General features: G+C 60.0%; 45 protein-coding genes and 3 tRNA genes (1 of these 48 only partly in view). 27 read left to right on the forward strand and 21 right to left on the reverse strand.

Features of this window, described 5'->3' with window-relative positions:
* The 4 genes from GRI44_RS13475 to GRI44_RS13490 all read right to left on the reverse strand — a co-directional run.
* Positions 1–1,369, reverse strand: partial view of a phospholipase effector Tle1 domain-containing protein gene (locus GRI44_RS13475; RefSeq protein WP_160602247.1) — the 5' portion only. 80 nt of this gene lie to the left of the window's left edge; 1,369 of the gene's 1,449 nt are visible here — the first part of the coding sequence; the start codon lies at positions 1,367–1,369; the stop codon falls past the left edge of the window.
* 357 nt (positions 1,370–1,726) lie between these two features.
* A complete protein-coding gene (locus tag GRI44_RS13480; protein WP_160602248.1) occupies positions 1,727–3,697 on the reverse strand; it encodes a ParB/RepB/Spo0J family partition protein in 1,971 nt (656 codons plus the stop codon).
* A gap of 104 nt (positions 3,698–3,801) precedes the next feature.
* Entirely contained in the window at positions 3,802–8,049 is a 4,248-nt protein-coding gene (locus GRI44_RS13485) for a strawberry notch family protein (protein WP_160602249.1), read from the reverse strand.
* Positions 8,050–8,127: 78 nt separating this feature from the next.
* Positions 8,128–9,042, reverse strand: a complete 915-nt coding sequence (locus GRI44_RS13490) for a DUF7146 domain-containing protein (protein ID WP_232843152.1) — start codon at positions 9,040–9,042, stop codon at positions 8,128–8,130.
* Between the two features lie 138 nt (positions 9,043–9,180).
* On the opposite strand from GRI44_RS13490, the gene GRI44_RS13495 reads away from it, so the two are divergent.
* From GRI44_RS13495 to GRI44_RS13505, 3 genes are all read left to right on the forward strand, one after another.
* The gene (locus GRI44_RS13495) at positions 9,181–9,765 is read left to right on the forward strand and encodes a lytic transglycosylase domain-containing protein (protein WP_232843197.1); all 585 of its coding nucleotides are present in this window, start codon (positions 9,181–9,183) and stop codon (positions 9,763–9,765) included.
* 63 nt (positions 9,766–9,828) lie between these two features.
* Positions 9,829–10,380, forward strand: a complete 552-nt coding sequence (locus GRI44_RS13500) for a thermonuclease family protein (protein WP_332872427.1) — start codon at positions 9,829–9,831, stop codon at positions 10,378–10,380.
* Positions 10,374–10,565, forward strand: a complete 192-nt coding sequence (locus tag GRI44_RS13505; protein ID WP_332872437.1) for a DUF6961 family protein — start codon at positions 10,374–10,376, stop codon at positions 10,563–10,565. Before GRI44_RS13500 ends, GRI44_RS13505 begins: the two co-directional genes overlap by 7 nt.
* 138 nt (positions 10,566–10,703) lie before the next feature.
* On the opposite strand, the gene GRI44_RS13510 is transcribed toward GRI44_RS13505, so the two are convergent.
* The 3 genes from GRI44_RS13510 to GRI44_RS13520 form a co-directional block, all read right to left on the reverse strand.
* Positions 10,704–11,927, reverse strand: a complete 1,224-nt coding sequence (locus GRI44_RS13510) for a tyrosine-type recombinase/integrase (RefSeq protein ID WP_160602252.1) — start codon at positions 11,925–11,927, stop codon at positions 10,704–10,706.
* A gap of 166 nt (positions 11,928–12,093) precedes the next feature.
* Positions 12,094–12,180 (reverse strand) — tRNA-Leu (locus GRI44_RS13515).
* Positions 12,181–12,364: 184 nt separating this feature from the next.
* The gene (locus GRI44_RS13520; RefSeq protein WP_160602253.1) at positions 12,365–12,538 is read right to left on the reverse strand and encodes a hypothetical protein; all 174 of its coding nucleotides are present in this window, start codon (positions 12,536–12,538) and stop codon (positions 12,365–12,367) included.
* Between GRI44_RS13520 and GRI44_RS13525 the strand changes: the two genes are divergently transcribed.
* Positions 12,531–13,265 (forward strand): EcsC family protein, encoded by a 735-nt coding sequence (locus tag GRI44_RS13525; RefSeq protein ID WP_160602254.1) that lies wholly within the window; start codon positions 12,531–12,533, stop codon positions 13,263–13,265. The two genes, GRI44_RS13520 and GRI44_RS13525, sit on opposite strands and share 8 nt — an antisense overlap.
* A 142-nt stretch (positions 13,266–13,407) precedes the next feature.
* On the opposite strand, the gene GRI44_RS13530 is transcribed toward GRI44_RS13525, so the two are convergent.
* Positions 13,408–13,494 (reverse strand) — tRNA-Leu (locus GRI44_RS13530).
* Between the two features lie 199 nt (positions 13,495–13,693).
* On the opposite strand from GRI44_RS13530, the gene GRI44_RS13535 reads away from it, so the two are divergent.
* Positions 13,694–13,912 carry a hypothetical protein gene (locus GRI44_RS13535; RefSeq protein ID WP_160602255.1) on the forward strand — a complete coding sequence of 73 codons (219 nt, stop codon included), beginning with the start codon at positions 13,694–13,696 and terminating at the stop codon, positions 13,910–13,912.
* Between the two features lie 9 nt (positions 13,913–13,921).
* Here the strand turns inward: GRI44_RS13535 and GRI44_RS13540 are convergent, their stop codons facing one another.
* Positions 13,922–14,863, reverse strand: a complete 942-nt coding sequence (locus tag GRI44_RS13540; protein WP_160602256.1) for a zinc-ribbon domain-containing protein — start codon at positions 14,861–14,863, stop codon at positions 13,922–13,924.
* A 178-nt stretch (positions 14,864–15,041) separates the two neighbouring features.
* Between GRI44_RS13540 and ftsE the strand changes: the two genes are divergently transcribed.
* Genes ftsE through GRI44_RS13560 form a run of 4 tightly spaced genes read left to right on the forward strand, consistent with a single transcriptional unit; the run spans position 15,042 to position 18,033 of the window.
* Positions 15,042–15,806, forward strand: a complete 765-nt coding sequence (gene ftsE, locus GRI44_RS13545; RefSeq protein WP_160602257.1) for a cell division ATP-binding protein FtsE — start codon at positions 15,042–15,044, stop codon at positions 15,804–15,806.
* Entirely contained in the window at positions 15,803–16,771 is a 969-nt protein-coding gene (locus GRI44_RS13550) for a cell division protein FtsX (protein ID WP_332872428.1), read from the forward strand. Before ftsE ends, GRI44_RS13550 begins: the two co-directional genes overlap by 4 nt.
* The gene (locus GRI44_RS13555; protein WP_160602258.1) at positions 16,768–17,349 is read left to right on the forward strand and encodes a YdcF family protein; all 582 of its coding nucleotides are present in this window, start codon (positions 16,768–16,770) and stop codon (positions 17,347–17,349) included. The genes GRI44_RS13550 and GRI44_RS13555 overlap by 4 nt, the downstream gene beginning before the upstream one ends.
* 6 nt (positions 17,350–17,355) lie before the next feature.
* Entirely contained in the window at positions 17,356–18,033 is a 678-nt protein-coding gene (locus GRI44_RS13560; protein WP_160602259.1) for a lysophospholipid acyltransferase family protein, read from the forward strand.
* 35 nt (positions 18,034–18,068) lie between these two features.
* On the opposite strand, the gene GRI44_RS13565 is transcribed toward GRI44_RS13560, so the two are convergent.
* Positions 18,069–18,983 (reverse strand): prephenate/arogenate dehydrogenase family protein, encoded by a 915-nt coding sequence (locus GRI44_RS13565; protein WP_160602260.1) that lies wholly within the window; start codon positions 18,981–18,983, stop codon positions 18,069–18,071.
* Positions 18,983–20,080: a pyridoxal phosphate-dependent aminotransferase gene (locus tag GRI44_RS13570; protein WP_160602261.1), complete on the reverse strand. Its 1,098-nt coding sequence runs from the start codon at positions 20,078–20,080 to the stop codon at positions 18,983–18,985. Before GRI44_RS13570 ends, GRI44_RS13565 begins: the two co-directional genes overlap by 1 nt.
* A 117-nt stretch (positions 20,081–20,197) precedes the next feature.
* Here GRI44_RS13570 and metX point away from each other — a divergent pair, with 117 nt between their 5' ends.
* The 3 genes from metX (at position 20,198) to bdcA (ending at position 22,749) form a co-directional block, all read left to right on the forward strand.
* A complete protein-coding gene (gene metX, locus GRI44_RS13575; protein ID WP_160602420.1) occupies positions 20,198–21,310 on the forward strand; it encodes a homoserine O-acetyltransferase MetX in 1,113 nt (370 codons plus the stop codon).
* Positions 21,307–21,912, forward strand: a complete 606-nt coding sequence (gene metW / locus GRI44_RS13580) for a methionine biosynthesis protein MetW (protein WP_160602262.1) — start codon at positions 21,307–21,309, stop codon at positions 21,910–21,912. The genes metX and metW overlap by 4 nt, the downstream gene beginning before the upstream one ends.
* Positions 21,913–22,035: 123 nt before the next feature.
* Positions 22,036–22,749: an SDR family oxidoreductase gene (gene bdcA, locus GRI44_RS13585; RefSeq protein WP_160602263.1), complete on the forward strand. Its 714-nt coding sequence runs from the start codon at positions 22,036–22,038 to the stop codon at positions 22,747–22,749.
* Positions 22,750–22,866: 117 nt separating this feature from the next.
* Here bdcA and GRI44_RS13590 read toward each other — a convergent pair whose 3' ends face one another.
* The 5 genes from GRI44_RS13590 to GRI44_RS13610 all read right to left on the reverse strand — a co-directional run bounded on the left by GRI44_RS13590 (position 22,867) and on the right by GRI44_RS13610 (position 27,589).
* Positions 22,867–23,676, reverse strand: a complete 810-nt coding sequence (locus GRI44_RS13590; protein WP_160602264.1) for a TerC family protein — start codon at positions 23,674–23,676, stop codon at positions 22,867–22,869.
* Between the two features lie 71 nt (positions 23,677–23,747).
* Positions 23,748–24,584 carry an S-formylglutathione hydrolase gene (gene fghA, locus GRI44_RS13595; protein ID WP_160602265.1) on the reverse strand — a complete coding sequence of 279 codons (837 nt, stop codon included), beginning with the start codon at positions 24,582–24,584 and terminating at the stop codon, positions 23,748–23,750.
* Between the two features lie 3 nt (positions 24,585–24,587).
* A complete protein-coding gene (locus GRI44_RS13600) occupies positions 24,588–24,971 on the reverse strand; it encodes a VOC family protein (RefSeq protein ID WP_160602266.1) in 384 nt (127 codons plus the stop codon).
* A 24-nt stretch (positions 24,972–24,995) separates the two neighbouring features.
* Positions 24,996–26,102 carry an S-(hydroxymethyl)glutathione dehydrogenase/class III alcohol dehydrogenase gene (locus GRI44_RS13605; protein ID WP_160602267.1) on the reverse strand — a complete coding sequence of 369 codons (1,107 nt, stop codon included), beginning with the start codon at positions 26,100–26,102 and terminating at the stop codon, positions 24,996–24,998.
* A 56-nt stretch (positions 26,103–26,158) separates the two neighbouring features.
* Complete coding sequence (locus GRI44_RS13610; protein WP_160602268.1) at positions 26,159–27,589, reverse strand: NAD-dependent succinate-semialdehyde dehydrogenase; 1,431 nt, start codon at positions 27,587–27,589, stop codon at positions 26,159–26,161.
* A 204-nt stretch (positions 27,590–27,793) separates the two neighbouring features.
* Here GRI44_RS13610 and GRI44_RS13615 point away from each other — a divergent pair, with 204 nt between their 5' ends.
* From GRI44_RS13615 to GRI44_RS13635, 5 genes are all read left to right on the forward strand, one after another.
* Positions 27,794–28,213, forward strand: a complete 420-nt coding sequence (locus GRI44_RS13615) for a hypothetical protein (RefSeq protein WP_160602269.1) — start codon at positions 27,794–27,796, stop codon at positions 28,211–28,213.
* Between the two features lie 98 nt (positions 28,214–28,311).
* Positions 28,312–28,776 carry a hypothetical protein gene (locus tag GRI44_RS13620; RefSeq protein WP_160602270.1) on the forward strand — a complete coding sequence of 155 codons (465 nt, stop codon included), beginning with the start codon at positions 28,312–28,314 and terminating at the stop codon, positions 28,774–28,776.
* An 89-nt stretch (positions 28,777–28,865) separates the two neighbouring features.
* The gene (locus tag GRI44_RS13625) at positions 28,866–29,537 is read left to right on the forward strand and encodes a glutathione S-transferase family protein (protein WP_160602421.1); all 672 of its coding nucleotides are present in this window, start codon (positions 28,866–28,868) and stop codon (positions 29,535–29,537) included.
* Between the two features lie 62 nt (positions 29,538–29,599).
* The gene (msrB, locus tag GRI44_RS13630) at positions 29,600–30,013 is read left to right on the forward strand and encodes a peptide-methionine (R)-S-oxide reductase MsrB (RefSeq protein ID WP_160602271.1); all 414 of its coding nucleotides are present in this window, start codon (positions 29,600–29,602) and stop codon (positions 30,011–30,013) included.
* Positions 30,014–30,123: 110 nt separating this feature from the next.
* Positions 30,124–32,340 (forward strand): transglycosylase domain-containing protein, encoded by a 2,217-nt coding sequence (locus GRI44_RS13635; RefSeq protein WP_160602272.1) that lies wholly within the window; start codon positions 30,124–30,126, stop codon positions 32,338–32,340.
* Positions 32,341–32,450: 110 nt separating this feature from the next.
* Here GRI44_RS13635 and GRI44_RS13640 read toward each other — a convergent pair whose 3' ends face one another.
* The 3 genes from GRI44_RS13640 to hflK all read right to left on the reverse strand — a co-directional run bounded on the left by GRI44_RS13640 (position 32,451) and on the right by hflK (position 36,184).
* Entirely contained in the window at positions 32,451–33,989 is a 1,539-nt protein-coding gene (locus tag GRI44_RS13640) for a Do family serine endopeptidase (protein ID WP_160602273.1), read from the reverse strand.
* Between the two features lie 179 nt (positions 33,990–34,168).
* A complete protein-coding gene (gene hflC / locus GRI44_RS13645; RefSeq protein ID WP_160602274.1) occupies positions 34,169–35,020 on the reverse strand; it encodes a protease modulator HflC in 852 nt (283 codons plus the stop codon).
* Positions 35,021–35,023: 3 nt separating this feature from the next.
* Positions 35,024–36,184: an FtsH protease activity modulator HflK gene (gene hflK, locus GRI44_RS13650; RefSeq protein ID WP_232843153.1), complete on the reverse strand. Its 1,161-nt coding sequence runs from the start codon at positions 36,182–36,184 to the stop codon at positions 35,024–35,026.
* Between the two features lie 73 nt (positions 36,185–36,257).
* On the opposite strand from hflK, the gene GRI44_RS13655 reads away from it, so the two are divergent.
* Genes GRI44_RS13655 through GRI44_RS13670 form a run of 4 tightly spaced genes read left to right on the forward strand, consistent with a single transcriptional unit; the run spans position 36,258 to position 42,040 of the window.
* Positions 36,258–37,280, forward strand: a complete 1,023-nt coding sequence (locus GRI44_RS13655; protein ID WP_160602275.1) for an Mrp/NBP35 family ATP-binding protein — start codon at positions 36,258–36,260, stop codon at positions 37,278–37,280.
* 2 nt (positions 37,281–37,282) lie between these two features.
* Positions 37,283–39,556, forward strand: coding sequence for a molybdopterin cofactor-binding domain-containing protein (locus GRI44_RS13660; RefSeq protein ID WP_160602276.1), 2,274 nt, complete (start codon positions 37,283–37,285; stop codon positions 39,554–39,556).
* Positions 39,553–40,587: a ferrochelatase gene (gene hemH, locus GRI44_RS13665; protein WP_160602277.1), complete on the forward strand. Its 1,035-nt coding sequence runs from the start codon at positions 39,553–39,555 to the stop codon at positions 40,585–40,587. The genes GRI44_RS13660 and hemH overlap by 4 nt, the downstream gene beginning before the upstream one ends.
* Before the next feature lie 40 nt (positions 40,588–40,627).
* Positions 40,628–42,040, forward strand: coding sequence for a cytochrome P450 (locus GRI44_RS13670; RefSeq protein WP_160602278.1), 1,413 nt, complete (start codon positions 40,628–40,630; stop codon positions 42,038–42,040).
* Here GRI44_RS13670 and GRI44_RS13675 read toward each other — a convergent pair.
* Complete coding sequence (locus GRI44_RS13675; protein ID WP_160602279.1) at positions 42,037–42,219, reverse strand: DUF1674 domain-containing protein; 183 nt, start codon at positions 42,217–42,219, stop codon at positions 42,037–42,039. The genes GRI44_RS13670 and GRI44_RS13675 overlap by 4 nt on opposite strands.
* A 54-nt stretch (positions 42,220–42,273) precedes the next feature.
* Between GRI44_RS13675 and GRI44_RS13680 the strand changes: the two genes are divergently transcribed.
* A complete protein-coding gene (locus GRI44_RS13680; protein WP_160602280.1) occupies positions 42,274–43,506 on the forward strand; it encodes an RsmB/NOP family class I SAM-dependent RNA methyltransferase in 1,233 nt (410 codons plus the stop codon).
* Between the two features lie 165 nt (positions 43,507–43,671).
* Positions 43,672–44,214: a hypothetical protein gene (locus tag GRI44_RS13685; protein WP_160602281.1), complete on the forward strand. Its 543-nt coding sequence runs from the start codon at positions 43,672–43,674 to the stop codon at positions 44,212–44,214.
* 121 nt (positions 44,215–44,335) lie between these two features.
* Here GRI44_RS13685 and msrA read toward each other — a convergent pair whose 3' ends face one another.
* Positions 44,336–44,869 (reverse strand): peptide-methionine (S)-S-oxide reductase MsrA, encoded by a 534-nt coding sequence (msrA, locus tag GRI44_RS13690; protein ID WP_160602282.1) that lies wholly within the window; start codon positions 44,867–44,869, stop codon positions 44,336–44,338.
* Between the two features lie 158 nt (positions 44,870–45,027).
* Between msrA and GRI44_RS13695 the strand changes: the two genes are divergently transcribed.
* The 4 genes from GRI44_RS13695 to GRI44_RS13710 all read left to right on the forward strand — a co-directional run bounded on the left by GRI44_RS13695 (position 45,028) and on the right by GRI44_RS13710 (position 47,419).
* Positions 45,028–45,876, forward strand: coding sequence for a class I SAM-dependent methyltransferase (locus GRI44_RS13695; protein ID WP_160602283.1), 849 nt, complete (start codon positions 45,028–45,030; stop codon positions 45,874–45,876).
* 99 nt (positions 45,877–45,975) lie between these two features.
* Positions 45,976–46,839 carry an N-carbamoylputrescine amidase gene (gene aguB, locus GRI44_RS13700; RefSeq protein ID WP_160602284.1) on the forward strand — a complete coding sequence of 288 codons (864 nt, stop codon included), beginning with the start codon at positions 45,976–45,978 and terminating at the stop codon, positions 46,837–46,839.
* A gap of 65 nt (positions 46,840–46,904) precedes the next feature.
* Positions 46,905–47,330 carry a 2-amino-4-hydroxy-6-hydroxymethyldihydropteridine diphosphokinase gene (folK, locus tag GRI44_RS13705; RefSeq protein ID WP_332872429.1) on the forward strand — a complete coding sequence of 142 codons (426 nt, stop codon included), beginning with the start codon at positions 46,905–46,907 and terminating at the stop codon, positions 47,328–47,330.
* Positions 47,331–47,343: 13 nt separating this feature from the next.
* Positions 47,344–47,419, forward strand: a tRNA-Lys gene (locus GRI44_RS13710).
* The last annotated feature ends 141 nt before the right edge of the window (positions 47,420–47,560 follow it).

Here is a 47,560-nt window from a genome sequence, read left to right on the forward strand (position 1 = left end):
AATATTTGATCTCGTCTACGATCGGAACTGGGCCAGCCTCAAATCTGTCGAAGACGCTGTGATGTAGTTCACCTTCTTCGTAGACATATCGTGGCTTCTTTTTCCACGCCAATCTGAAAGCCTCCGACATCCAACGCTCTTCATGCTGTAGGCCGCGATGATCTCCGAAGGTCTGCAGCAGACCATTGTTGATCACGATTTCCGGAACGCACTCCTGAAGCTCTTGGACCATCCAGCTTAGTGCAATATCGCTCAGTCGTGACTCACTCTCTCTGTAACTCCCACCGATGTCGCTATGACAACCTGCGAACCAAACCTGTTTCAACCACCGAGGAACCTGGTCTACTCTGCGCGTGGGCGTATTGGTCGGCCCCCATTTGACGCGTGGAAAATCTGCCCGCTCTTCGTCAATTGCCATCGCATGACGTGCATAATTCACCTCCCCAGACAAATACTTGTCATAGTTTGCGGTCCGCCAGAATGCCCAATGGATTGAACGTTTCTTCAAGTTTGAGTTGGAGACTTCACTAAGATCGATCTCTAACTTTTTGTCGATTGGAGAGTAGCTCTTGAGCAAGATGCGCGCCAAATGTGCGAGCCATCCGAGGACCATCGCTACCGATCCCAAACCAAGAAGTTTCCATGCCCAGTGAAGTTCAAACCAGAAAGAGGCGACCACAAAAAGGACTGTCGTCAACAGGGCGCCGGAGAAGAGTAACTTCAATTTGTCACTGCCCAAGGCGGCAACGCTGTCGAAGACTCCGATAAAATGCGGTTCAACATTGCCTCTGGGTGCGGCCGGGTCTTGGTTTTGTGATGATCCGTATCGAATTCGGAACCGGCGACCGAGCTCTTCCCTCTGGTCAAAATAGGGTTGTTCACTACGAGGCTTTCCAGCTCCATGATTGTAGACTTCTTGAACAGCTTCCCGCGCGATTTTGCGCAAAGTCTTGCCGTACTTGGGCATAGGACTTCCGTTAGGCAGCTGAGTAGGCACTCCGCACAAGTTGAGTACGGTCGCGAGAGCTCGAACGGTATACGCGCCCCGCGAAAAACCGAATACGCAGATCCGGTCACCGGGCTCGTAGGCCGCGACAACTGCTTCGTAACAGTCGATAATATTTGTATCGATACCCGTTCCGATCGTTGCTTCGAGAAAATGCTTCGTCCGCTTGAACGTCCAGCCGCTCACCTCGCCTTTACCCAGACCGGGATCATAGAACGCAAACTGTTGACGAGGATCAATTGGTGATGACGGCCCGGGTCGAGTGGCCCTGTAGAGCTTATAAATGTTCGATAACTTTTGATCTGGGCGCACACCGCCGATCTGGCCAGTTCCATCAGAAAAAATAAGGATGTTTTTAGCCATCGTGTATGCCTTAAGTTTGATAAGTCGGAATGCCGTTCCTAACAGCCAGCGCCGCTAGTGAGTAGGCACGGTTCGCCACTTAGTCGGGTATTCGTCTCGCTCGCCTTCCCAATTGCCCGTTAGTATTTGAAAGTGAGAACACATTTCTTCGAGGGCGACGCGACTAAGAATCCCCCTGAATTGCGGACTTGAAGCATTGTCTTCGTTGTTGTCGCTTGGAAGAGATGAATTCTCGCTTTTTACCTTTGGAAGGCTAAAAAAGACTGTTAGCTAACGGCCCAGAAGGAGCCACGAAATTAGGCGGCCCGTCCCGAGGGACGGACCGCCTGCCAAGTGGCCTAGACCTGTCAGGAGGAGTCAGGCAGCCTGCTCGGAAATCTCGTTATCGACCTCATCTTCAGCGGGAAGCCCTTCTGCAGCTTGTTCCTGAACATCAGCGGTACCGAACCGCATGATCGCGGGGATCCATGCTTGGGCACGTTCCTTAACATCCGCGTCTCCAATGAAGTTGCCCGAGAAGATGCGCTCGGCGGCGCTTGCCAATTCGGCCTTCTTCGACCCGGCATAACGGCTCACCAGCTCGGGGCCGCCTGCTGCATCTAGCGCTTCGAGCGTACGTGCCTTGGCTATGCGGTCAAAATAGTTCGCTGCGGTGGGACGCCACCAGTGTGCGGGCTCGATTTCGAGCAGAGACCCAAGCATTTCATGCAGTGGCACTGAACGTTCGCCCTCGCAGGCGAGGCTGGCAATGAGCGTGCGGGAGACGACGTGGCCAAGCCACGCCGAGCGAGCGTCGTCCGACAGAGCGCGAAACCTCTCGAACCGTTCGACATCGCTCTCGCCCGAGCGCCAGCTTTCATCGAGTGATCCAGCAAATTCGGCCAGCGCAGCGCTGGCCGGTGCATCCTTGGCTTCGAACCCTGTAACCGGGCCGGAAGCCACCGAACCGATAAGCGTCGATGCCTTTTTAGCACGCCAGTCGTGACCGTCAGCATCGGCAAGTGTGAAGACCATGAAGTCGAGCGCAAGCGCCTGGTCATTGGCCAGATGGATCGCAAGGATATCGCGGCGCTGCATGGCAAGCTCATCGAGCAGGCGCTGCGAAAGCGCTCCGCCTTTTGGCGCTACCGTTTCACTCTCCGAGACCGCTTCAAGCGCACCTTCGCCTTCGGAAACAATCTCGGTCTCGGTGTAGAATTGCGGAACCAGCGCCGGCTCGCCATTGCGCGAAAGGACGAGGAAGGCTCCTGCTTCAGCCTTCAGTTCGTCAGCAAGCACCGGAGGCCGGTCATTGAGCGCGCGCATGGCACGGTCAATCACCACCAGTTCCTGCTCGGCCTTTGCCACCTCTTCCTCGTCGCTATCCTCATCTTCGAGAATGGCGGCCACGCGGTCGTAGTAGGCTTCGAGTTCGCCGAGTTTCTGGGCTTCTTCCCCGGTCATTGGCGCGGGCTCGCATGGCAAGCGACCCAGACCTTCGACGAGGTCATGGCTGACATAATTGCCAAGAGTAGGCCGCACCCAGGCAAGGCCATATTCCTGCGCCGTCTTCGACGCTGCTTGCTCCATGGCCTTGTGTGCAAGGTCCTCAAGCAGGGCTACATCGATCCAGCTTTCACTGGCATCATCGTCGAAGAGTTCGCGCTCGATACGGCCACCTGCCGCAAGATAGGCATCGCGCCCCACGAGAATGGCACGCGGGTCGGAGCCTCGCACAGTGGCATCGAGCACCATCCGGCGGATCGTGTCAGGCGTGATCTGATACCAGGCGTCCTGCAATTCGGCATAGACATGGGCTTGGCGCTCGACATCGGAGATTGCGCCATAGGCCTTGGCCATGTCGAGCGTGATCGTGCCTTCCGCGAGAGCTTCGAAAACGCAGGGTGCGAGACCTGCAAGGCGCAGGCGTCCCTCAACAAAGCGGACGGTGAGACCAAACCGACGGGCAACGTCTTCAGGTGTTGCTCCTGCCTCGATAATCGCGGCAAAAGCCTGCGCCTCGTCGGCCGGATTCATCGCGAGACGCTGAAAGTTCTCGGCGAGACTGACTTCACGCACTTCACTTTCCTCGCCTTCGATAACCAGGCAGGTCACTTCATGGCTTTCGGGCAATGTGCCTTCTTCGGCGAGCGCTTGCAGCGCTGCGAGGCGCCGACCTCCAGCTTCGACTTCGAACTTTCCGCGTTTGCCTATGCGCACAACAAGGTTTTGCAGCAGGCCGCGCGCTGCGATGTCTGCTCTTAATTGGAGGTCGGCAAGAACATCGCTCGACTTGCGAACGTTGCGCGGGCTGGGGACGAGCTTCTTCAATGCAATAGACTGGATCATGGGTTTTCTCCTGATGGGATGAAGGCGCATGTGACGATCACAAGGCCCACAAGCCCAAAGGGCTCTCTCCACTCTCATCTTTTGGTGCGGACCCATCCACGGGATCAGGCTGCGAGTGCAGGCAGGACGGACGACGCCTTAGAGACCGGCACGAACAGCCGTGTGCGATACCTGATGATCTCGGTGAAGCAGCCCTTGGTCTTGTACCAGTCGAGCCTATCCGGCGCGTAGCCAGTGAGTTCGAGCCGTTGCTCGCCTCCGACCAGCGAGCGCTTGACCATGAGCGAGTCATGACTTGCGAGTGGCTGCGGAGTCCCGCTTGCAAGAACGAGCTTCCCGAGTTCGTCAGGTGCGGGACCGGTTACCGCTGCCAGGCCAAAGGTTTCGGCGATCTTTGCGAGGTCGATGTCGAGGACTTCCCTGCCGATGATCGACTGGCCGTCTTCAGCAACGAGCCGAGTGACGCGAACATGATCGCCCGGTAAGCGTTTCCACACTGGTAGCAAGAGTCCGGTGGCAAGATGGACCCGCTCGATGACGGCTGAGTTCGCGGCCTGCTCTTCTTCGGTCCGCCAGGCTTTCGCGAACTCGGTTACGCCGATCTCTTCCCACAGGCTTTCACCGAGCGCGTCACACGTCCAGTTGGCCGATTTAAGCGGGCGCAGGAGCCGCCGGCGTTCAATCACAGCGCCATCATCCGCAATGAACCGCCGGGCTGGAACTGAGAGTGCAATTTTGCCTGAGCGCGCATTGCGCAAGGGGATGGCATGCCGGGTTCCTATTTCGTGCATCCGGACGAGACGTTTAAAACGCAAGGGGCGAAGGTGCCGCTTCACTTCGAGCGAAACGAGGCGGGTTTCTGCGCCAGTGACAGGATCGGCACGCAGAAGTTCATCCCCAAGGACTTCGAAACTGTCGACGCGAACTGTTTCCAGACCGAGATCGAGGGATCCGGCTTCGCGAGCGGCCTCAATCCGCGCTTCGACCAGTCCCAGATATTCATCGAAGATGGCGTTCTGAAGCGCAATCGGCAGCGCGAGGATACGGTTTAGCCAACGCTGGACGGTCGGCAGGTTGTCAGTCAGCCCGCCATCGGGATTCTCGAGACGGAGACCGGTGCGCAGGGCGAAGTCACCGAAGCTCGTGGCCTCGAGCTTTCCGTCATAGAGCAGCTGGAACCAGCGGGTGAGCGCATCGCGGGCATAGTCGCTCTCGAGATTGTCAGCTGGATCGAACAGATTCTGGCCCCCGGTTTGACGCTGCCCGCGCGTGAGGGCGCCCAGTGCATCGAGCCTGCGCGCGATCGTTGAAATGAAGCGGCGTTCGCCCTTCACATCGGTCGTCACAGGGCGGAAGAGCGGAGACGATGCCTGGTTGGTGCGGTTTGTCCGCCCCAGCCCCTGGATCGCGTTGTCAGCACGCCATCCCGGCTCGAGCAGGAAATGCACACGGCGTTGCTGGTTCTGGCACCCGAGATCGGCATGGTAGGACCGCCCAGTCCCTCCTGCATCGGAAAAGACCAGAATACGCTTGGTTCCTTCCATGAAGCTCTGCGCTTCAGCGACGTTGGCGCTCGGGCTTCGCCGTTCGACGCGCTGCTGGTGATCGCGGCCGATAACAAGCCTTCGGGTCCTCCCTGTGACCTCGGCTACGGCTTCGGTCCCGAAGTGTTCGATGATCGCATCGAGCGCGGTCGCAATCGGCGGCAGAGCACAAAGTTGTTCAATGAGAGCATCGCGCGCTGCGATAGCTCGAGCGCAAATGACGGGGTTGCCCTCATTATCGCTCATCGCTTCAGACCGCAGATTGCCGTCCTCGTCGGTGAACACTTGCATCAGGCGAACGGGGAAGCTCTTGGCGAGATAGTCGATGACATATTCACGCGGGGACAAGTCAATATCGAGCGCTTCGCGTTCCTCGTCAGAAAGGTCGGCGAGACGCCGGTCAAGCATGGCCTCTGACGTTGAAACCAACTGCACGACTACCGAATTCTCTTCGCCAAGCGCTTGTTCCATAGCCGGGATAAGGCTCGGCAGTTTCATCGAAAGCAGGAGCTGCGCAAAGAAGCGCTGCTTGGTGCCTTCAAATATTGAAAGTGCAGCAGATTTTGCGTTGCGGTTCAGCGTATCGCCGCTGTCCTCGTCGACCACCCGGGTTGCTTCAAGCGCTGCCTCGAGATTGCGATGGATGATCGCCCAGGCTTCCGCATAGGCATCATAGATCCGCACCTGCGCTTCGGTCAGCTTGTGCTCGAGAATATCATACTCGACCCCGGCGAAGGACAAAGCGCGGGCGAGGTAGAGACCCTGTGCCTTGAGATCACGGGCGACGAGCTCCATCGCGGCGACCCCGCCGGCACGGATGTCACTCATAAAGGCCTCGTGCGTCGGGAATGCGGTTTCCGGTCCCCACAAGCCAAGCCGGGCGGTGTAACCAAGATTGGAGATATCCGATGCACCGGTGGCCGAGGCATAGAGAATGCGGGCGCGCGGCAAATTGTTCTGCAGCCGGAGGCCCGCCATTCCTTGCTCTGAGCCCTTGAGCTTACCGCGCGCGCCCGATGAGCCAAGCGCGTTGGCCATGGCATGCGCTTCGTCAAAGGCGATCACGCCGTCAAATTCCGCAGCCGCCCAGGCGAGGATCTGGTCAAGCCGGGTATCTTCGGCGCGTCCTGACCGGAGCGTCGGGTAAGTTACGAAGAGAATTCCCTCAGGCATCGTAACAGGCAGCCCGAGTTTCCAGCGCGAGAGCGGCTGGATGTCGAGCGCCATTCCGCCGAGCGCCTCCCAGTCGCGGCGAGCGTCCTCGAGCAATGCTTCGTTCTTTGTGATCCAGATATGGCGGCGCTCGCCCGAGAGCCATCGGTCCATGATAATCCCGGCAATCTGCCGTCCCTTGCCCGCTCCGGTCCCATCGCCGAGGAAAAAGCCCTGGCGGTAGGAGCTGCCGTCCTCGGTGAGCTCAAGCATCGTGCCTTCCTGGCTCAGCCGGAATTGACCAGGCAGGTCGCGCGCGAACGCTTGTGCGGCATAGATGAGTGTCTCGCATTGCGCTTCGGAAAGCAGGCAGTCTGCCTGCCAGTTTGCAGGAAGAAGCGGACGCGCTTCGGGAATCGGGGCCGTGACCGATCCCATAGCGACCGATTCAACGAGGGGTGTCGGATGCGCCGGAGCATTGGCAAACCTAATGCGGCTGGGGCGATAGGGGAGATAGATGCCTGTTTGCTCGGGCACCGGTGCGGGTTCGGTGAGCGCGGAATAGGCCAGTTCGGCCACGTCGGTCGCGGAGCTCCGTTCCGAAGCAAACGGCGCCGACGGCCTGATCGCTGGGCGATGCGTTGCTACATTGACTTGGGGGCGTAACGAGCTGCGCATCCCCGGCTGGCGGACGCTAGCGGAAATCGGTGCGCGAGGCGGTAGAAGTGTTAGAAGGTCATGGAGTTCGACAAGGTCAGAGGTATCACCTGTGATTTCTGGAACCGCAGCATCCGGAATCTTGTCGAACACGACCAGACGGACCGCTATGCCGGTGCCCGTTCGGGAAAACATCTGCTGCAAGCGGACATCAAGACAAAGCGAGCTATCGCTTTCTGCATCGCAAAAGCGCGATGCATTGAAGCTGTCGGGTATGATCGCGACGATCCTGCCGCCGGTAGCACAAGTCCGGATCGCGCTGCGCAGATGGCGTTGGGCGGTAGCGCCGTCCTTGCCGCGCTCCTGGCTGCGAGCAAAGGGAGGGTTCATCAGAACTACGGAGGGGACCGGACCGCGATGCAAGTCGGCGATCAGCTCACCATCGTGTGCGGTTACTTGGGCCCCGGGAAAGATATGCTTCAGACTGTTGCGCCTAGCGAAATCGATCTCGTTGAGCTGCAAAGATCCCTGGTGCGGATCCATCCAAATCGCCATTGTTCCATTGCCGGCAGATGGCTCGAGCACAGAGTCTTGCGTAGAAATGACGGCGGACTTGGCCATCAGCCAGGCCAGCATCGGCGGAGTTGAAAACTGCTGTAGTTCGACCTGACCTTCGCTTCGAACATGCCGGGGCGGCAGTGCCGCATCGAGCCAGCCGAAGCGCGCTTCCGCCTCGCGTATCCTTGTCGTAAAGTCGATCCGCGAATGATCGCGCAGCCAGAGCAGTGCTCCGATCTCGGCGGCGTTGTTGTAGTCGTCAATCGTCCATGCGCTTCCCCAGTCCTGCACTCCGGTTTTTTCTGAGAACAGCGCCGAGATATCGGCACGCGTGAGATGACGGCCAGATGCGAGATTTTCGGCAATAGCTGTGCCAATGGTAAAGGCGAGCGGAATTGAATGCAGTTGCTGGCTGTCGGAAAATAGGTCTGAGTGAAACATGGCAAATCGTCCTCCTCATTGAGGCATCGGGACATGCGCCCTCTGCCGGATCAGAAATTCAAAAAGCCCTCTCTCCTCTCAACGCGCCGTCTTGCGGCGCAGCCATGTCTTTAGTTCGTCGTTCCAATCGGTATCGCTTGAGCGAGGTTTGCGGATCTGGATCCTCCGACCATCCCGCGCGAAAGCAGCCAGGCCACGTGTCGCAGCGAGCTCGCCGCCAGCGTCATTGTCCACAAACAGATGAAGCTCGGTGACGCTCTCAGGAATGGTCACGAGGCCGAACCGCTCATTGCCCAATGTAGCCCAGCACGGAATGCCGGTAAGCGCATAAGCTGACATCGCGCTTTCGATTCCCTCGGCAAGTCCAAGCCTGCCAGCAGCCGGTGGAAAGAGGCGGACAGCAGCTTCATCGAGAGAGCCTAGCGCGCGTTTCGGTTTGTCGAAGGCAGCTTTCGCAGAGGATTGCTGCGACAGGAACGTGCGGTGGATGGCGATTGGCCCCTCATCGAGACTGACCGCAGCAATCATGGCCGGAATAAAGCGCGTGCGCCCCTTGGGCCCAAGCGGTGTTCGGGGATGGAAGCGAAGCGCCGGGGATGCAGCCAAAAGCCCGCGACTTTCGAGATAGGCCTTTGCGGGACTGGCACGTAATGGACCCGCTTCACGCCAGATTCTCAGTGCTGCTGCTGACGGCTTGCGAGACCTGTTTGGCTCGGGATGATCGGTATTCTTCGAGCCTGAAAATAATATGGCCGCGCCGAAACCTTCGCGTGCCAGAGCGGAAAGCACGGCCTGCTGATCGCAGCCTGCAAAACAATGGAAGAGAATAGCCTTTCGACCGAGCGTCACGCCGAGCGAAGGTGTGTGGTCGTCGTGTGCGGGGCAGCAGGCCATCCCCTTTGTGCCCGACCATTTGCCGCCGCGTGATTCGCAAATGTGGCGAGCGGTCTCGGCGAGGGACGAAGTGGGATGAGTTTGGACATACAGGGACATGCGAGCTCCTCAGCTTGCGAAGTGGCCCCTTCAACACGCCTCCTCTCCTCTCCCGTAGGCTTGCATCTGCCGCTTTCCTACAGGCGCATGTTCTATGTATGTTCTATTTCGATTCGACGCAATGGAGCAATGAACGAGATGACAGCCCTCAAATGTTTGATGAGATTAACGATCGCCATTGCGGGCTTGATCGCGACTTCGTTTCACCCAGTCAATGCTCAGGAGTTCAGCCTCTTCGAACATGCCATCATGCAACCGAAGGCCGAGGAAGTGTCCGTCAGGCAGCACCTCCCTGCAGTCTATAAAACTAATCGGGCAGATGTTTCTTACCGGGAAGGTTTGTACATGGCAGCAATCGCCGAGGCTGAACGCCAATACGGCCTGCCAACCAACTTGCTGCGCGCTCTGATTTGGGCCGAGTCGCGCTTCAATCCAATGGCTATCAGTCCGGCGGGTGCGGCCGGACTTGCCCAACTCATGCCTGGCACTGCGCGGGAACTGGGTGTTCGAAACCGACATGATCCTATCGCTTCGATCGACGGCGGCGCGCGCTACCTGCGCGATATGTTGAAACGCTTCGAAGCGGTCCACCTGGCTTTGGCCGCTTATAATGCAGGTCCGGGTGCCGTGTCCCGATCACAAGGCATTCCGAAAAACGGTGAAACACCGCAGTACGTCAGAACAGTGTTGGCAAGATGGCGCGCAATTGGCACATACAATTGAAGAAATGGCCTGATTTATGGCTATTATCGGAGGGGCATTGCATAGTGATCTCGGAGGGCGCCAGTGAGTGAAGCACCTGGTGAGCCGTTCGACTTTCGCCAAGCTATTAAAGCAAAAAAGCGCCGCAAGTTGCGTAGGGAGATTATGTTGGGCTTTGGCGCATTCTCAATAGTAGTTGCGGCAGGGATGCTGGCGCTGAACTGGCCAGGCGGGAACGCGAGCCTTGCAGACGTCGAGCAGCAGCCCCAGGCACTTTTTCAACAAGTAAGCTCCCCACAATTTGCGATTTGCGGCACGGTCAGGCGGACATGTGTTGTCGATGGGGATACTTTTTGGCTGGATGGCATCAAGATCCGCATCGCTGACATCGACACTCCGGAAATCAGCCAGCCCAGATGCGACTACGAATATGAGCTTGGAATGCGAGCGACATATCGATTGGTCGATCTGCTCAATGTTGGGCCCTTCGAGCTCAGAACCATCGGAAACCGGGATGAAGACCAGTACGGGCGCAAACTGCGGGTCGTGATCCGCGATGGTCGGTCACTCGGCGATCAGCTGGTCAGCGAAGGACTAGCGCGGACGTGGACTGGGAGACGCGAGCCTTGGTGCTGAACCGCGATCAAGAACTTTGGGCTGTGGCGTTATGGGTTGAAAAGAACCACGGCGCAGCAGGGCCTGCTTACATGGCAGAGCAAGTCAAACGATTGGCAAACGAAGGCGATGCGGCAGGCGTAGAAACCTGGAAAACAATCGCGGACCGTTTCGATCAGCTCAAATGCCAGAACGCCACGAATTGAGGGCTTGCAACGATGCGCAAATGGCTTGCAGATTTGGGCGTCAGGATTGAGTTTGGTTTGCTCGCGTCAGTCTCATTGGTGGGGCTGCTCCTGAGCCTCAAATCATGTTTTGGCTGATTAGCGTTTCGATATATTCGCTCAGCCTTTTGCAAATTTGGCCTTTATGACCTTTCCGCCTGACCGGAGCTCGTCAAGGTAGTCGCTCCACCACTGGGCCATTCGCACCCGCTCGTCCCAGTGCTTGCCCCGGTGGTAGATGCCGCGCACGACATTGCTATCTCCATGCGCCAGAGCGCGCTCGATCGCATCTGGATTCCAGAGCCCAGACTCGTTCAGAAATGTCGATGCTGTCGCCCTCAAGCCGTGCGCAGTAACTTCCTCCTTCGTGTAACCCATCCTTCGGAATGCTGCGTTGAGGGAGTTCTCGCTCATCGGGCGCTGCGAGGTGCGTGCCGAGGGAAATACGTAGCCATCTTGGCCCAGCAATTCGGCGAGGTCGGTTAGATAGCCGACAACCTGCGTTGAAAGCGGAACCGCGTGCGTGCGCCGCGCTTTCATCTTGCCCGCGGGGATCTTCCAAACCCTGTCCACCAGATCGATCTCGCGCCATTCGGCATGTCGCAGTTCACCCGGGCGAACAAAGACATGAGGCGCGATCTGCAACGCGAACCTTGTGATCAGATGGCCGGTGTAGTCGTCTATCGCACGTAAAAGCCCACCAAGCTCCTTGGGCTCGAGGATCGCTGCGTAATGCGTAGTCCGCGGCGTGATCAAAGCACCCTTGAGCATGCTCGTCGGATCGGATTTGCACCGGGTCGTGGCGACGCCATACCGAAAGACCCTGCCTGCAAAGGAACGAGTCTTCTTTGCAGTCTCGTGCTTCCCACTGGCTTCCAGACGCTTGAGCGGGGCAAGAACCTCAAACGGCTCAATCTCATGAATTGGCCGGTTGCCGATGGCCGGCGTAAGCTGATCGAGGAAGTAATTTGCCTTGATGATCGTTCCTTCGGCACGGCCATTCTGCACCATCATCTGTTCGATGTATTCGCGGGCAACGGCTTCGAAGGTCTGGGCAGACAGGAACTCCTCGCGGATCTTTTTCTTCCGTTTGTCGAAGGCAGGATCCCCGCCCGATGCAACGGTCTGTCTTGCTTCGTAGGTCGCATCACGCGCCTCTTTGAGGCTGACCTCGGGGTAGCTCCCGATTACGAGCTTCTTCTCGAGCTTGCCGAGCCGGTATCGAAATCGCCAGTGTTTGCCACCGGCTGGGGTAACCTCAATATAAAGGCCTCGCTGGTCAGCGACCTTGTAAGGTTTGTCTTTCGTCTTGAGAGCGCGGAGCCGCGTTTCGGTCAGAGGCATTTGCGGGCCTTTTCCAAATGTGGTTTTCGCAAAGGCCCGCAAAAGGCCCGCAAAAATGTCTGGAACCCCCGAGAACAAACGGGACGATCCGGAACTACCAAAGGGCCAAATCCCTAGGGTTTCTGCGGGTTTTATAGATTATCTGGGAGAACAAGAGAAGAACAAATGGTGCCCAGAAGAGGACTCGAACCTCCACGTCCTTGCGAACGCCAGCACCTGAAGCTGGTGCGTCTACCAATTCCGCCATCTGGGCACCGGAGCAGAGCGCGTTGGCGCGTTCTGCGGGTAGGAGCGGGCCGATAGCGGGGGGGTAGGGCGCTTGTCAACAAGACTTGGAGGTTGTGCTAATTTAATCTTGTTTTTGATGTCATGGGAGCCTGGCGTTTGCTGCAATTCAACGCCCGGTCACAACTTGTGTCGCGCAATGTGGTGGTTGGTCAGATGTCACGACGCCTGCCAGCAAATTGGCGGCGCAAGTGATGGGCGATCCGGCTGTCCGCCTTGTTGGGAGGCGCAAACTTGTTATGGTCCTCGAAGACATTGGCCATGAAGGCGCCGCCACGGCATTGAGGAACCAGGCTCAGCGCCATGCATTGCAAACCCATGGACATTCAACGTGAACAGCGGCAATTCCGCAACGCCAAGCCCTCCCGCCTCGGACGCGGGATTGAGCGCCTGACACATCCTTTTGGCAAGGCGCTGGCGAGCATTGTGCCGAAAAGCCTGGTAGAGGCCGTGCTGGCGGGCCTTGATCGCGCTGTCGCGGCGCCGCAGCTGGTTCGCTTCAGTCATGACACTTCAGACATGCAGGCGGCGCATCTGGCGGCCAAGAAAGTCGCGCGAACAGCGCGAGGCATCAGTGCGACAACAGGTGCCGCCGCGGGCATGGCCGGTGCGCTGTCAATGAGCGCCGACATTCCTGCAACCATTGCGATTGGCCTGCGGACCATACGCGATACCGGTCGCGCCTTCGGTTTCGATGGCGAGGGTTCGGCGGAAAAACTTTTCCGCCTACAAATTCTCGAACTCGCTGCGCTTGACGATCCTGAGGAACGTAACAAACGCATTGCTGATCTGGAATCAACTATTGGGGACCATGGCCAGCTTGTCGATGCTGATCACGAACACATTACGCCTGTCGTTGATCAGGCTGTGGAGCGCATTTCCCGTGCGATTGCTTTCGCCAGCTTCCGCAGCCGCGCAGGCATGATCGTGCCAATTGTCGGGTCAGTCGTTGGCGGAATTGTCAATTCGTCGTTTCAGAACGACGTTGGCAAAGCTGCGCGATTCGCATTTCAGGAACGTGCGTCAAAGCGAGATCAGCAGGTTTCCCAATAATTCCGATTATGTAATTCCGATTATGCAAACCGGGTATCAAACGCGGCCTCGAAGAACAGCAGGCCGACCGGTTTTTCTGACGGCGGACAGGGCTTCTACTGTCGCCCGGTCAAACGGCGTAGGGCCTATGTTTAACCGGAAATGGTGCGGTCAAGAAGACTCGAACTTCCACGGGCTTTCGCCCACAACGACCTCAACGTTGCGCGTCTACCAATTCCGCCATGACCGCACACAAAGTCAGGGGGCGCGAGCGCTTCCCTGCGGGGTAGGAGCGGGCCACTAGCAAAGGCCTATCGGCTGCGCAAGCACAGGTTTCGCCGCGCTGCGTTTTGCGTCTAGCCCACCCTTGGCAGCGCTGGTGTCCCGCAGCGGGACTGGCGTTAACAGAATCCTTGCAAAGGTGGTTAAGAAGCCGTCAACCATGGCGCATGAGCGTGGCTGCATCCCTTGCTATTCTGGCCGCTGCAACCCCGGTGCAGCATGCGCCTGCGGTGAAGGCGGATGAACCTGTGGCGATCCAGGCCAGCGCCAGTGTCACCATATTGGCAGGCACACAAATCCGCTTTCGGCAGCGCAGGTTTGACGGTGAACATAAGCCGCAAATGCGTGATGGCAGGGATGGAACCGTGTGGTTCGAATTCAGCTGAACGGCCGGATCAGCCGGGTTTCCACCCGATTTCCGCAAATTTGGCAGAACGCGGAACGTCCGTTACAGCTTCGTTGATGGTCACCTGTTCGCCCGGCGCCAGGCTGGGCTGCGGCGGCGCGACTTCCCAGCTATATACAATCCGGTCGCGCTCATCACGAAGGATGATGAGGATGGAGGGCACCTGATGGCTCTCGCGCCCGACATTGGTGATGGTGCCGCTGGCGCCGAAAAATTCCGTGCCATTGGGTAATGTACGCCGATCCTGCTGGCCCGGCGGAAATTCCAGCACCAGATCAGGCTGGTTTACGGCAAATGTCGGGCGGCTGACTGGCACCCAGTCGGGCAGCCCCCAATAGCTGACGGCGGCAATCGTGCCAAAGGCCACGGCAGCAAAAATCGCAGCCGCAGCAGTCCATAGTTTCAGCGGATTGCGGCGCGATTGGAAGGGCGGTTCATAATCGAACTGCGACACCTCTGTATCATCATACACTGCCGCGACGGGTTGCGGGGGCGTTTCCACCATGACCGGTGTCTGCGGCGCACTATCGTCCGGCGCACGTGTGGCCGGTGCCGCGGCAGTTACTGCAATTGCATCGGCGGAGGCTGTTTCGTGAGGCGCTTGGACAGGCTGCATGGCCGCTGCAGTGTCGTCTTCCCTGAATTCTGCGGCCGACGGCGCTGCCGCATCTTTACGCGGATTAGTTTCATCCGCCGCATTTTCCATGCCTGCATCTGCCAGTGGTTGAACCGTGGCGGGTGGGGCGGTCGGGGGGGCTGATGCTTGGGGCGGGGTTTGGGCCGGGGCTTGGGACTGGGACGGATCGACCAGATGGCCTTCCTGAAACCAGCTGTGGCGGCATTTGGCGCAACGTACGGTGCGTCCTTCCACGCCGACGGCACTGTCGGGAACGACGTAGCGCGTGGAGCAGGCGGGGCAGGAAATGATCATGATGCGCCAAACCTTAGGCCGCTGCGCGAATCGCAACAAGGCTTCTGGGGCAGATCAAGTGAATAGGATGGCTTTTTTCCACATCGAAGCATAGCTATAGGCCCCTCACCATGCCCAAACCGCCCATTTTCTTCTTCACCAGCCCATTTATCGGCTCCCGAAACAGGGCAGCCGACCTGTGAAGAATGCCGAAACCGAAGTTGTCACCTTCAATAATGTCGGCCTGCGTTACGGTGCCGACCGCGAAGTGTTGAGCGATGTGTCCTTTACGCTTTACCCCGGCAGCTTTTATTTTCTGACTGGCGCCAGCGGCGCGGGCAAGACATCCTTGCTGAAATTGCTCTATCTGGCGCAGCGCCCGTCACGCGGGATGATTTCGATGTTCGGTACGGATGTCATTACTTTGCCGCGCACTCGCTTGCCCGCCTTCCGGCGGCGGCTGGGGGTGGTTTTTCAGGATTTCCGGCTGGTGCCGCATCTGTCCGCATTCGATAATGTGGCGTTGCCGCTGCGTGTTTCGGGCGTGCGCGAGGCAGATTTGCACAAGCCGGTGACAGACATGCTGGATTGGGTGGGCCTCAGTCATCGGAGCGATGCGCAGCCCGCCACGCTTTCGGGCGGTGAGCAGCAGCGCGTGGCCATTGCGCGGGCGGTGATAGCGCGGCCCGATATGCTGGTCGCCGATGAACCGACCGGCAACGTCGATCCTGACATGGCGCTTAAACTGCTGCGCCTGTTTGAAGCGCTGAACCGGCTTGGCACCACGGTCGTGGTGGCGACCCATGATGTGCATCTGCTGCGTAAAGTGCCCGAATCGCTGATCATGCGGCTGGACAAGGGGCGTTTGTCTGACCCGACAGGCGCGCTGCGCTATCCGCCGCGCCGCGAAATCATGCCGCGCGATGATGATGGCCAGGCTGATGATTTCGGGTTTGCGCTGTGAAACGCCCTCCCACCATCAGCCGCAGGGTGGCGCGCGGATTTTCTCCCTTCAGGGGCGAGCGGGCATCAAGGCTGGTGCCGCAGGCGCGAATGGGAGGGCCGATGCCATGGGTCATTGCCATCATGGTGGCGCTGACGGTGATTGCGGCTGCGGGCGGGCTTGCCATGCATAATCTGGCGGTCACCGCGCAAAGCGAATTGTCAGGCGGGGCCACTGTGCAGATTGTGGAAGCTTCGCCGACAGAGCGGAACCGGCAGGCCCAGGCCGCCGAAATCCTGTTGGCCCAGCATCCTGCGGTGGCATCGCTGCGGCGGGTGCCCGATGCAGAACTGGAACAATTGCTGGAACCATGGCTTGGGACAGGTTCGGGCCCCGGTTTGAGCACTGTTTCAGGCGCCGCATCAGATACTGACGCCATCCCCGTTCCCGCGCTCATCGATGTGCGTTTGCGCAGCGCGGTGACGCCAGGGGATCTTGATTCCATGCGGCGTCTGGTCGCCGAACAGGCACCAGCGGCGCGCATTGATGCACAATCCAGTTGGCTGAGGCCGGTTTTTTCCGCCATATCGTCGCTTCAATGGCTGGCTTTTGCGCTGGTGATGCTATTGGGGCTGACCAGCGGTGCCGCTGTGTGGCTGGCATCACGCAGCGCGCTGGGGGCTAATCGCGATACAATCGAGGTGGTGCATTTGCTGGGCGGAACAGACAGCCAGATCGCGCGGATATTCCAGCGGTCTATCGCATTGGATGCGACTTTGGGTGGCACGGTTGGCCTGCTGATGGGGCTGGCCGCCGTCCTGCTGCTGGGCAGGCAATTTGCAGGGCTTGATTCAGGCATGGTCGCAGGCGGCGGGCTGACCGGTTTTGACTGGCTGGTGCTGGCCGCCATCCCGATGGTGGGCATCGTGATTGCGGTTCTGACCGCGCGGCTGACTGTCATGCTGGCGTTGAGGCGAATGCTGTGATCCGCCGGCTGGGTTCTGCCATATTGATAATCTGGGCGCTGGGTTTTGCCTGGTTTGCCGTGGCGCTGCCCGGGCCGGTTCCGGTTGCGGGGCAAGGGCGGGGGGACGCCAAGGCCGCAGGGGTCAGGACAGATGCGGTGGTGGTGCCCACTGGCGGCGCGGGCAGGATTGAACGCGGGCTGGAGGTCTTGCGGCAGGGCGGCGCGGCAAAAATGCTGGTCAGCGGGGTCGACCCCGAAGTGAAGCCGGGAGAATTTGCGACCGAATTCGAAGTGCCGATGCAGACCATGATGTGCTGCATCACGCTTGGCTATGCTGCTGTCGACACGCGCGGCAATGCGGCAGAAACGGCAGACTGGATTGCTGAGCGGAAATATCGCTCCGTCAGGCTGGTCACGACGGACTGGCATATGCGCCGTGCATCGTCAGAATTGCGGCAGATGGTGCCCGGCAATGTTCAGATCATCGAAGATGGCGTGCCGTCGGAACCTTCGCTGCGCATTCTTTTCCTGGAATATCACAAAATGCTGGCCAGCCACATCGCGCGCCAGCTCGGCCACCTGTGGGACATGACGTAAACGGCCATGCTCTACCTGCGTAACCTTGCCTTTTACCCCGTGTTTTACCTTGGCAGCATTTTTTATGTGGTGGCATCGGTGCTGGCCGTCCCGATCGGGCCGGGGCCGCTGCGCCGGGCGGTTGCAGGCTGGGCATGTTACCACCGTGCATGCCTGCGCCGCATTCTTGGCATCACCATAGTGATCGAAGGGGAATACGCTTCGGAACCTGTCTTCTATGCAGTCAAACATGAAAGCTTTTTCGAAGCGATCGATGCGCCTGCCATGTACGAAGCGCCCGTGGCCTTTGCCAAATACGAACTGTTCCTGATCCCCGGTTGGGGGCGAGCGGCCAAGGCATATGGCATGATTTTCGTGGAGCGGGACCAGGGCGCAAAAGCCTTGCGCAAAATGGTATCCGCCGCCCGCGATTATGCTGGGGAAGGGAGGCCACTGGTGATTTTCCCCGAAGGCACGCGCGTGCCGCATGGGTCAGAGGCAAAATTGCAGGCAGGGTTTGCCGGCCTATACAAGCTGATTGGCCTGCCCGTGGTGCCAGTGGCGGTGAACAGCGGGCCATTATACCACCGGTTCTGGAAACGCAGCGGCACCATCACTTACCGGATTGGTGAGAAGATCCCGCCGGGCCTGCCGCGCGCCGAAATAGAAGCGCGGGTGGCTGGTGCGATCAATGCGCTGAACTGACGCAACCTTGCAGATGCCGGGTGCCGGGCGCCTGGTCAGCCATCCTGATGATCGGCACGCCCGAAATCTGGGCGGGCATCGTCCTGCCCCATTTCGATAATTGACCGGCGGATGTCGCGCGTGCGGCTGAACAGGTCAAACAGGGCGTCGCCATCGGCTGACCGGATGGCCCGCTGCATTGCCGTCAGGTCTTCGGTGAAGCGGCCCAGCATTTCCAGCACCGCGCCGCGATTATGCAGGAACACGTCGCGCCACATGGTCGGGTCTGATGCGGCAATGCGGGTGAAATCCCGAAACCCGCCGGCGGAATATTTGATCACCTCGCCGCGCGTCACCTCTTCCAGATCAGACGCGGTGCCCACAATAGTATAGGCGATGAGATGCGGAATATGGCTGGTTACGGCCAGCACCAGATCATGGTGCCGCGCATCCATTATCTCTATCCGCGCGCCCAGACTTTCCCAGAAGCTGCGGACATCTGCCAATGCCTGGTCCGGCGTATTGCCATCAGGTGTGAGGATGCACCAGCGATGCTGGAACAATGTAGCAAAGCCTGCATCAGGCCCGCTGCGTTCGGTGCCAGCCACAGGATGGGCAGGGATCACCACATGGTGGGGCAACGCAGCGCGCAATGCCTCGCCCACGGTCTGTTTGGATGAGCCAACGTCAGATATGATCGCATCGGCGGGCAAATGTTCGGCAATCTCCGCCGCTGCAGCAGGAATGGCGCCCACCGGCACGCAGAAAATCACCAGATCAGCGTTGGCAACCGCTTCGCTTGCGCTGTCACAGACCATGCCGACCAATTGGCGCGCCTGCGCCCGGTCACGGGTTTGCGGATCAGCATCATAGCCGCGCGTGGATATGCCCGGCAGAAATTCGGCCACCGCCAGCCCGATTGACCCGCCCAGCAGGCCCAGCCCGATGATGGCGACATTGCGCACCAGCATCAGCCCTGGTCCAGCAATGTGCGTAATGCGGCCATCACATCATCCATTTGTGCCGCAGTGCCAATGGTGATGCGCAGGCCGTGCGGCAAATCCTGCCCCGGCAGCCAGCGCGTGGCATAGCCTGCATCGGCCAGCGCATTCTGCGCCATTTCGGCTGTTACCGCGCCTTCAAACAGCACCAGCAAGAAATTCGCCTTGCTTGGCACCGGCCGCAAACCATGGTTGCCCAGCGCTTCAACAAATTGGGTAAAACGCGCCAGTTCCTGCGTATTATGTGCCCGTGATGCCGCGACGAAATCCTGATCGCCCACGGCGGCAAGGGCGGCTGCCTGTCCCCTGCTGGTGACATTGAATGCGCCGCGCAGCCGGTTAAGATAATCGATCAGCCGCGGCGAACCAGTGGCCCATCCCACTCGCTCTGCTGCGAGGCCATAAGCCTTGGAGAATGTTCGCGTAACCAACACATTGTCGTGCCGCGCAGCAAGTTCCAGCCCGCCATCGTCGAGCTCCGGTGCAAGATATTCTGCATAGGCCTGATCGACGATCAGCAACACATGTCCGGGCAAGCCTGCGTGCAGCCGTTCCACTTCCTCGCGCGGCAACCAACTGCCAACCGGGTTGTTGGGATTGTCGAGCAGAACCGCTTTCGTCCTTGGGGTGACATTAGCCAGCAGATTGTCCACCGATGCCGCGTAATCATGATCTGCCGCGAATACCGGCGACGCCCCTACTTTTCGCGCCAGCAACGGATAAAGCGAGAAGGAAAATCGGGAGAAGACCACTTCGTCGCCCACACCGCAAAATGCCTGTACCGCGCAGTGCAACAGCTCGCCCGAGCCAGCGCCGCACAGGATACGGTCTGCTGCCAGACCGTGCAACGCGCCAATCTGAGCACGCAGGGCATTGCAATCGGGATCAGGATAAAGCGCCGGTTGTCCCGCCGTGCCCAGTACACCGAGCGCCGCAGCACTGCTGCCCAGCGGGTTTTCATTGGCGGACAGTTTGACCAGTTCGCGCCCGTCAGCGCCATGTGCCTTGCCCGGCACATAGGCATGAATATCTGCGATCCACGGTTTGGGTGTAGGGTGCTTTGCCATATGGGCCGCGCAAATAGCCGCTTTGGCCCTGTAATGACAGCCCGATTGGCAGATTGGGCCGATTGGCAGATTGGGCCGATTGACACCATGCGCAACCTGTCCCAAGCCTCGCGGCCCATGGCCCCGCAAACCGCCTCGCAAACCTATCCGCTGCCTGCCAGCCTTCCGCTTGATAGTGGGGAGGCGCTGGACGGCGTTACCATTGCCTATGAAACCTATGGCGAACTGGCGGCAGACCGCAGCAATGCAATACTGGTCTGCCACGCGCTGACCGGCGATCAATATCTTGCCTCGCCCCATCCCATGACCGGAAAGCCGGGCTGGTGGGAAAGGATGGTCGGCCCCGGCAAGCCGATTGATACAGACCGTTTCCACGTCATTTGCGCCAATGTGCTGGGCAGTTGCATGGGCTCCACCGGACCCGCCAGCCTGGCGGCCGATGGCAAACCCTATGCGATGCGTTTCCCCGTCATCACCATTCGCGACATGGTGCGCGGCCTTGTCGCCTTGCTGGACGGGCTGGAAATACGGCAATTGCACGCGGTGGTCGGCGGATCGATGGGCGGGATGCAGGCATTGAGCATGGCCGCCAATTTCCCGACCCGCGCCGCGCGGGTGCTGGCCATTGCCACCACGGCGCGCCATTCCGCGCAGAACATCGCCTTTCACGAAGTGGGGCGGCAGGCCATCATGGCCGACCCTGCGTGGCATGGCGGCGATTATTACGCGCAGGAAACGCGGCCCGTGGCGGGCCTGTCGGTGGCGCGCATGGCGGCCCACATCACCTATCTTTCGGAAAGCGGGCTGACGGAAAAATTCGGCCGCCGCCTGCAGGACCGGCCCGATGGCACGGCGGGCGCCAAAAGCTTCGGTTTCGATGCGGATTTTCAGGTGGAAAGTTACCTGCGCTATCAGGGCAGCGGCTTTACCCGCCGGTTCGATGCCAATTCCTACCTCTATATCACCCGCGCGATGGATTATTTCGATCTGGCGGAAGAACATGGCGGCAAGCTGGGCAATGCCTTCGCCGGCAGCCCGGCGCGGTTCTGCCTCGTCAGCTTCGATAGTGACTGGCTGTATCCCACGGCAGAATCGCGCCACGTGGTCCATGCGCTGAACGCTTCGGGCGCGCCGGTCAGCTTTGTCGAACTGTCAGCGCCTTTCGGGCATGACAGCTTCCTGCTGGATGTGCCCGCGCTGGACCGGGTGGTGAAGGGCTTTCTGGAATGAGCCGTGACGCTGCCAGCAGCTTGCGGCCCGATCTGGCCGTTATCGCCCGCCATATCGAACCTGCCACGCGGGTGCTGGATATCGGCTGCGGCGATGGGGCGCTGATGGCGGCACTGCGCGATGAAAAACGCGTGGATGCCCGCGGGCTGGAGATTGATCCGGCGCAGGTGGAACAATGCGTCGCGCGCGGATTATCCGTGGTGCAGGGCGATGCGGACCGGGATCTGGCAGATTATCCCGATGGTGCGTTTGATTACGCCATCCTCAGCCAGACCCTGCAGACGGCAGAACGGCCCGACCTGATGCTGGACCAATTGCTGCGGGTGGGGCGGCAGGCCTTTGTCAGCTTCCCCAATTTCGCCCATTGGCGGATGCGCCGCGCATTGCTGCTGCATGGCCGGATGCCGGTAACGCGGCACCTGCCGGTCAGCTGGTATGAAACGCAGAACATCCACCACGTCACCGTGACCGATTTCCGCGAATTGCTTTTCGAAAAAGGCGTCACCGCCGACCAAAGCTGGTTCTTCGCCGGCGGCCACGAAATCAGCCCCAGCGGAGCCAACTGGCGCGCCGAATATGCGGTGTTTCAGCTGAGCCGCTAGACCTTCAGGAAATTGATCTAAAACCTTGCCTGCCGGGATGCTCTTGTAGGCGAGAAAATATCCGTGATACATCGCAGCAGCGGCCCGCCCGGGCCATGCGCATGTCAGAAGGAATGTCAGAGAATGGATGATTTTGCAGGCAAGGCGGTCATGGTCATGGGCGGCAGCCGGGGTATCGGGGCGGCCATCGTTCGTCATTTCGCCTCTGCCGGTGCCAATGTCATTTTCACCTATTCCGGATCGCCCGATGCTGCGGCTGAAGTCGCCAATGAAACGGGCGCAACCGCGGTAAAAGCAGACAGCGCGAAACGCGATGAAGTGGTTGCCGCAGTGGCCGATGCAGGACCGCTTGATATGCTTGTGGTCAACGCTGGCGTGGCAATTTCCGGTGATGTGCTGGAACTTAATCCTGACGACATTGACCGTCTGATCGATATCAATGTGCGCGCCCCCTATCATGCCAGCGTGGAAGCCGGGCGAACCATGCGCGATAACGGCCGCATTATCATCATTGGTTCGGTCAATGGCGACAGGGTGCCATGGCCGGGCGCAACTGCCTATGCGCTTTCCAAATCAGCCGTTCAGGGAATCGGGCGCGGACTGGCGCGTGATTTCGGCCATCGTGGCATCACGGTGAATGTGGTCCAGCCGGGGCCTGTCGACACCGACATGAACCCTGAGACAGGTCCGTTTGCGAAGATGATGCACTCTGCAATGGCAATCAAGCGGCATGCCCAAGTGGATGAAGTGGCGCAGCTTGTCATGTTCCTGTGCAGCCCGGCAGGGGCCATGATCACAGGGACCACGCAAACCATCGACGGCGGTGTTGGCATCTAGATCGCGCAACCTGCTGCCATTGCCAGCGCGAGCAGGGGAGCCGAAAACCTGCGGCGGTATTGAAGACAATCAGTTGCAACGGTGGTCACTATTGGCGCCATGCCGTCTGTTTCGACCTTACTCAGCGATGGCAGCCTGGCGCTTCTTCATCCGGCGGTTGCGCTGGACTACGTTGAGCATTTCCACGCCGACAGAGAAGCCCATGGCGGCGTAGATGTAGCCCTTGGGCACGTGGAAACCGAAGCCGTCTGCAATCAGCACCAGCCCGATCATCACCAGGAAGGCGAGTGCCAGCATCACCAGTGTCGGGTTCTTTTCGATGAACTTGGCCAGCGGATCGGCGGCCACCATCATCACGCCCACGGTGATCACCACGGCGGTCACCATGATGGGTATGTCGTCCGTCATGCCCACGGCGGTGAGGATGGAATCGATGGAAAACACGATGTCGATGGCGATGATCTGCGCGATGACCGCGCCGAAACTGGCAGTGGCGGCAGCGGCGATGCCGGGAGTCTTGTCCAGCAAATCACCGGAATCGTCCTCCGGCTCCATCGAATGGTGGATTTCCTTGGTCGCCTTCCACAGCAGGAACATACCGCCCGCCAGCAGGATCAGGTCGCGGCCGGAAAAGGCCGTTTCGAACGTGACTTCGCCATATTCATTCGGCGCGCCTTGCAGCCCCAGATCAAACAGCGGGGTTTGCAGCGTGACAATCCAGCCGATCAGCATCAGCAAACCAATCCGCATCACCAGCGCCAGCGAAAGGCCGATGCGCCGCGCCCGGGCCTGCTGATGTTCCGGCAGCTTGTTCGACAGAATGGCAATGAAGATCAGATTGTCGACCCCCAGCACGATTTCGAGCGCGATGAGCGTGAGGAGCGCAAGCCATGCGGCGGGGTCTGACAGAAGTGCGAGAATATCCATGCGCGGCCATCTGCCTCAACACGGATGATTACACAAGCATGTGAATTGCAGTTAGCTTCTGACGGATTACTCTAAATCAGCCGCCCCGCGTGCCATTTCACATGGTCTTCCATGAAGGTTTCGATGAAATAATAGGAATGGTCGTAGCCTTCCTGCATCCGGATGGTGGCCGGAATGCCCGCTTTCTTGCAGGCAAGGGCGAGGAGGCCGGTTTTCAGCTGCTCGGTCAGGAAATTGTCGGCTGTGCCCTGGTCCACCAGCAGATCGGGCAGGCGCGCGCCGTCCTCGATCAGGGCCACAGCGTCATATTCGCGCCATTTGTCCTTGTCAGGGCCGATATAGCCGCCCAGCGCTTTCTCACCCCAGGGGCAATTCAGCGGGGACACAATCGGCGCAAAGGCGCTGACGGATTTGAAGCGCGGCTGGTTGCGCAGGGCAATGGTCAGCGCGCCGTGGCCGCCCATGGAATGGCCGGTGATGCCCTGCCGCGCCATGTCTGCCGGGAAATTCGCGGCAATCAGCGCAGGCAGTTCGTCTTCGATATAGCTGCGCATCCGGAAATTGCGCGCCCATGGCTCCTGCAGTGCATTAACGTAAAAGCCTGCGCCCTTGCCGAAATCATACGCCTCGTCATCGGGCACATCATCCCCGCGCGGCGATGTATCGGGCGCGACAAAAATGATGCCATGTTCCGCGCAGGCACGGCGATAGGCGCCCTTTTCCGTCACATTGGCATGGGTGCAGGTGAGGCCGGAAAGATACCACAGCACAGGCAGCTTCGCGCCGGCTTCATGCGGCGGAACATAGACCGAGAATGTCATGGTGGTGCCGACGGCATCCGAGGTGTGATCATACACACCCTGAATGCCGCCGTGCGACCGGTTTTCACTAAGCGTCGTAAGGCTCAAGCCTCAGCTCCCCATGCGGTGCATGGCGCAGATCTTGTTGCCGGCGGGATCGCGCAGATAGGCGAGATAAAGGTTCATGCCTTCAGGATCGCGCACGCCCGGCGCGTCTTCAATGGCAGTGCCGCCCGCTTCGAGGCCAGCCTTGTGCCATGCATCGGCCTGGGCCGGGTTGGCGGCTGCAAAACCGATGGTGGAGCCATTGGCGCAGGATGCTGGCTGGCCGTCAATCGGCTTGGTGACGAGGAAAATGCCGCCATTATGCATATAGACAAGGCGGCCCTTGGGATCGACGATGCCTTCCTTGCCGCCCAATGCGGTAAAGGTGGCGTCGTAGAATTTCTTGGCGGCGTCGATATCGTCGGCGCCCAGCATTACATGGCTAAACATGGCATTTCTCTCCTGGTTGGTAGTTCAGTAAACGACAACGCTGCGGATGCTTTCGCCCGCATGCATCAGGTCAAAACCCTTGTTGATTTCATCCAGGGTCAGGACATGGGTAATCATGGGGTCAATGGCGATTTTACCGTCCATGTACCAATCCACGATTTTGGGAACATCCGTGCGGCCCTTGGCCCCGCCAAAGGCGGTGCCGCGCCAGTTGCGGCCTGTGACCAGCTGGAACGGGCGGGTGGAAATTTCCTTGCCCGCTTCGGCCACGCCGATGATGATGCTGGTGCCCCAGCCCTTATGGCAGCATTCCAGCGCCTGACGCATGACTTCTGTATTGCCGGTACAGTCAAAACTGTAATCCGCGCCGCCATCCAGCATATTGACCAGATGGGCGACAACATCGCCCACATTCTTCGGGTTCACGAAATCGGTCATGCCGAATTTGCGGCCCCATTCCTCGCGGTCGGGGTTGATATCCACGCCCACAATGCGGTTTGCCCCTGCCATTTTCGCGCCTTGCAGCACGTTAAGGCCAATTCCGCCAAGGCCGAACACCACGACATTATCGCCGGGGCGAACCTGCGCGGTGTTGACCACAGCGCCAACGCCGGTGGTAACGCCGCAGCCGATGTAGCAGCTGGTCTGGAACGGGGCATCCTTGCGGATTTTGGCCACGGCGATTTCCGGCAGGACAGTGAAGTTGGAAAAGGTGGAGCAGCCCATGTAATGGAAGATCTGCTGCCCTTTGTAACTGAACCGGCTGGTGCCATCGGGCATCAGGCCCTTGCCCTGCGTTTCACGGATGGCGCTGCACAGGTTGGTCTTGCCCGAAAGGCACATTTTGCACTGGCGGCATTCGGGCGTGTAAAGCGGGATCACATGATCGCCCGCTTCGACAGAAGTGACGCCCGCGCCCACTTCGCGCACGATGCCCGCGCCTTCATGGCCCAGCACACTGGGAAACAGGCCTTCGCTATCCAGCCCGTCCAGCGTGTAGGCATCGGTGTGGCAAATGCCGGTCGCCATGATTTCAACCAGCACTTCGCCCGCCTTGGGTCCTTCAAGGTCGAGCTCGACAATTTCGAGCGGTTTTTTCGCCTCAAAGGCAACGGCAGCGCGGGTTTTCATGGGTTAGAAATGCTCCATCCTGGTATTTAACTTGGTAAACCTGCTTGCCAGACCGGTCAGGCTTCGTGAACCGTTTTCAGCACCATGCAGGCTGTTACGCCTTCTGCGCCGTCTTCGCTACCGTGGCCGGACCATTTGACCCCGCCAAACGGGGCATCCACCGCACTGACCCCGCCGGTGTTGATGGCGACCATGCCCGCTTCGATTTCGTCGATCAGGCGGCGGCGGCGGGCGGCATCATTGGTCCATGCATAGGCGGCCAGGCCGTATGGCAGGCGGTTGGCTTCCGCGATCATGGCCGCTTCGTCCGCATAACGATTGATGATGGCTACTGGCCCAAAGGGTTCTTCATTCATGATTTCAGCGCTGGTTGGCACTTCGGACAAAACCGTGGGGGCGTAGAAATAGCCCTGGTTGCCAATCCGCTCGCCGCCGGTTTCCAGCTTCGCGCCATGGTCCACCGCATCGGCCACCATGCGTTCGATCTGGTCTGGCCCGCGCGGGTTGGCCATGGGGCCCATCTGTACCCCGTCATCAAAGCCATTGCCGACTTTCAACGCCCTGGCGCGTGTGATGAAGCCATCGCGGAATGGTTCGAACAGGTTTTCTTCCACGATGAAACGGGTGGGGCTGACGCACACCTGCCCGGCATTGCGGAAGGCATTGGGGGCCATGGTATCCAGCACCTTGTCCACATCCATATCGCCAAACACCAGCACCGGACCATGGCCGCCCAGTTCCATGGTGGTGCGCTTCATGTCTTCTGCGGCCAGTTTCAGCAGATGTTTGCCAACGGTGGTGGACCCTGTGAAACTCAGCTTGCGGATAATGGGGGAGCCAAGCAGATGGCGGCTCACTTCGTCAGGCACGCCAAACACCACCTGGCACACTTCGGGCGGCAGCCCTGCATCCAGCATGCACTGCACGACTGCGGCGCCGGTTGCGGGCGTTTCCTCCGACGGTTTGACAATGACGGAACAGCCCGCCGCAATGGGCGCGCCAATCTTGCGCGCGACATTCAGTGCCGGGAAATTCCACGGCGCAAAGGCTGCCACCGGGCCAACCGGTTCCATCCGCACTTCGGCGCGCTGGCCTGCGGGGCGCACCAATGTGCGGCCATAGATGCGCTTGCATTCACCGGCGTAGAAATCCAGCAGATTGGCGCTGTAGAGGATTTCACCCTTTGCTTCGGGCAACGGCTTGCCCTGTTCGCGGGTCAGCATCTGGGCGATTGTTTCCACCCGTTCGCGCAGCAGATTAGCGCCGTCCTGCAGAACCCTGGCGCGTTTTTCAGGTGCAGTGGCGCGCCAGATACGAAAGCCCCTGGCGGCATTTTCCAGCGCGCTGTCCAGATCTGCCGCATTGGCGAGTGGCAGTTCGCCAATGGTTTCGCCGGTCGACGGGTCAACCACAGCGCAGGTGTCGCGGCCAACCGCCCCCACTTTTTCGCCGCCGATGATGAGGTGAAGGGCGGGGTAATCACGCATGGGAATATCCTTGGGTCTGCCGCCCCGGCATGGCCGGAAAGCGCGGTGTCGGGCGAAATGGTCTGCATGCCACATAAGGCGCTGCGGGATTTTTCCCACCCTGATAAAACAAAATCCGGTGTTGCAGTGGGCGCTATCGCGGTCTGTGAGCGTTCAGCGCGGTGTTCAGCTTGGCGTTAAGATTGGGATGCGTATGACACGGGGATGATCATTCGCCTGACCCCGCTCGCCCTGTTGTTCTGCGCCCCTGCAATGGCGCAGCATGACCCTGTGGTTACTCGCCCAATGGATAGCAGCCCTGTGGATACCGGGAATGGCCGCATCAGTCTGGAAACCAGAACCACGCTGCGCTGTTCTGCGGCTTTTGCGATTGTGGCGCAAAGGCAGGCGCTGGGCGATGCCGCCGCACTTGGCTATCCGACGCTGGCCAAGCGGGGCCGCGAATTTTTTGTCCGCAGCAGCGCCTATGCCATGGACACAGGCAGGCTGGACCGCGGCGCGGTGGCCGCTGCCTTGCAGGAAGAAGCGGCCATGCTGCTTGCGGCCGGGAATTCGGGCGACGATGCCCAGCTTGATGAAGTGATGCAGCCGTGCCTGTTGCTGCTCGAGGCATCCGGCATCTGATCTTTCAGCCTGATGTGCTGGGCTTATTGTTCAGCGAAGGGTCAGGCATCTGGCCCCATCAGGGACGGCGTAACTTCCTGCATTTGCGAGGTTGATCAATGCGTTTTCTGATAATTTCTGCTGCCGTGGCGGCAATTGCCATTCCGGCGTCTGCCCAGGCACAAGTGCACGCAGCGCCGCACAATTCCAGCGAACATGACATGGCCGGTGTTTCGAGCAAATTGGCAGAAAAGCTGGGCGATCCTGCGACCCAGAAAGCGCTGGCGCAATCGGTGCGGGTGATGGGCGAAATATTGCTGGATATGCCGCTGGCGCCGCTGGCTGATGCAGCGGCACGCATGGCGGGCGAGGATGGGGCGGATGTCGATCCGGACGCCACCTTGCGCAATTTGGCCGGCCCCGATGCTGCTGATATGCCGCAGCAGATCGAGGAAAAATTGCCCCAAATGATGGGCGCTGCGTCTGCCATGGCAGGCAGCCTTGAAACCATGCTGCCGGTGCTGCGCCAGATGGCCGCGCAGGTGCAAAATGCCATGGCTGATGCTGCCCGCGCTGGCGACTAGGTATATTCCCACTGAAAACTCTGGTTTTGTGCCGGGTTTGGTGCGGGGAATAGTGGACGCTGGCGCCAGCTTGCGGCATGACAATGCCCATGTGGCGTCTCTATCAGTTTCCGCTTTGCCCGTTCAGCCGGAAGGTCCGCCTTTTGCTGAGCGAAAAGGGCGTTCCTTATGAATTATGGCGTGAAAACCCGTGGGATGCGGGCGATGAATTCTGGGCGCTGAACCCGGCTGGCCGTACGCCTGTGCTGCACGAGGCGGATAAGAACATCACCCTGTGCGACAGCCGGGCGATATGCGAATATTTCGAAGAAACCGTCGAAAAAATGCCGATGATCAACGGCACTGTTGCCAGTCGCGCGGAAATCCGCCGATTGGTGGCGCTGTTTGATGAAAACTTCTATTACGATGTGACTGGCCCGCTGCTGCACGAACGCATGAAAAAACGCCTCATCCTGCGTCAGCCGCCGGATTCCAAGGCATTGCGGCAGGCGATGAAGATGGCGCACGGCCATCTCGATTACATGGATTATCTGATCGACACGCGCCCCTGGCTGGCTGGTTCCACCATGAGCCTGGCCGATCTGACCGCGGCGGCGCAGATATCGGTCGCGGATTATCTCGGCGGGATTGACTGGTCGGGGCATGAGCAGACGCGCGGCTGGTATTCGGTGTTCAAAAGCCGCCCCAGTTTCCGCCCGCTGCTGTCGGAGCGGATGGAAGTGATCCAGCCGCCCAGCCATTACGGGGAAATCGACGGCTAAAACCTGGCGGCTAGAATTTGGCGCGCCAGACCCCATATTCGCTGCAAAGGAGTTCCCCCTGAATGTCTGACAAGCTGAACCTGACCGATGCCGAATGGCGCGAGCGCCTGACGCCGGAACAATATCATGTCCTGCGCGAAGCAGGAACCGAACGGGCCTTCACCGGCGCGCTGGACACCAACAAGGCGGCGGGCGAATATCGCTGTGCGGCCTGCGGCGAATTGCTGTTTGAATCGGACGATAAATATAACAGCGGATCGGGCTGGCCCAGCTTCGTGGCCCCGGCGTCGGGCGCTGCAGTGGAAGAAGAACGCGACGTATCTGCCGGCATGATCCGTACAGAAGCGAAATGCGCGCGTTGCGAAAGCCACCTTGGCCATATCTTTCCCGATGGCCCCGGTCCTGAAGGTCTGCGGTACTGCATCAACAGCGCGGCGCTGAATTTCGTGCCAGAGGACGCTGCCGACGAGGGCTGATGCCCGCGGCGGATTTTTGCCCGTTCACGCGCGGTTATAAGTGTCCTATGCAGCGAACAGAGGATATCTGGTTCGCGCATCGCGCACTGTGAAAAGGTAAAGCGTAACCCATGGCAAGGCGGGGAAGCCGGCGGACTGCCGGCAGGCGATCCAGCACGAAGGCGAAGCAGCAATCAGGTCTGGGACGCTGGATGAGGCGGCTGTTCATCTGGGGCGGCGTGCTTGCTTTGCTTGGCGCCCTGTTCCTTGGCCTTGCCATCGCCTTTGCCGCACAATCCCTGCCCAATTACAGCCAGCTCAAAGCCACGCAGAACGCACAAACCATTGTCGTGCGGGCGCGTGACGGCACCAAAATTGCCGAACTTGGCCCCAGTTTCGGCAAATGGCTCGACAGCAGCGAAATCCCCGATGTCATGAAGGAAGCGATGGTCGCAGTCGAAGACCGCCGCTTCCGTTCGCATATCGGGGTGGATCCGCTGGGCCTCGCGCGGGCGGTATATGTCTGGGCGACGGGTGAAAAACGCTTCGGCGCGACCTCCACCATTACCCAGCAGCTGGCGCGTAACGTCTTCCTCAATTCCAACCGCACGCTGGACCGCAAATTGCGCGAAGCGGTTTTGGCCATGGCGCTGGAATGGAAATTTTCCAAAGAGCAGATCCTCGAACTCTATCTCAACAAGGTCTATTTTGGCGGCGGTGCCTATGGCGTGGATAGCGCCAGCCGCAAGTTCTTCAGCCATCCCGCCACCGAGCTGAGCACCGCGGAAGCGGCGATTATTGCGGGGTTGGTGAAAGCGCCATCGCGCTATTCCCCCACCGCCGATGTGCAGGCAGCAGTCAGCCGCGCCAATGTGGTGCTGCAATTGATGCGCCAGCAGGGCCGCATTTCCGCAGACGAGGCATCTGTGGATGTGTCAGCCGTCAAATTGCAGGAAGACAAGGCGCAGAATTCGGTGCGCTATTTTACCGATTGGGCATTGCCACAGCTGGATCTGCTGCTGCCCGAAACATTTGAACCGATCGAAGTGTGGACCACGATCGATGTCGGGATGCAGCGCGCCGGTACGGCCGCCATCAAGGCCAATACCCCCAAGGGCGCACAGGGCGCGCTGGTCAGTCTGGACCGTGATGGTGCAATTCTGGCGATGGTGGGCGGCACGGATTATGTCACCAGCAGTTACAACCGCGCGACAGATGCGCTGCGCCAGCCCGGTTCTGCGTGGAAATTGTTTGTCTATCTGGCTGCACTGGAATCAGGCTATACGCCGGGTGACACGGTGAAGGATGTGCCGGTCACGATTGATGGCTGGACCCCGCGTAATTCCAGCGGTTCCAACGCTGGTGAAATCAATATGCGCACCGCTTTTGCCTATTCGATCAATACCGTGGCAGCGCAGCTGGGCAATGAAGTGGGCTTTGGTTCGGTCGCGTCCATGGCGCGCCGGTTCGGCATCACCACCCCCATTTCCACCTATCCTTCCATGGTGCTGGGCAGTTCCGAAGTGCGGGTGATCGACATGACCCGTGCCTTTGCCGCCGTGTCTGAAAAGGGGACTTCGGTAGAACCTTACGGCATTGTCAAAGTGACCGATTCTTCCGGCAACACGCTGTATGAACATGAAGCGGCGCGCAAGGTGCAGCTGGTGCCTGATTATGTGGCCGCGGGCATTACTGATCTGCTGCAGACAGCGGTCAATACCGGCACTGGCAAGGCAGCGCAGATTGGCCGGCCGGTAGCCGGCAAGACCGGCACCACCAGTTCCAACAAGGATGGCTGGTTTGTCGGTTTTTCCAGCGGCGTAACCACGGGCGTATGGATGGGCCGGGACGATGCGAAGGCCGTGCCGGGCCTGCAGGGGGGGCGCGCACCGGCGCAGGCGTTTTCCGCCTTCATGCGGTATGCGGTACAGGACCGGCCGGTTGAACAGTTTGAAACCGAGCTTAAACTTCCCGAATGGCAGCTTGAACCTGACGATGAATATTACTTCGGCGACCCGGATGATTATTATTACATCGACGATCAGGGCAATCTGATCGAACCCGGCAGGCAGCAGCCTGAACCGATGCCGTTTGCGGTGGAAGGCGAGGGTTTCCCGCAGGGCCAGCCACCGCAACAGGGCCCGGGCCAGTATCCGGGCCAGAACCAGGGCCAGACACCGCCTGCAGACGGGGCACCGCAGGCTGCCAGTGATGATTTCCTGAACCGCGCCACCGGCCAGAACCGCAATGCCGGCCAAACTCGCCCACCGCCAGCGCAGCCAGTCAGGCGCGGGCCGCCAGCCCCGGTGCAGTTCCCGCCGCCCCGCCAGCAGCAACCGCCAAACTAGCGGCAGCAAGGCCGCCCGCTCTCGCAAGCGGGATAGTCACAGGGCAAAAGAAAAGGCCCCTTTCGCCAAGCAGCGAAAGGGGCCTTTTGCTTGGGCATCATGGGCCCGCTTTACCGGATACGAACCGCCACATAGGTGGCAGGACGGCCGCGCCGCTGAATGCGCAGCAGAACGGCTTCACGCCCGGCGCTTTTGGCTTCCTTGGCGACATCTTCCAACTGGCCGAGCGCGGAGACCGCCTTGTAATTGGCGGTCAGGATAATGTCGCCGCGCTGCAGACCCTTGCTGCCTGCGTCCGAATTGGGATCGACCGCAGCAATGACCAGCCCCTTGGTATCTGCTGTCGCGCCAAGCTGGCCGGCGATTTGCGGGGTGAGTTCAATGACCTGCAGGCCCATCGACTGTTCGATGACGCCGCTGCTGCCGCTTTCGGGCATCGGCGCTTCGGCATCGGGGTCAAACATCTGCTGTTCGGCCAGTTGTTCCTCGGTCGGGCGTTTGCCCACTGTCACATTGACGGTGCGGCGTTCGCCATTGCGATAAAGCTGGATCGGGATGCGGGTGCCGGGGGTGATATTGGCCACTAGGAATGACAGCGACTGGCTTGAAGTGACAGGCTTGCTGTTCACTTCCACCACCACGTCACCAGCCTGAATGCCGGCAGCAGCCGCAGCAGCGCCCGGTTCCACTGCCTGGACGAATTCACCCCGGTTCTTGGGCAGGCCAAGCGAAGACGCCAGATCATCAGTCACTGGCTGAATCCGGACACCAAGATAGCCGCGTTCGATTTCACGGCCGGATTTCAGCTGTTCCACGATGGGCGCGGCAATTTCTGCTGGGATGGCAAAGCCGATGCCCACGCTGCCGCCCGATGGGGAGAAGATGGCATTGTTGATGCCGATCACATTGCCCTGCATATCGAACATCGGGCCGCCCGAATTGCCGCGGTTGATGCTGGCATCGGTCTGGATGTAGCGATCATATGCGCCCCCGCTGCCGGTGTTGCGATACACTGCCGAAACGATGCCCTGCGTAACCGTTCCGCCAAGGCCAAAGGGATTGCCGATGGCAATGACCCAGTCGCCCACACGGGCGGTTTTGGAATCGCCGAACTTGACGAAAGGAAACGGGCTGCTGCGTTTGATTTTCAGCACCGCCAGATCCGAGGCAGCGTCATTACCGATCAATTCAGCCGGATATTCCGTGCCATCGGGCATGGTGACGGTGATTTCTTCCACCGTCCCGCGCCCGGTCGGGCTGACCACGTGATTATTGGTGACCACATAGCCATCAGCCGAAATGATGAACCCTGAACCCAGCGACTGCGCTTCGCGGGTTTGCGGCTGCTGTGGCTGGTTCTGGCCGCGCTGGCCAAATAATTCGGCAAACGGCGTGCCTGCAAAGGGATTGTTCTGCTGCGGCACTTCAACGCGCTGGCGGGTGGAAATATTGACCACGGCGGGTTGCAGCTGTTCTGTCAGATTGGCAAAACTTTCCGGCGCGCCCGCACGGGGCGAAACGCCAACCATCCGGCTGTCATCGTTCTGTGCCACCTGCGCTCCGGCAGGGTACCCGGTTACCAGTGAAATTGCAGCGCCGCCAACCAGCAGCGCGGAAGTCAGTCCGTAAGCATATCGCACAGGTATCATATCCTCTTCTTGGCTCTTTGATCAGATGCGTATTGATCAGATGCGTAGCGCACCTGCATTTTTCAACTCACCCCTGATGTTCTGCTGCCAATCAGCGCTGCGCCCCTGAACGCTGATTGAACAGCGCGTCTGGCGGGGCGCAGCTGTCGACGGGCTGCATTACCGTTCGACAAACGGCATTACCGGCTGCCGCGGAACTGGCGCAGATAATCATTGTCAGGTGACAGGATTATGCTGCTTTCGCCGCGCCCTTCGCCCTTGGCAAAGGTCTGGTCATAGCTTTGCATGGCGCGGTAGAAATCATAGAACTGCGGGTCCTTGCCGAAACTTGCCGCATACACACGGGCCGCTTCTGCATCGGCTTCTGCGCGGATGACGCGGGCATTACGTTCACCCTGCGCGCGAATGGTGCGGGCTTCACGCTCACGGTCTGTCTGCATCCGGCGGAACGCGGATTCCAGCGGGGTGCCATCAGGAAGATCGGTGCGCTTGATCCGCACATCGATAACCTGCGCGCCATATTCGCGGGCCTGTACATCCAGTTTTTCGCGTATGGTGGCCATGGCCTGACCGCGTTCGGCGGTCAGCATGTTGGAAAATGTGCGGCGCCCCAATTCCTGGCGCAGCACCGAATTCAGGATCGGCTCCAGCTGGGTGCGGACCCCTTCGGTGGTGCCAGCTGTTTCCACCATCAAAACAGGGTTGATGATGCGGAAGCGGGCATAGGCATCCACCAGCAGGCGCTGCTGATCGCTCGACAGCACCTGTTCCCGCTCCATATCGAGCGCGAGCACACGTTTGTCGACGAATTGCACCTGTTCCAGCAGCGGTATGCGCAATACCATGCCTGCGCCAGTATCGCCGTAGGCTGTGTCCGCCCGGAAACGGTTGATGACCCGCACAGGTTCACCCGTGCGCACCACAACTGCCTGCTGTTCTTCCGGCACGATCACCACACTCAGCATCAGCGCCACAAAGGCTGCCACCAGGGCAAGGATCGTAAGTTTGTGGTTTTCCCAGATATTTTCCATGGCTTACTGTCCTTCCGCCGGAGCAGGTGCGGGCGCCGCCCGTTTGCGGATTTCCGGCAGCGGCAGATAGGTTTGCACGCCGTTGGCTTCGACGATGGTCTTGTCCGTCTGGCTCAGAACGCGTTCCATGGTCTCGTAATAAAGACGCCTGCGGGTCACTTCCGGGGCAAGGCGATATTGTTCATACACCTTGTCAAAAGCGATGGTTTCACCCTGCGCGCGTTCCAGAATCTGCTGCGCTGTACCGCGGGCTGTGTTCATGGCTGCATCCGCATCCTGTTCAGCCACCGTCACGTCCTTGAACGCCTCGTTCACTTCTGCAGGTGGGTCAGTTTTGGCAATTTCAACGCCCTGCACGGCAATACCGGCGCGGTAGGCATCCAGAATGGCCTGCATCCGGCGGCGCACGCGTTCTTCGATTTCCGCGCGGCCTGCGCCTGAAAATGTCTCGTCCAGCGTGCGTTCCGCCACCGATGCGCGCATGGCAGCTTCTGCCACTTCGCGGATGGTTTCATCGGGCTGTGCCAGCTGGAATTTATACTGCTTCAAATCCTTGATGTTCCACCGGATGAGGTAGGACAGATCGACAAGGTTCTGGTCGCCGGTCAGGATCAGCTTCTGTTCGCCCCCTTCGGGGATGCGTTCTGAACGGATCGTGCTGACCTGTTCCACATCCACTTGCTGGAAAGGCCAAGGCGCCGTCATGTTGGTGCCTGGTTCCAGCGTGCGGGAATATTTCCCGAATGTGGTGACAATGCCTTGTTCCTTGGGCTGCACAAAATGCACCGAGCTCATGGCAATCCAGCCAAGGATGGCGGCGCCGGCAATGATCGGCACCCAGCTTTTGCCGTTGGAACGGGGCGGCAGGTGGAAACCGGGGCCGCCGGGGCCACCGCCACCGCCACCGCGCCGCGGGCCTTCCGGTCCACGGTTCTTGAAAATATCCTCGATCTTGGCGGAACGGCGCGCATCATCGCTGCCGGATGGAAGCCAGGGGTTGCGCGGACCTTCCGGTTTTCCACCAGATTTGTCGCCAGAACCCGAAGGTTCAGCGCCGCCGCTGCCGGAATCTCCTCCGCCGCCATCGCCCTTGTTTGTGCCCCATGGGTTCTTGCCAGCCATGGCAAGCCCGATTGTGTTGGTTAAACCGCCCAAAATATCCATGAAACCTTTATAGGGCCCCGCTGGCGGAAAAACAGGGGTTGCGCATGTGAATTTGATGCTAGGGGCTTTGCCGATGGATCAAGATGGATTGAAAGCGCGGCTTCCCGGCTCTGTTGCTCACAGAGTTCAGTCAGCAAAATTGACAGGCGGCATTGCCACGCTGGTGGTCGGGGCTGATGGCCTTGACGCTGCGGCAAGGCAGGCTCTGGAAGCTGCGATCAAGGATGTGATCGGCGGCGTGGAGGGCGTGTCCCAAGTGCGCGTTGCCATGATGGCAGACCGTGCGCCCGGCGCACCGCCCGCCACTGGCACGACTGCTGCGCCTGCTGTGAAAACTGAAAAAAAACCGCTCATCATCGCGGTGGGCTCGGGCAAGGGCGGCGTTGGCAAATCCACCCTGACGGCCAATCTGGCCGTGGCACTGATGCGCGCAGGGCGCAAGGTGGGCGTGGTCGATGCGGATATCTACGGCCCGTCCCAGCCGACCATTCTGGCCACCAAGGGCGAACGCCCGCAGGCCGAAGGGGACAAGCTGATTCCCATCGCCAGTCCGTTTGGCATCCCCATGCTGTCGATGGGCCACCTGGTCGAACCGGGCAAGGCGATTGCCTGGCGTGGCCCAATGGCGGGTAATGCGCTGGGCCAGCTGATCGATGCGCGGTGGGGCGATGTGGAAGTTTTGCTGGTGGATCTGCCGCCGGGCACAGGCGATGTGCAATTGACCATGCTGCAACGCTATAAGCCCGCCGGCGCAGTCATTGTATCGACTCCGCAGGACCTGGCGCTGATTGATGCGCAGCGCGCGGCCAACCTGTTTGACAGCGGCAAGGTGCCGATCATTGGTCTGGTGGAAAACATGGCCGGCTATGCATGCCCCCATTGCGGCGAAGTCAGCGATCCGTTCGGGCGCGGCGGGGTGGAAGCTGCGGCAGAAGCAACCGGCATACCGTTCATGGGCCGGATCCCGCTGGCGATTGAAATTCGCGAACAAAGCGATGCCGGGACGCCCACGGCCGCTGGCGAAGGGCCGCAGGCTGATGCCTTTGCCGCCATCGCCGCGCAATTGGCGCGCTGGCTGGACGCAAAGGCCGCCTGACGATGGAAATCAGCCGCCGCGGGGTGCTTGTGGGCGCTGCAGTTGGCGGCGGCTTGCTGGCGATGTGGTCGTTCCAGCCGCGCACCTTTTCAACCCCGCTGACCCCGGGGCGCGATGAATATGCCTTTGATGCCTGGCTGAAAATCGGAACGGATGGCGTGGTGACCGTGGCCGTGCCGCAGCTGGAAATGGGGCAGGGTATCACCACGCTGCTGCCGCAGATCATTGCGATGGAACTGGGGGCAGACTGGCGGCAGGTGGCGGTGGAACCGGCGCCGGTCAGCGGGGCCTATGGCAATATTCCGCTGGCGGCCAGATGGTCTGCCTTGTGGATGCCATCGGCGCCCGGTCTGGCGGATGAACCGGATGATTTTCTGGCGCGCCGCTTTGCCCAGAACCACAGGTTCAACGCTGTCGCTGATGGCACATCGCTGGCCGCCTATGAAATGCCCTGCCGCAATGCAGCGGCCGCCGCGCGGGCCATGCTGGCCATGGCGGCGGCAGACATATGGGACATTGGCTGGGAAGAATGCGAAGCGGCGGGCGGCTTCATCACCCATGGCAGCAAACGCCTGAATTTTGCGCGGCTGGTGGAAGAGGCGGTCAGCTTTTCTCCGCCTGATCCGCCGCCGCTCCGGCCAGAGGCGCCTGTGGAAGAACCCATCGCAGGCGCAGCAGATGCACCCACGGCTTTCCCGCGGCTGGATATGCCCTCGAAAGTGGATGGCACCTATCTGTTTGCAGGCGATGTGCGTTTGCCCGGCATGGTCTTTGCCTCCATCCGCCATGGCCCGGTGGATCAGGCGCAGCTATCTGCCTTCAACAAGAATGCCGCAGCTGGCATCAACGGGCTGGTCGGGGTGGTGGCTGGCAAGCGCTGGCTGGCCGCGATTGCCACGACATGGTGGGTGGCCGAACGGGCCGTGGGCGCAATGAACCCGCGCTTCGACGTGGCGCAGCCAGTGCGCAGCGAACAGATCGAAAAGGCGCTGGACACAGCCCTGCGGACCGGCACCGCGCAGCGGCTGGACACTCGCGGCGAGGGCGATAGGCTGATGGGCAAACCCGGCATTGCCCTGCGCTATGATATTGCCCCTGCCATCCATGCCAGCCTTGAAACCGCAACTGCCACGGCGCATTTTGCCGACGGCAAGCTGGAATTGTGGATTGCCAGCCAGACCCCCGAAGCTGCGCGGGAAGCCGCGGCCAAGGCCATTGGCATTTCTGCATCCGATGTCATTTTATACCCCATGCCCGCAGGCGGCAGTTTCGACAGCAGGCTGGAACATGGCCATGCAATTGAAGTGGCGCTGATTGCGCGGGAAATTGGCCGCCCGGTGCAGCTTATGTGGTCACGCGGGCAGGAATTGCTGGCCGGGCGGCCCCGAATGCCTGCGGCAGCATTGGTCACTGGCAGGCTGCGGTCCGGCGGCAATGGCGAGCTGGAAACGATGCGCGTCAGGATTGCCGCGCCGCCATCCGCGCATGAATTCGGTCAGCGTCTGTTCCACAACAAGACCAGCTGGGCCGCGATCAGGAATTCCGCTGGCAAGGCAGATCCGCTGGCGCTGGAAGGGGCCATGCCCGCCTATGCCATCCCCAATGTGGCAGTGGACCATGTGCCTGTCAGCCTGCCATTGCCCACCGGGCGAATGCGCGGCAATGGCCATGGTATTACTGCCTTCATCACCGAAAGTTTCATCGACGAAATGGCCTGGCGTCAGGGGCGTGAACCCTTGTCCTACCGGATGGAAATGCTGGGCAGCGATATAAAGCTGGCGCAGTGCCTGCAACGCGCCAGCCGCATTGCCGGGTGGGATGGCGGCAAGGATCAGAGCGGGCAAGGCCTTGCCTGCCACCGCATGGGCGAAGGCGAATATGCCGGACGCATCGCCTGCATCGCCACTGCCCGCCGCGATGGGGGCGGCGCCAGGGTCAGCAAGTTGAGCGTGGCGGTGGATATTGGCCGCATCATCAACCTTGATATTGCGCGCCAGCAGATCGAGGGGGGGCTGGTGTTCGGCATGGCCATGGCGCTGGGCGCCAGCATGCATTATCTGGACGGGGTGCCGACCTTGAAACGCCTGTCGCAGCTGGGCCTGCCCCTGCTGGCGGACTGCCCCGAAATCGAAGTGGATTTCATTTCCAGCGACAGCCAGCCATTCGATCCGGGCGAGCTGGGGGCCATTATCGCGGCCCCTGCCATTGCCAATGCCTTATATTCTGCCACCGGCCAGCGCATCCGCCGCCTGCCGCTATACCCTGAGGGACTATGACCTGGACCACACAGCAGCTGCCATCTGACCATCCGCCTGTCAAAAGCGGCAATATCGGGGTGCTGCTGGTTAATCTGGGCACCCCTGACGCGCCTACGCCGGGCGCGGTAAAGACATATCTGGCGGAATTCCTGTCCGACCGGCGGGTGGTGGAAATTCCGCCTATCGCATGGCAGCCCATCCTGCGCGGCATCATCCTTAACACACGGCCGAAAAAATCTGCCCATGCCTATCAGCAGGTGTGGACGGAAGAAGGATCGCCGCTGGCCGCCATCACCGCGCAGCAGGCGCGCGCGCTGCAGCAACGGCTGGGAGACGGGGTGCAGGTTGGCTGGGGAATGCGCTATGGCAACCCGTCCATCGCACAGGAAATGACGCGGCTGAAGGACGCCGGTTGCGACCGGATTCTGCTGGCACCGCTATATCCGCAATATAGCGGCGCAACCACGGCCACGGTGGTGGACAAGGCGGCTGAAACGCTGGGCAGGATGCGCTGGCAGCCAGCGCTGCGCACACTACCGCCTTACCACGATGATCCGGTCTATATCAGCGCGCTGGCGAGGGATTTGACCCGCCAGATGGACCGGCTGGATTTCGTGCCGGAAGTCTTGCTGCTGAGTTTTCACGGAATGCCCGAACGCACTCTGCATCTGGGCGATCCCTATCATTGCCATTGCCGTAAAACCGCGCGCCTGCTGGAAACAGAAATGCGCGCTGCGGGCGAATATGCCCAGCTGCGCTTTGTCACCAGTTTCCAGTCCCGTTTCGGGCGAGCCAAATGGCTGGAACCGGCCACTGACACCATGCTGGAAGCAGAAGCGAAAGCGGGCACCAAACGGCTGGCCATCGCCGCGCCCGGTTTTTCTGCGGACTGCCTCGAAACGCTGGAAGAACTGGCGATCACGGGCCGCGAGCAATTTACAGCGCCGGGCGGTGAACAATTTGCCGCGCTGTCTTGCCTGAATGCGAACGAGGCCGGGATGGACATGCTGGACACAATCATCAGGCGCGAATTGTCAGGCTGGATTTAGGGAGCAAACTTACTTACACTGCGGTAAGTAAGGAGAATTCATGGCCACTGCCGCGCCCACCATTCCTGCCGCCCATCCGGGCCTTGCATCCCCGCCAAAACACTGGAGCGAGCCGCTGCCCGCCCATGCGCTGGACCATATACCGGGGGAAAGCGGCTGGCCGCTGGTGGGCAACACGTTCAGAATGCTGGCCGATCCGCACGGCTTTGCTCAGCGGATGTATGCAACATACGGCCCGGTTTACAAGAACCGGGCTTTCGGGCGCTGGAATGTTGGCCTGATCGGCGCTGATGCCAATGAACTGATGCTGTTTGACCGGGAAAAGCTGTTTTCGTCCGAACAGGGCTGGGGCCCGGTGCTGGACAAGCTGTTCCCGCGCGGCCTGATGCTGATTGATTTTGATCACCACCGTGCGGACCGGCGCGCCTTGTCGATAGCGTTCAAGCCGGGGCCAATGCGCCATTATGCCGATGCGCTCAATCGCGGCATTGCCGAGCAAGTGCAGCAGTGGGGGCAGGCGTCAGGCGGGGCGCAGATGCAGTTCTATCCCGCGATCAAGAAACTGACGTTGGATCTGGCGGCGGACAGCTTCATCGGCCTGCCGCTGGGGCCGGAAGCGCAGCAGATCAACCGCGCCTTTACTGACATGGTGCAGGCATCGGTTGCGCCCATTCGCAAACCGCTGCCCGGCACGCTGATGCGCAAGGGCGTGCAGGGCCGCGAATTTCTGGTCGAATATTTCACCGCGGAAACGCTGCGCCGGCGGGCAGAGGGCGGCGGGCAGGATATGTTCAGCCAGTTTGCCACCGCCACCCATGAAGACGGATCGCTGATGCCGGTGGATGCCGTGGTCGATCACATGAATTTCCTGATGATGGCCGCGCATGACACGATCACCTCCAGCGCCACATCACTGGTGTGGCTGCTGGCCAAGAACCGCGAGTGGCAGGAAAAACTGCGCCAGGAAGTCTTGGCCATCACCGGCGGGATGGGCAGGCCGCTTGCCTATGATGATCTGGGCAAGCTGGAACTGACCGAAATGGCGTTCAAGGAAGCCCTGCGGCTGATCCCGCCAGTGCCATCCACCCCGCGCCGTGCGCTGCGGTCATTCGAATATGCCGGCTATACCATTCCTGCTGGCGCGCAGGTCGGCATCAATGCCCATCTGGTGCACCATCAGGAAGAACACTGGCCCGACCCGATGCGGTTTGACCCGATGCGCTTCACCCCCGAAATGGTGAAAGCGCGCCATAAATATGCGTGGGTGCCGTTTGGCGGGGGCGCGCATATGTGCCTGGGCCTGCATTTTGCCTATATGCAGGTGAAAATCCTGATGGCCCATGTGCTGACGCGCTATGACATCCAGATCGAGGATGGCTATGCGCCGGAATGGCAGCCGTGGCCCATTCCCCAGCCACGCGACGGCTTGAAAATAACCTTCAAACCGCTTTAGAAATCAATCGCGATCCCGTTCTTTTCCCAGTCGCCATAGCGGGTCGGGCTAAGGCCATTGCGGTCCCCGTCTGCGGTGCCATCATCCGGTGTTGGCGGGGCAGGTTGCGGGACCGGTGCATCCGTCCAATAGGAAGGCTTGTCGAAATTTTCGGGCCGTTTCGTTGCGCGCTTGGTCATTTTTTAAAGATGGTCCCTCTGGCGGTCGAATGCAATCAGGGATAGGGGCGCGCAATGGTAGATACACCCGGATTACCCGCACGCCGCGCTGCCCTGCGCATGATGGACGCCGTTCTGCACCGTGGGGAGACGCTGGAACAGGCGGAACGCGGCGCATTGCGCAGCATCAATGGCCCCGCCGACCGCGCATTGGCACGCGCCATTGCCGCAGAAGTGATGCGCTGGCTGGTCGATCTGGACGCCATGATCGACAGCGCCACGAAAAAGCGCCTGCCCGATGATGCCAAGCCGCGCAGCGTCCTGCGGCTGATGCTGGTCCAGTGGCTGCGTTTCGATACGCCGCCCCACGCGGTCATCGCCACGGCATTACCATTGCTGACCGGCGGCCCCCGGCGGCTGGCACACGGGGTGTTTTCCACCCTGTCCAAACGCGAAGTAACCCTGCCGGAAGGCCCGACGCCGAGTGACGCCGTGGCCATGCGCTGGGGTGATCGGGCGCAGGACATCATGGCTGCGCTGGCCGTTCCGCCGCCGCTTGATCTTGCCTTGCGTGACCATGCCGAAACGGAAAAATGGGCGGGTGAACTCGGCGGGGAAAGCCTCGCGCCCGGCCATATCCGCCTGCCGCGCGGAACACCGGTCGATCAGCTTCCCGGCTTTGAAGAAGGCGCATGGTGGGTTCAGGATCTGGCCGCGACCTTGCCAGCGCGCCTGCTGGGTGCAGGCGAAGGCCGCCGCGTGCTGGACCTGTGCGCCGCACCGGGCGGCAAGACGCTGCAACTGGCCGCTGCCGGCTGGACAGTGACGGCGCTGGATATCAGCGAACGGCGGCTGGAACGCCTGCGTAACAATCTGGAACGCACCGGCCTTGCCGCGGAAATTATCACCGCCGATGCGCTGACATGGCAGCCTGCCAAGCAGTTTGATGCCATTTTGCTGGACGCACCCTGCACGGCCACCGGCACCTGCCGCCGCCACCCCGATGTGCTGCACCGCATCGGCCAACGCCAAATTCATGAAATGGCGGAATTGCAGCAGAAACTCCTCGCCCGCGCCGTATCGTGGCTGCCCGAAGGCAGCACGCTGGTCTATGCAGTCTGTTCGCTGGAGGAAGAAGAAGGGGAAGGGCAGGCAACAAACGTGCCGCTGCGCCAGAAACCCGTCACGCAAGACGAACTGCCCACAGGTTTGCACCCCGACAGCAATGGCTGGCTCCGTACCGATCCCGCAATGCTGCCTGACGCAGGCGGTCTTGACGGGTTCTTCATCGGGCGCTGGGTTAAGTAGGGCGGCTCTAACCAGTCCGTCAGCGGACAGTCCGGTTTTAGGGTTATTAGCCTATGGCTCACACGTCTGCTTTTGGGTGGTAAGCTGCCATTCGCTCAAACTTTAGCGTCAACGTCCCCGACGATTGCTAGTCATTCCATACAGTAAGTCGGAGATACCAGTTACATGACAGACGCTGAAAATAGCCCGCTTGGGTTAGCTGAACTATTTTTTGTTGCTGCGCGGTCCTTTGCGACGGGTGCTCATGCGATCGTGAAAAGCACCGTGCGGGCCAGATATGAGAATGATTTCCGCTTCATCATCTCGTGCGAGATGCTCGTCGGCCACGCAATCGAAGTCTATTTGAAAGCTTGGCTAGCCGAACATGATGAAGCTTACACCGACTTAAAGCTCAGAAGACCGCCATTTGGACACAATCTACGAGCGCTCTACGAGGAAGCGCGGGGTCACGGTTTCCCGGAACCGGACGTGCCAATGCAGCAGACCTTTCATGATTTGGTAGAGTCGTACGAAAAGCCTCATTCCGACTACACTCTTCGATATCCAACTGGTGGTTGGACTTTCGAAGTTCCAAGGAATGACATTTTGTTTTTGATACTGAGTCGCCTCGATGCTGTTGTAGCGGCCAAGCTCGGGAAGATCGTCCCACCAAATTTGGATTGGTCGGTCGATTCCGAGGAAGATTTCAGAACAAGCACGCCATTGTGAGCGTGTTCGCAAACCACTGACGTCCGCAATTGGGACGTTAGCCGACAGTCCGCTTTTATTTCAGCCATTGGAGCAGCGGACTGTCTGATCGACCCTCACGACCGGATTCGGTTCAAGTCGCCTACTTCACCTTGTTCTGAAAGCTTTTACGCAATTTCAGAAGCTTGGGCGGGATGGTCGCCATGCAATAGGGATTGCGCTGGCCTTCGCCGTCCCAATATTCCTGATGGTAATCTTCCGCCGGATACCAGGTGATCGCTTCCTCGATCGTGGTGACGACGTTGCCTTCATGGCTCTGATTGGCGCGTTCGATCGCGGCTTCCGCCTCGGCGCGTTGCGTATCATCCAGCGGGAAAATGGCGGAGCGATATTGCGTGCCCACATCATTGCCCTGCCGGTTCAGCTGCGTCGGATCATGCGTGCCCAGGAAAACATCCAGCATTTCGGCATAGGAAATGACCTCAGGATCGTATGTCACGCGGATGCCTTCGGCATGGCCGGTCGCGCCTGAACATACTTCCTTGTAGGTCGGGTTGGCTGCGTGGCCGCCGATATAGCCGCTTTCCACTTCGCTCACCCCGATGACATCGCGGAACACCGCTTCTGTGCACCAGAAGCAGCCGCCGGCGATAATGGCCTGTTCGCTATTGGACATAAATCTGAAATCCCTATGCGGTGATGATTGTCTTGCAATGTCAGATAGGAAGCCTGCCCACACTTGTCATGGGGTCAATCTGTATCACCTGCTTGTGTTCGCATTTTCCGCCTCTAGGGTGGGCGCACGAACAATAGAGACGTTTTTGGAGAGAATGCATGCGACCGATTTATGCAGCAACCGCAGCGCTTGCCGCCCTGACCATAACAGCGCCTGCCGTGGCAGACCACCACATGGAAAACCCCGCCATGGCAAACCACTCTATGGCAAACCACGCAATGGCTGCGGCGCTGGCTGATGCCCGCCGCGCTGCTGACAGCGCCCGCGACCAATATCGCCACCCTGCCGAAACCCTCGCATTCTTTCAGGTAAAGCCCGGCATGACCGTGGTGGATGTGGTGCCGGGCGGCGGCTGGTACACGCGGGTCCTCGCGTCATATCTGGGCAAGGATGGCAAATATATCGGCCTCAACCCTGATGTTGCCCACAGCAATTCCCCGCGGATGGCGGAAAGCTGGGGCGGGCTGGGCAAGACATTCCCCAAGAGCCTGTCTGACTGGGGTCTTTCCGGCACCAATGCAGTGGGCATGAACAGCGATGAAGTCACCGAAGCCATGCATGGCACTGTCGACCGGGCGCTGATTTTCCGCGAAATGCACAATCTGCACCGGATCGGTTTCCTGCATTATGAACTCGATACGCTGCGCGATCTTTTGAAGGATGACGGGATGCTGGGCATCGTCCAGCACCGTGCAAAGGCATGGGCGCCTGCCGATTATACTGATGGCAGCCGCGGTTACATGCGCCAGCTGGACATTATCGGCCTGGTCGAAGCGCACGGGTTCCAACTTGTTGGCACCAGCGAAATCAACGCGAACCCGATGGACACGGCGGACCACCCGCGCGGCGTATGGGAAATGCCGCCAAGCTGGGGCAGCAAGGATGAAAAGCTGAAAAATCTGGGTGAAAGCGACCGGATGACGCTGCTATTCCGCAAACGCCAGTAACCGCTGAACCGATGGATTGAAGACGCGCGCGTCGCCCCACGGCGGCGCGCGCGTCTTCGCAGGTGGACTTCGCTATGCTGCCCTAATAAATGGGACGGTATGACCACACTGACTGTTGCTGCCTTGCAGCTGGCGCTCGGCGCTGATGATGAAACCCGCAATATCGCCGCTGTATCCACATTGGTGGAAGAAGCGGCAGGCAAGGGCGCGCAAGTCATCCTGCCGCCTGAATTGTTTTCCGGCCCCTATTTCTGCCGCGAGGAAGACGAAGCGCTGTTTTCCCTTGCCCGCCCCACCAGTCAGCACCCATCTGTGCTGGCCATGCAGAAACTGGCAGCAAAGCTGAAAGTGGCGATCCCCACCAGCTTCTTTGAACGCGATGGCCACCATTATTACAACACGCTGGCCATGATCGGGCCGGATGGTGAAATCAGCGGTACCTATCGCAAAAGCCACATTCCCGATGGGCCGGGGTATGAAGAGAAATACTATTTCCGCCCGGGGAACGATGGGTTCAAGGTGTGGGACGTTTTCGGCACCCGCATTGGCGTGGGCATCTGCTGGGACCAATGGTATCCCGAATGCGCCCGCGTGATGGCGCTGATGGGGGCAGAGGTGCTGTTTTATCCCACAGCCATCGGGTCTGAACCCTATGATGCGGATCTGGACACCAGCCGCATGTGGCGCCGCGCCATGCTGGGCCATGCCGTGTCCAACTGCATGCCGGTTATCGCGGCCAACCGCATCGGCCACGAAGGGCCGGCAGACCGCGCGCAGAGTTTTTACGGCCACAGTTTCATTTGCGACCAATGGGGTGATTATCTGGCGCAATTCGGCGCCGGGGAAACCGGAGTGCTGACCGCCACACTGGACTTGGCACAGGCCGCCACCCACCGCGCTGGCATGGGCTTCTTCCGTGACCGCCGCCCGCAGCTTTATGGCCGCATCTGCGAGGATATCTGACCCACCACTACCTCATTGCGCTGGGCTCCAACGTCCGCCACCACGCCTATGGCAGCCCGCGCAGCGTGTTGGCTGCAGCGCTGGCGAGCCTGGCGGATGCGGGTTTGGAAATTGTCGCCGCGGCACCGGTCATCCAAAGCGCGCCGGTCGGTCCATCCCAGCACCGCTACGCCAATAGCGCCGCTGTCATCAGCACGGACCTGGCGCCGGAAGACTTGCTCGCCCTGCTGAAAGCGGCAGAGCGCGCCTTTGGCCGCAAGCAGCGCGGCCAACGCTGGGCTGCGCGTGTGCTGGATCTCGACATAATCTTGTGGAGTGGCGGCAGCTTTTATGGGAAATTTCTGACAATCCCGCACCCAGCCATGCAGGAGCGCGATTTTGTTCTGGCGCCCGCTGCCGCAATTTGCCCCGAATGGCGCGACCCGATTAGCAGACTTTCCATAAGACAGTTACATCGACGCTTGACCCGCCCGCGCGCCGCCCCTAGGTGAGCCGCCGGTGGTCGGGCCCTTAGCTCAGTCGGTAGAGCAACTGACTTTTAATCAGTAGGTCGCTGGTTCGAACCCAGCAGGGCTCACCACCTCGCCAGAAGGCACGGAAAACCTTGGATTACCGTCGGAAAGACGGTCCCGAACCAGCGTTGTCTCCACAATCCGTCTACACAATCACAATGACGGTGGGGGCTCGAACCTTCAAGAAACCTCACTTTTCAGTCGAGTTG

The sequence above is a fragment of the Allopontixanthobacter confluentis genome (assembly GCF_009827615.1).
Taxonomy (GTDB): Bacteria; Pseudomonadota; Alphaproteobacteria; order Sphingomonadales; family Sphingomonadaceae; genus Allopontixanthobacter; species Allopontixanthobacter confluentis.

Excerpts from the sequence above, each read along its gene's own strand:
- aguB (WP_160602284.1), top strand. The coding sequence starts at position 45,976 with ATGACCACACTGACTGTTGCTGCCTTGCAGCTGGCGCTCGGCGCTGAT.
- GRI44_RS13670 (WP_160602278.1), top strand. The coding sequence starts at position 40,628 with ATGGCCACTGCCGCGCCCACCATTCCTGCCGCCCATCCGGGCCTTGCA.
- GRI44_RS13485 (WP_160602249.1), bottom strand. The coding sequence starts at position 8,049 with ATGTTTCACTCAGACCTATTTTCCGACAGCCAGCAACTGCATTCAATT.
- GRI44_RS13605 (WP_160602267.1), bottom strand. The coding sequence starts at position 26,102 with ATGAAAACCCGCGCTGCCGTTGCCTTTGAGGCGAAAAAACCGCTCGAA.
- GRI44_RS13655 (WP_160602275.1), top strand. The coding sequence starts at position 36,258 with ATGGATCAAGATGGATTGAAAGCGCGGCTTCCCGGCTCTGTTGCTCAC.
- metW (WP_160602262.1), top strand. The coding sequence starts at position 21,307 with ATGAGCCGTGACGCTGCCAGCAGCTTGCGGCCCGATCTGGCCGTTATC.
- GRI44_RS13525 (WP_160602254.1), top strand. The coding sequence starts at position 12,531 with ATGGACATTCAACGTGAACAGCGGCAATTCCGCAACGCCAAGCCCTCC.
- GRI44_RS13490 (WP_232843152.1), bottom strand. The coding sequence starts at position 9,042 with ATGTCCCTGTATGTCCAAACTCATCCCACTTCGTCCCTCGCCGAGACC.
- msrA (WP_160602282.1), bottom strand. The coding sequence starts at position 44,869 with ATGTCCAATAGCGAACAGGCCATTATCGCCGGCGGCTGCTTCTGGTGC.
- hemH (WP_160602277.1), top strand. The coding sequence starts at position 39,553 with ATGACCTGGACCACACAGCAGCTGCCATCTGACCATCCGCCTGTCAAA.
- GRI44_RS13660 (WP_160602276.1), top strand. The coding sequence starts at position 37,283 with ATGGAAATCAGCCGCCGCGGGGTGCTTGTGGGCGCTGCAGTTGGCGGC.
- GRI44_RS13615 (WP_160602269.1), top strand. The coding sequence starts at position 27,794 with ATGATCATTCGCCTGACCCCGCTCGCCCTGTTGTTCTGCGCCCCTGCA.
- GRI44_RS13620 (WP_160602270.1), top strand. The coding sequence starts at position 28,312 with ATGCGTTTTCTGATAATTTCTGCTGCCGTGGCGGCAATTGCCATTCCG.
- GRI44_RS13610 (WP_160602268.1), bottom strand. The coding sequence starts at position 27,589 with ATGCGTGATTACCCCGCCCTTCACCTCATCATCGGCGGCGAAAAAGTG.
- GRI44_RS13675 (WP_160602279.1), bottom strand. The coding sequence starts at position 42,219 with ATGACCAAGCGCGCAACGAAACGGCCCGAAAATTTCGACAAGCCTTCC.
- GRI44_RS13495 (WP_232843197.1), top strand. The coding sequence starts at position 9,181 with ATGACAGCCCTCAAATGTTTGATGAGATTAACGATCGCCATTGCGGGC.
- msrB (WP_160602271.1), top strand. The coding sequence starts at position 29,600 with ATGTCTGACAAGCTGAACCTGACCGATGCCGAATGGCGCGAGCGCCTG.
- GRI44_RS13695 (WP_160602283.1), top strand. The coding sequence starts at position 45,028 with ATGCGACCGATTTATGCAGCAACCGCAGCGCTTGCCGCCCTGACCATA.
- hflK (WP_232843153.1), bottom strand. The coding sequence starts at position 36,184 with ATGGATATTTTGGGCGGTTTAACCAACACAATCGGGCTTGCCATGGCT.
- GRI44_RS13625 (WP_160602421.1), top strand. The coding sequence starts at position 28,866 with ATGTGGCGTCTCTATCAGTTTCCGCTTTGCCCGTTCAGCCGGAAGGTC.
- hflC (WP_160602274.1), bottom strand. The coding sequence starts at position 35,020 with ATGGAAAATATCTGGGAAAACCACAAACTTACGATCCTTGCCCTGGTG.
- GRI44_RS13685 (WP_160602281.1), top strand. The coding sequence starts at position 43,672 with ATGACAGACGCTGAAAATAGCCCGCTTGGGTTAGCTGAACTATTTTTT.
- GRI44_RS13600 (WP_160602266.1), bottom strand. The coding sequence starts at position 24,971 with ATGTTTAGCCATGTAATGCTGGGCGCCGACGATATCGACGCCGCCAAG.
- metX (WP_160602420.1), top strand. The coding sequence starts at position 20,198 with ATGGCCCCGCAAACCGCCTCGCAAACCTATCCGCTGCCTGCCAGCCTT.
- GRI44_RS13540 (WP_160602256.1), bottom strand. The coding sequence starts at position 14,863 with ATGATCATTTCCTGCCCCGCCTGCTCCACGCGCTACGTCGTTCCCGAC.
- GRI44_RS13635 (WP_160602272.1), top strand. The coding sequence starts at position 30,124 with ATGGCAAGGCGGGGAAGCCGGCGGACTGCCGGCAGGCGATCCAGCACG.
- GRI44_RS13535 (WP_160602255.1), top strand. The coding sequence starts at position 13,694 with ATGAGCGTGGCTGCATCCCTTGCTATTCTGGCCGCTGCAACCCCGGTG.
- GRI44_RS13560 (WP_160602259.1), top strand. The coding sequence starts at position 17,356 with ATGCTCTACCTGCGTAACCTTGCCTTTTACCCCGTGTTTTACCTTGGC.
- GRI44_RS13640 (WP_160602273.1), bottom strand. The coding sequence starts at position 33,989 with ATGATACCTGTGCGATATGCTTACGGACTGACTTCCGCGCTGCTGGTT.
- GRI44_RS13480 (WP_160602248.1), bottom strand. The coding sequence starts at position 3,697 with ATGATCCAGTCTATTGCATTGAAGAAGCTCGTCCCCAGCCCGCGCAAC.
- GRI44_RS13570 (WP_160602261.1), bottom strand. The coding sequence starts at position 20,080 with ATGGCAAAGCACCCTACACCCAAACCGTGGATCGCAGATATTCATGCC.
- GRI44_RS13520 (WP_160602253.1), bottom strand. The coding sequence starts at position 12,538 with ATGTCCATGGGTTTGCAATGCATGGCGCTGAGCCTGGTTCCTCAATGC.
- bdcA (WP_160602263.1), top strand. The coding sequence starts at position 22,036 with ATGGATGATTTTGCAGGCAAGGCGGTCATGGTCATGGGCGGCAGCCGG.
- GRI44_RS13680 (WP_160602280.1), top strand. The coding sequence starts at position 42,274 with ATGGTAGATACACCCGGATTACCCGCACGCCGCGCTGCCCTGCGCATG.
- GRI44_RS13590 (WP_160602264.1), bottom strand. The coding sequence starts at position 23,676 with ATGGATATTCTCGCACTTCTGTCAGACCCCGCCGCATGGCTTGCGCTC.
- GRI44_RS13510 (WP_160602252.1), bottom strand. The coding sequence starts at position 11,927 with ATGCCTCTGACCGAAACGCGGCTCCGCGCTCTCAAGACGAAAGACAAA.
- GRI44_RS13565 (WP_160602260.1), bottom strand. The coding sequence starts at position 18,983 with ATGCTGGTGCGCAATGTCGCCATCATCGGGCTGGGCCTGCTGGGCGGG.